The organism is Frigoribacterium sp. PvP121, assembly GCF_017833115.1.
Taxonomy (GTDB): Bacteria; Actinomycetota; Actinomycetes; order Actinomycetales; family Microbacteriaceae; genus Frigoribacterium; species Frigoribacterium endophyticum.
The window spans coordinates 1,420,837-1,477,779 of record NZ_JAFIBR010000001.1; the positions used below are offsets into that span (position 1 = coordinate 1,420,837).

Genomic DNA, 56,943 nt, shown 5'->3' on the forward strand with positions numbered 1-56,943 from the left:
CCAGACGATCGCCGAGACGCGGCGGCTGGCCTACGGCGAGCGGACGGTCACGCTCGCCGGGGAGGTGGCCAACTCGGCCGAGCTGATCCGGGCCGCCGGCATCGAGCTGCGGATCGACGGCACCGTGCCCGCGGCCCAGCCGCTCGACGACCTGCTCGGGCTGGTCGTGCGCGAGGCGACGACGAACCTGCTGCGGCACGCCCAGGCCGAGCACGTGGTGATCGAGCTGGCCCCCGGCGCGGTCGCGGTCGTCAACGACGGCGCGGCGTCGGGAGGCCGGGGGCTCAGCGGCCTCGCCCGGCTCGGCGACCGCTTCGCGGCGGCCGGGGGAGTGCTCGAGACGTCGCAGCACGGCGGCACGTTCCGCACCGCGGCGCGGGTGACGCCGTGATCCGCGTGGTGCTCGCCGACGACGAGACGCTGCTGCGCACCGCGCTCGCCGCGCTGCTCGACCTCAGCGACGAGATCGAGGTCGTCGCCCAGGCCCAGGACGGCCTCGAGGCGGTCTCCCTGGTCGAGCGGCACCGGCCCGACGTGGTGCTGCTCGACCTCGAGATGCCCGGGCTCGACGGCGTCGACGCGGCCACCCGCATCCTCGCCGCGCGCCCCGACCAGGCCGTCGTGCTGCTCACCCGCCACGGCCGGCCGGGGGTGCTGAAGCGGGCGCTGTCGGCCGGGGTGCGGGGGTTCCTGCTCAAGTCGGTCGACCCCGACGAGCTGGTGCGCGTCGTGGTGCACGTGCACGGCGGCCGCCGCTGGATCGACGCCGACATCTCGGCCGCGGCCATGATGGACGACTGCCCGCTGACCGCGCGCGAGCTCGACGCGCTGCGCCTCACCGCCGAGGGCTGGTCGGTGCGCGAGATCAGCACGCGACTCCACCTGGCCTCCGGCACCGTCCGCAACTACCTGTCGTCGGCGATGTCGAAGACGGGCAGCAGCTCACGTCACGCGGCCGCGCGGGTCGCCCGCGAACGGAGCTGGCTGTAGGGAGGCGCGGCGGGCGCCCCGGGGCGCAGCCGTTCGGTCGCCGTGGTCAGCGCTGCGAGCCCTCGACGTCGGCGTGGCCGACGCGCTCGCCGGCGGTGGCCATGTGCGCCCGCATCGCCTCGAGGGCGGCGTCGGGGTCACGGCGCGAGATCGCCTCGAAGACGGCGAGGTGCTCGCGGTAGGCGACCTCGGCCTGGCTGCGCTCGCTGAGGCCGCGCTCGACCCAGAGGCGCAGCAGCGAGCGGGTGCTCTGCAGCAGGTCGCGCAGCACGACGTTGTCGGCGCTGACCGCGATCTGGAGGTGGAAGCGCAGGTCGGCCTGGAGGAACGCGTCGAGGTCGTCGAGGCTGTCGCGCATCGTGTCGACGAACCCGCGGAGCGCCTCGACCGCCTCGTCGTCGACGCGCTGGGCGGCGTAGGTCGCGGCCTGGATCTCGAGCCCGCTGCGCACCTCGATCAGCTCGCGGGTGCGCGCGGCGTTGAGCATCATGCCCCAGCTGAGGGTGGTCGGCAGCAGCTCGGACGTGGTGTCGCGCAGGTACGTGCCCGAGCCCGGCCGGACGGAGACGATGCCGAGGATCTCGAGCGCCGCGAGGGCCTCGCGCACCGCCGAGCGCCCGACGCCGAGCTGCTCGGCCAGCTGACGCTCCGGGGGGAGGCGCGACCCTGGTACGAGATCGCCGACGGTCAGCAGCGCGATCAGCTGCTTCACGACCTCGCCGACGGCGGTGCCCTTCGGCACGAGCTCGAGCTCGAGCCGGAGGCTCGTGGGGTCGTCGTCGGGGTAGGCAGGCACGGCCCCGAGCTTACTGAGCGGCCCGGCGCGGCTGCTGGCGACCCTCCCACGTGTGCTCGTCGGGTGCACCGACTGGTCAACCGGTTGACAAGTCGCCCGTGACGGGGGCAGCATGGACACCACGCCGCCGAGCCCACGGTCGGCCCGAACGATGACGTTGAGCACGAAGGAGTCGATGTGGACACCACCGCCCGAGCGACGGAGGCCATGAGCCCCGTCGAGAAGTCCGCGATCAGGAAGGTCGCGATCCGGCTGGTGCCGTTCGTCGCGTTGATGTTCTTCATCAACTACCTCGACCGCACCGCGATCGGCTTCGCCGCCCCGAACGGCATGGAGAGCGACCTCGCCCTGTCGGCCGCTCAGTTCGGCTTCGCGTCGGGCGTCTTCTTCATCGGCTACATCCTGCTCGAGGTGCCCTCGAACCTCGCCCTGCACAAGTTCGGGGCCCGCAAGTGGCTCGCTCGGATCATGGTCACCTGGGGCGTCGTCGCGCTGCTCTTCACCTGGGTGCAGAACTTCGAGCAGCTCGTCGTGCTGCGCTTCCTGCTCGGCGTCATGGAGGCCGGCTTCTTCCCCGGCGCCATCCTCTTCCTCAGCCTGTGGGTGCCCGCGCGGCACCGCAGCAAGATCCTCGCCCTCTTCTACCTGGCGCAGCCCCTCACCACCGTGATCGGCGCCCCGCTCGCCGGCTGGCTGATCAGCCACGACGGTGCGTTCTTCGGCCTCGAGGGCTGGCGCTTCATGTTCCTCGGCGTCTCCGTGCCGGCGATCGTCATCGGCGTCGTGGCCTGGTTCTACCTGAAGGACAAGCCCTCCGACGCGAAGTGGCTCACCCGGGAGGAGCAGGTCTGGCTGACCGGCGCCCTGCAGAAGGAGGCGGCGACCAAGACCGGCTCGACCGCGGGCGGGAAGCACCCCAGCATGTGGAAGGTCTTCGGCAACGGCCGGGTCTGGATGCTGAGCTTCATCTACTTCGGCTTCGTCTACGGCCTCTACGCGCTCGCCTTCTTCCTGCCGACGATCATCGGCGGCTTCCAGGAGCAGTACGGCACCGACTTCAGCATCACCGAGCGCGGCTTCATCACGGCCATCCCGTACGTGCCCGCCGCGATCGCGCTGTACTTCTGGTCACGTGACGCCACGAAGCGCGGCCTCCGCACCTGGCACATCGCCCTGCCGGCGCTGGTCGGGGCGGTGAGCATCCCGCTCGCGCTGTTCGCCGGCTCGCCCGCCGCCACCATCGCGGTGATCGCGGTCACGGCCATGGCCATCTTCGCGGCGCTGCCCAACTTCTGGACCCTGCCCACGCAGTTCCTGACCGGCGTCGCGGCCGCCGCGGGCATCGCCCTGATCAACACGATCGGCAACCTCGCGGGCTTCAGCGCCCCGTACATCACCGGGGCGGTCACCGACTGGACGGGCAACTACGAGGTGCCCATGTTCATCGTCGGCGGCTTCATGCTCCTGTCGGCCGTGCTGATGGTCGTGCTGAGCCGGATGAAGAAGCCCGAGGGCGCCGCGACGCCCGAGGAGGCCCGCGACCTGGCCGCCACCGCCGGCCTCGACTGAGGCCCGGGCGGCTGCTCTCGGCCGCAGTCCCGGGCAGCGGCTCTCGCCGCAGCCCCGGGCAGCTGCTCCGGCCGCTCCGTGCGGCCCCATGACCGCACGGGCCCGGGCGTCCCCCCTCCCCGGGCCCGTGCGCCCCACCCCACCGCCTCGCCGACCGCGCCGCCGCGGCCGCTCGACCCCCGCCTCCTGGAGTTCCCATGACCCGCCTCTACAACGACCCGAGCGACTTCGCCGACGAGATGACCGACGGCTTCGTCGCCGCGAACCAGCGCTGGGTGCGCCGCGTGCACGGCGGCGTCGTCCGCGCCACGCGGTCGACGCCCGGCACGGTCGCGCTGGTCGTCGGCGGCGGCTCGGGCCACTACCCGGCCTTCGGCGGCCTGGTCGGCCAGGGGCTCGCCCACGGCGCCGCCCTCGGCAACCTCTTCGCCTCGCCGTCGTGGCAGCAGGTGCGCTCGGTGGCCCGCTCCGCCCACACCGGCGGGGGAGTGCTGCTGAGCTACGGCAACTACGCGGGCGACGTGCTCAACTTCGACGCGGCGCAGGCGAAGCTCGTCGCCGAGGGCATCGAGACCCGCACGGTGCGCGTCACCGACGACGTCGCCAGCGCCCCCGCGGCAGAGGCCCACAAGCGCCGCGGCATCGCCGGCGACCTGACCGTCTTCAAGGTGGCCGCCGCCGCGGCCGAGGCGGGCTGGTCGCTCGACGAGGTCGTCCGCGTCGCCGAGAAGGCGAACGCCCGCACCCGCAGCGTCGGCGTCGCGTTCACCGGCTGCTCGCTGCCGGGCGCCGACGAGCCCCTCTTCACCGTGCCCGAGGGGCGCATGGCGGTCGGCATGGGCATCCACGGCGAGCCCGGCATCGGCGAGGTCGACGTGCCCACGGCCGACGGCCTGGCCGCCCTGCTCGTCGAGTCGCTGCTGGCCGACGTCGAGCGGCCCGCGGGCGTCGAGGAGGCGCGGGGCCAGCGGGTCGCCGTGCTCCTGAACGGCCTGGGCTCGGTCAAGTACGAGGAGCTGTTCGTCGTCTACGCGAAGGTCGACGCGCTGCTGCGCGAGGCCGGGGTCGAGATCGTCGAGCCGGAGGTGGGCGAGCTCGTCACCAGCTTCGACATGGCCGGCGCCTCGCTCACGCTGTTCTGGCTCGACGACGAGCTCGAGTCGCTCTGGGCGGCGCCCGCCGACGCCCCGGCGTACAAGAAGGGCTCCGTCGACGTCGCGGCGCGCGCCGACGACTCGGAGCTCGAGGCGCTCGTCGCCCCGCCCGTGCCGTCCGCGACGGCCGCGTCGCGCGAGGCGGCCGAGCTCGTGCTCGCCGCCCTCGAGGCGGTCCGGGCCACCGTCGAGCAGCACGCCGACGAGCTCGGCCGGATCGACGCGGTGGCCGGCGACGGCGACCACGGCATCGGCATGCTCCGAGGCGTGGGCGCCGCGGTCGCCGCGGCCCGCGAGGCATCGCAGGCCGGGGCCGGCGCCGGCACCCTCCTCGACCGGGCCGGTGACGCCTGGTCCGACCGCGCCGGCGGCACCTCCGGGGCCCTGTGGGGCTCCGCGCTGGCGAGCCTCGGCGCGGCCGTCGGCGACGACGCGGCGCCGACGCGCACCTCCGTCGTGGCCGGCGTCGGCGGAGCGACCGAGGCGATCCTCGAGTTCGGCGCCGTCGTCGGCGACAAGACCATGGTCGACGTGCTCGTGCCCTTCGACGAGGCCCTCCGGGCCGAGGTCGAGGGCGGCGCCGACCTCGCGACCGCCTGGGCCCGGGCCGCCCGCGTCGCCCTGGCCGCCGCCGCCGCGACGGCCGACCTCCTGCCGCGCATGGGCCGCGCCCGTCCGCACGCCGAGAAGAGCCTCGGCACCCCCGACGCCGGTGCGACCTCGCTCGCGCTGATCACGGAGGCCGTCGGCCTCGTCGTCGCGAGCCGTCAGCGGGCCTGACCCGCGCCTCCTGCACGCCCCTTCCCCGCACCACCCCACGAAAGGCACCACCATGGCTGACCAGCTGCGCATCGTCGTCGGATCGGACGACGCCGGGTTCGACTACAAGGAGGTCCTCAAGGCGGACCTCGCGGCGAACGACGGCGTCGCCAGCGTGGTCGACGTCGGCGTCGGCTCCGACGGGCACACCGCCTACCCCCACGTCGCCGTCGACGCCGCCCGGATGGTGGCCTCGGGCGAGGCCGACCGCGCGATCCTGATCTGCGGCACGGGGCTCGGGGTCGCCATCGCGGCGAACAAGGTGCCCGGCGTCCGCGCCGTCACCGCCCACGACTCGTTCTCGGTCGAGCGGGCCGTCCTCTCGAACGACGCGCAGGTGCTGTGCATGGGCCAGCGGGTCGTCGGCGTCGAGCTGATGCGCCGCCTGGCGCGCGAGTACCTGACCTACCGCTTCGACACGACGAGCGCCTCGGCCGACAAGGTCGCGGCGATCTGCGGCTACGACGGCTCGGCCGAGCCCGTCGGGATCGACGCGCGGTCGTGACGGCCGACTCGCCGGCCTTCACGATCGGGGTCAGCCTGAAGACGTACCTCAGCCACGCGCGCACCCTGAGGTGGGCGACCGAGCTGGCCGAGGTCGCCCGGCGCCACCCCGCGGTGCGCGACGGGGTCGTCGAGCTGTTCGTCGCGCCCACCTTCCCGGCTCTCGTGCCCGTGCGCGACGTGCTCGCCGGCGCCGGCGTGCGGCTCGCCGCCCAGGACGTCTCGGCCACCGGCCCCGGGGCGTCCACCGGCGAGGTGACCGCGGCCGAGCTCGCCGAGATCGGCTGCTCGATCGCCGAGGTGGGGCACGCCGAGCGCCGCGCGCTCTTCCACGAGGACGACGCGGTGGTCGCCGCCAAGACCGCCGCCGCGCTGCGGGACGGCCTCACGCCGCTGATCTGCGTCGGCGAGGAGGACCGGTCGTCGGCCGACGTCGCCGCGGCCGTCGTGCGTCGGCAGGTCGACGCGGCGCTCGCCGCCGTCGAGGACTCAGGACGCGTCGTCGTCGCGTACGAGCCGGTGTGGGCGATCGGTGCGGAGTCTCCTGCATCGTCGACGCACATCGCCGCCGTGGTCGCCGCGCTCGAGGCGCACCTCGCCGCGCTGCCCGGGCACGCCGACAGCCGCGTCGTCTACGGCGGCAGCGCCGGGCCCGGCCTGCTCACCGAGCTCGGCGGGCGGGTGCGCGGCCTCTTCCTCGGGCGTCGTGCCCACGACGTGTCCGCCGTCGAGGGCGTCCTCGACGAGGCGCTCGCGCTGTCGGCGGTCGCGCCGCCGGCGACGGTCACCGCGGCCGCGGAGGTCGCCTCGTGATCGGCCTCAGCACGTACGCCTACTTCTGGCGCGGCAGCGACCACGTCCCCGCGCCGATGAGCCTCGCCGACATGCTGCGCGACACCGCGGCGCAGGGCGTCCGCCTGTTCCAGATCTGCGACCACGCGCCGTTGGCCGACTACGACGACGAGCAGCTCGCCGGCCTGCGGGCGCTCGCCGACGAGCTCGGGCTCACGCTCCAGCTCGGCACGCGGGGCACCGACCCGGCCGTGCTGCGGAGCTGGCTGCGCCTCGCGGTCGCGCTCCGCGCCTCCCTCGTCCGCACGATGTGGACGGCCGGCGACGACCGCCCCGACGCCGTCGAGACCGAGCGCCGCCTGCGGGCCGTGCTGCCCGAGTACGAGGAGGCGGGGGTCACCCTCGGCCTCGAGACCTACGAGCAGGTCGGATCCGCCGAGCTCGTGGCGGTCGTGCAGGCCGTCGGCAGCCCGCGGCTCGGCATCGTGCTCGACCCCGCGAACACCGTCGCGGCCCTCGAGCACCCCGCCGACGTGACCGCGCGGTGCCTGCCCTTCGTCGTCAACTGGCACGTCAAGGACTTCGCCTTCTCGCGACAGGACGGCTGGGTCGGGTTCGCCCTCACCAGCACGCCGCTCGGCGAGGGGCGGCTCGACCACGCCGGCATCCGGGCGGCGCTCGCCGAGCGCGACGGCGGCACGTCCGGCGTCGACGAGGTCGTCGAGCACTGGCTGCCCTGGCAGGGCGACCCCGAGACCACCACCCGGCTCGAAGCCGAGTGGACCACCCACACCATCTCTCAGCTGAGGAGCAAGAACCATGACTGACACCCTCGACACCACCGCCCCCGAGAGCACCGTCACCCACGCCGACGGCCAGGGCTCGCCCGACGTGACGGTCGCCGTCATCGGCGCCGGCGGCAAGATGGGCCAGCGCGTCTCGAACAACCTGGCCAAGAGCGCCTACACCGCCCTCTACAGCGAGGCGTCGCCCGCCGGCGTCGAGCTGATCGAGTCGCTCGGCCGCACCGTCACGCCGACCGACGTGGCCGTGGCCGACGCCGACGTGGTCATCCTCGCCGTGCCCGACGTCGTGCTCGGGAAGGTCTCCGAGCAGGTCGTGCCCGCGATGAAGTCGGGCGCGGTCATCCTCACCCTCGACCCCGCCGCGGCCTACGCCGGCCTGCTGGCCGACCGCGACGACATCCACTACGCCGTCGCGCACCCGTGCCACCCGTCGGTGTTCCTCGAGCGCACCACGAAGGAGGAGTGGGCCGACACGTTCGGCGGCGTGGCCGCCCCGCAGGAGGTCATCGCGGCACTCGAGGGCGTCGACGAGGGCTCGCCCGTGCGCGAGCTCGCCACCCAGGTCATCTCGACGATCTACGCCCCCGTCATCGCGGTGCACTACGTGACCGTGAAGCAGCTCGCCGTCCTCGAGCCCACGCTGGTCGAGACGATCGCGTGCATGGTCGGCGCGTTCCTCAAGGAGGCGCTGGAGGAGACCGTCGACGGCGTCGGCGTGCCCTACGAGGCGGCCCGCGCCATGCTCTACGGCCACACCTGGATCGCGCTGACCAACGGCCTGCGCGGCTCGAACCCCTTCAGCGACGCCTGCCACATCGCCATGGACTACGGCCGCGAGTCGATCGTCAAGGACGACTGGAAGAAGATCTTCGACGACAGCGAGCTCGACTCCGTCATCGCGCGCATGCTGAAGATCGACGCCGTGCAGCGCTGACGGCGACCACGGTCTCGCTCGTGAGCGGGGCGTGACGGAGGCGGTGGCGGCGTCGGCGACGCGGCCACCGCCTCGTCTCGGGCGTGCGGGTGCCCCTCGCCGGGTGCCCCGCGGCGGGTCGGCTCGGGTCAGCTCGGCATGGTCGGGGCGGCCTGCTCGTCGTCGAGGGCCTCCTCACCGGCCTCCTCGTCGGCCGCGGCGCGCGGGTCGGTGCCGGTCTCGCCCTGCCGCTCGCGGAGGACGTCGTCCTTCGCCGCGTCGCCCTCGCCGGCGTGGTCGTGCTCGACCTGCTCGGCCAGGCCACGGGTCTTCTCGGCGTCGGTGGCCTCGTCGGCACCGTCCATGATGGGTCGGGTCATCTTCTCGTCGCTCATGGTCGGAGGGTACCTCCCGTCGCCGTGCGGGCGGGGGCGGGCGCCCAGGCAGCGTCGGCGGGGCCGGTCGCACCCGGCCGCGGAGCCGTGCGGGCCCGCGCCGATCGGCCTACCGTCGCCCGCATGATCAGGGAACTCTGGCTCCTCCGGCACGGCGAGAGCACCGCCAACGTCGCCGCCACCGCCGCCGAGCAGGCCGGCTCCGAGACCATCGACGTCGAGCAGCGCGACGCCGACGTGCCGCTCAGCGAGCGCGGACTCGAGCAGGCCCGGGCCGTCGCGGGCTGGCTCGGCGAGCACGGGCTCGACGTCTCGACGGTCAGCGCCGCCTCCCCGGGCGCTGACGCGGGCACGTCCGCCACCTCGTTCTGGTGCTCGCCCTACCTCCGGGCGCGGCAGACCATCGGCACCGCGCTCGACGAGGCCGGGCTCGCCCCGGTGGTGCGGGTCGACGAGCGCCTCCGCGACCGCGAGCTCGGCGTGCTCGACCTCCTCACCCGGCGCGGCGTCGCCGCCCGGCACCCCGACGAGGAGGAGCGGCGTGAGCGGCTGGGCAAGTTCTACCACCGGCCCCCGGGCGGCGAGTCGTGGGCGGACGTCGCCCTGCGGGTCCGGTCCGTGCTGCGCGACCTCGACGAGCTGCCCGGCGACCGGGTCGTCGTGACCGCGCACGACGCCGTCGTCATGCTCTTCCTCTACGTCTGCACCGGGCTCAGCGAGGCCGACCTGCTCGAGTTCGCCCGGTCGAACACCGTCACCAACGCCTCCGTCACGCGGCTGTCGCGCGCCGACGGCGACGCGTGGTGGACCCTCGACGCCTTCGCCGACGTCGCCCACCTCGACCGCGGCGACGCCCCGGTCACGACCCACGGAGGAGACCGTGATGTCCAGCCCCGATGAGATCGTCGTCACCCCCGACCTGCTCCGCGGCTGGGAGCTCCCCTCCGCCGGCGCCGGCAAGTACTCGCGCGGCCAGGTCGTCGTCGTCGGCGGCGCAGCCCGCACCCCTGGCGCCGCCATGCTCGGGGCGTGGGCCGCGCTCCGGGTCGGGGCGGGGCGCCTGACGCTCGCCGTCGCCGGGTCGGTCGCCCCGCACGTGGCGGTGGCCCTGCCGGAGGCGGGGGTCGTGCCCCTGGGGGAGACCGACGGCGGCCACGTGGTCGGCTCGTCGCTCGCCCAGGCGTCGAGCGACCTGGAGGGCGCCGACGCGGTGCTCGCCGGATCGGGGCTCGACGACGCCGACGAGGCCGAGGCCCTGGTGCGACTCCTGCCCGACCTCGTCGGCGACGACGCCGTCGTCGTGCTCGACGCCTTCGCGCTCGGGGTGCTGCCGCGGTGCGGCGACGCGATCGACCCGCTGCGCGGGCGCCTCGTGCTGACGCCGAACCCGAGCGAGGCCGGTCGGCTGCTCGAGCGCGACGTCGACGACCTGCCGAGCGACCTCCTCGAGATCGCCCGGCGTTGGGGCGCCGTGGTGGCGTGCCAGAGCCTCGTCGCCTCTGACGACGGGCGCGTGTGGCGGTCGGGTGCGGGGCACCCGGGGCTCGGCACGTCGGGCAGCGGCGACGTGCTCGCCGGGGCGGTCGCGGGGCTCGCCGCCCGCGGCGCCACCCCGGCACAGGCGGCGGTGTGGGCGACCCACGCGCACGCGACGGCGGGCGACCGGCTGTCGGTGGGCGTCGGGCCGATGGGGTTCCTCGCGAGCGAGCTGCTCGACGAGCTGCCGCGCGTGCTGGTCGAGGTGGGGGCCTAGCCGAGGCCTAGGCCGAGGCCGAGGCCGGTGTCGGCGTCAGTGCTGGTGCTGGTGCCGATGTCGGCACCGGCTCCTGGCGCTGGTGCCTAGGCGTCGACCCGCGGGCGCGCGTCAGCGTCGGCGGGCTGCGAGGTCGCACGGGTCGTGCGCCCCGACTCCTCTCGGGTGGGCGTCGACGACGGCTCGAAGCGGTCCTTGAGCCGCAACGCGGGCTGCTCCACGAAACGGTGCGACAGCCACGCGGTCGCGACGGCTGCGGCGATGACGGCCAGCGTGCCGAGGGCACCGGGCACGACGGGCTCGATCAGGGCGATGAAGACGACGTGCCAGAGATAGAGCGGGTACGACAGGGCCCGGCCGAACCAGGCGACCGGCCCGAGCGACAGCACCCGCGCCGGCAGGGTGGGGCGGCAGGCGAGGCCGCCGATCAGCAGCGCCGAGGCCACCGCGACGCCGGGCAGCATGACCGTGAACGTCGTGACCTGCTGCTGCCAGCCGCTGCCGATGACGGCCAGCGAACCGACGACGCCGACCAGGCCGGCCCAGGTCGCGGCCGTGCCGAACCGGCCCTGGAACGCCGCACGGCCGCGGTCGGACCCCAGCACCAGCGCCAGGGCGCAGCCGAGCAGCAACGGGGCCACGTTCAGGACCGGACTGAAGTAGATGTCGGGGGTGGCGCCTCCGGCGGGGGCGTCGAAGAGGGCGCCCGAGGCGACCACCGACGCGACCACGAGGGCCGCCAGCACGGCCACGGCGACGCGGCGCGCGGCCTTCAGCGCGAAGAGCAGCATGAGGAGCGGGGGCCAGACGAGGTAGAACTGCTCCTCCATCGAGAGGCTCCACATGGGGGAGAAGACGCCCTGCGACTCGCCGAGGAAGGAGCGGGCCACGTTGCCGGTGTAGGTGACGGCGACCAGTCCGGCGCCGAGGGCGCTCATCGTCGAGCCCTGGTAGTCGCCGATCAGCCACCAGAGGGCGAGGCCGACCACGACCACGGCGAGCAGGGTCGGGTACAGGCGCAGGACGCGGCGCAGCCAGAACCGCCCGAGGCGGATGCGGCCGGTGCGGGCCCTCTCGCCGACCAGCAGGGTCGTGATGAGGTAGCCGCTGAGCACGAAGAAGACGTTGACCCCGACGAAGCCGCTGCCGAAGCCGGGCACGTGCAGGTGGTAGAGGACCACGAAGGCGATGGCGACCGTGCGCAGACCGTCGAGCGGCAGAACGCGGTCACGGCGCGTCGATGTCGTCGGAGGGGCGAGGGGCATCGGGCCATTCTGGACCGGAGAGCTTGGGAACGCCCGGACGGGGCGCGATCAGCCCTCGGCGGCGGGCGGCGGGCTCGCGGCCGGTGCGCTCGCGTCCGGCGCGCTCGCGTCCGTCGCGTCGACGGCTCAGGAGGCAGGCGCCGCCCGGGCCGCCCCGCCCCCCTCCGGGCGGCTCGCCCCTGATCCCTCGACGCCGACGGCCCGCCGCCCGGAGAGGACTCCGGTCGGCGGGCCGTCGCGCTCGGTCGAGCGCCCCGTTAGCGCGACCCCGCCGGGCTCTTCTCCGCCCGCTCCGCGCCGGCCGGGGGCCGCCCGTGCGACACGCGCCGCGGCAGCGCGAACACGAGCAGGAAGGCCACGACCGCGAACGCCGCGCTGACCCCCATGGCCGCCGCCGCCGCGTCGGTGAAGCCGGTCGCCCGGCCCGCCGCCGTCGCGAGCTCGCGCCCGCCGGGCAGCGACCCGAACAGCACGCTGCCGATGATGGCGATGCCGACGGCCGAGCCGATCCGCTGGATGGCCGAGATGACGGCGCTCGCCGAGCCGGCGTCCTGCGGGTCGACGGTCGCGACGATGAACTGCACGTTCGGCGCGATGAAGAACCCGTTGCCGAGCCCCGCGATCAGCAGCGGCGCGAGCAGCAGCCAGTTGGTGAGGTCGGCGGCCTCGGTGTTCATCAGCACGAGCCACATCCAGATGAGGCCGATCGCGACGAGCGCGGTGCCGAGCACCAGCACGTTGCGGCCGAGCTTCTGGGCGATCTGGTTGCTCTGCGACGACGAGATGATGCTGCCGACCGCGAACGGGATGGCGACGGCGCCCGACGCGAGCGCGCTGTTGCCGAGGCCCGACTGCCAGAGCAGCGAGATCGTGAAGAAGATGCTGGTGAACGCCGCGAAGTACACGAGGGCGAGCACGACGCCGCCGGTGAAGGAGGGGTGCGAGAACAGCTTCGGGGGCACGAGCGGGGTGCGACCGCGCTTCGTGTACGCGACCTCCCAGGCGCCGAAGGCGGCGAGCAGCAGCACGCCCGCGGCGATGGTCAGGTAGGTCCACAGCGGCCAGCCCTCGTCCTGGCCCTGGATGAGGGGGACGAGCAGCGCGACGAAGGCGGCCGAGACGAGCACCAGGCCGATCCAGTCGAGGCCCTTGTCGGGGCGGGGCAGCGACTCGTCGCGCTTCGGCAGCAGGACGGCGGCGGCGATCAGCGTCGCGACGCCGAAGGGCAGGTTGACGAAGAACACGAGGCGCCAGCCGTTCTCGTCGCCGAACGCCTGGATGATGAGCCCGCCGATGATCGGCCCGAGGGCCGACGAGACGCCGATGACGGCGCCCATGATGGCGAACGCCTTGCCGCGCGACCGGCCGGGGAAGAGCAGCTGGATGAACGCGGTGACGGCCGGCACGAAGATGCCGCCCGCGAGGCCCTGCACGACGCGGAACACGACGAGCTGGACGTCGCTCGTCGCCACGCCGCAGGCGAGGCTCGCGAGCGTGAAGAGCAGCACGCCGGTGAAGTAGACCCATTTGTGGCCGATCCGGTCGCCGATGCGGCCGGCCGGGATGAGCGTGAGCCCGAACGCCAGCGCGTAGCCCGAGATGATCCACGACAGGGTCGACTCCGAGGCGTCGAGCGAAGTCCGGATCGTGGGCAGGGCGACGTTCACGATCGTGGTGTCGAGCAGGGCGATGAACATGCCCAGCAGGAGCGCCACGAGGGCGAACCAGGCGTGACGGGGCACGGCGGGTGCGGCGCCGGGGCGGGCGGGTGCGTCGGTCATGGGGGCCTTCCGTGCCGCGGGGCGGCGATGAGTGTGCCCGGCGCGGAGCGCGCAGCGGGCAGAGCAGGAGCGTCGTGGTCGACGGTGAGGGGGGAGTCGCGGGTCAGCCCGAGGACGGCGTGCCGGTCAGTGCGTGCCTGGCCCCCGCCTCCTCGTCCGCGACGATGTCGGGCAGGGCCTCGATCAGCGTGTCGTGCCAGCTGATCTCGGCACGGAGGCGGTGCTCGCGGTGCGAGAGAGCGTGCTTCTCGGCCACGGACAGCCAGGGGTCGGCGCGCCGACGGTGGTCGGCGGACTCGGCGAGCAGCCGCTCGAGCTCGGCGCGACGGCGCCGGACGGTGGCGGGGAGCTCGTCGACCCGGTCGGGGTCGACGCGGGTCAGCGCGAGGTCGAAGGGGTCGGGCCGCAGGACGATCTCGTCCTGGGCGTGCCGACGGGACGCGTCGAGGGCGGCGCGGCCCGCGTCGGTGATGCCGTAGACCTGGCGCTCGGGGAAGGACCCCTCGCGCTCGGTGCGGACCGGGGCGAGAAGGCCCTCGGCTGCCAGCCTCTTGATCGCGCCGTAGATGCCGCCGACCGAGACGTCCGTCCAGAAGTGCACGTGCTCCTGCTCGGCCTGCAGCCGGAGCTGGTGGCCGTGCATGTCTCCGTGGCGCGCGAACGAGTCGAGCACGAAGAGACGGATGGAGGACACGAGGCGCTACTCTCGCACGACTAGTCGCCCACGGTCAACTTTTCTGCAGAGACTGCACCGAGGCGCGGTCCACGACCTTGGCCGCGATGCCGCGCACCACGTCGGAGAGCCGCTCGTCGGCGTCGAGGAGCGACTGCGCGGCCTCGGGCGTCAGGCCGGCGAAGCAGTCGCCGATCGTGACGCCGTGGGCCGGGCGGGACACGACGACGACCTCGTCGCCCGCCGCGGCGGGGCCCGACTTGACGACCCGCAGGTAGGCACCCGGGCGGCCCTCCGCCTGGAAGCGCGCCACCCACCGGGGCTCGCGCAGGCGACGCTGGAAGGTCGCGCACGGCGTGCGGGGCATGGTGACCTCGAGGAGGAGGCCGTCGCCGACGGCCCAGCGCTCGCCGAGGACGGCGCCCGTCACGTCGAGGCCCGAGGTGCGGAGGTTCTCGCCGAACAGGCCGGGCGTGACCTCGTAGCCGAGGAGGTCGCCGAAGTGGAGCGCGTCCTCGTCGGCGTAGGCGTAGACGGCCTTGTCGGGGCCGCCGTGGTGCTTCCGGCTGGCCTGGACGTCGCCCCAGACGCCGAGCGCCTTGACGGGCACCGGCACGTCGAGGGGGCGCTTGTCGATCGCGGTGACGCCGACGCTGCCGGAGTCGGGGAGGAGACGGTCGACGCGGCAGACGGCGGTGAGGAGGGGCACGGAGCCATGGTGCCCGAGCGCGGCGGCGGCGACAAGCGTCCGGGCCGGAGCCGCGCCCGCCTCGTCGTCGATCGTTCAGGTCGCGTCGCCGTCGCCCGTCCCCGCGGTGCGCGAGACGCGAGCGTCACCTGAAAGCTCGACGCGACGACGCACGCCGGCGTCAGCCTGCGATCGACCGTGGGCCTCAGCCCTGGCTGTTGAGCGACCCCGTCGGGATCCGGTCGCGGTCGTACGTGATCTCCGTGAAGCCGTGCGCGGCGGGGGCACCGTCGGGCCCGATGTTGACGAACACCATCTTGTCGATGGTGAGGATGCTCTGGCGGGTGACCATGTTCCGCACCTCGGCGCGCATGGTCAGCGACGTCCGGCCGAAGGCGGTCGCGCGGAGGCCCATCTCGACGAGGTCGCCCTGCGCGGCGCTCGACACGAAGTTGATCTCGGAGATGTACTTCGTCACGACGCGGCCGTTGCCCAGCTGCAGGATCGCGTAGATCGCGGCCTCCTCGTCGATCCAGCGCAGCAGGCTGCCGCCGAAGAGGGTGCCGTTGGCGTTGAGGTCCTCGGGGCGGACCCACTTGCGGGTGCGGAAGTTGATCTCGTCGGTCGTCTCCGTGGGCGACGCGAGGGGGTCGGGTGCGCCGGGGGTGATGGCGTCTGTCACAGGGTCTCCTTCGGGCTGGCCGGTCGGCTCGCCCCGAGAGCCTAGGGCGACGCCGCCGTCCCCGCCCGCCCCGGGCGCGTCGCGTCGGGTCGTCCGCGCACCTCCGGCGTCGGCTCCGGAGCTGGGGGTGCTGGCCTCGTCAGCCGGTCCGGGCTCGTCTGCCGTCCCGGGCCCGAGCGTCGGCCTCGGCGGGCGGCGGCGGGCGGGGACGGGCGCCGGGGCAGACGCCACGCGCGGCGTCGGGCGCCCTGTGCCGATGGCGGCACGGGGCGCGAGCCGTCCCGAGGTGGGCGACGACGTCGGCCACCTCGGCGGTGGAGCGCGACGGCTGCCTCGACGGCGGCGAGCACCTGGCCCCAGTCGTGCCGGACGACCGCGTAGCTGAGGTGCATCGGGATCCTCCCCGCGACGTAGCCGCGGAGGTCCTTGACCGCGTCGCGGTCGAAGCGCTGGGCGTGCCACCGGCGGCCGTCCGTCTCGATGCCGAGGACGCCCTCCACGACGAGGTCGGTGCGCTCGCCGAAGCCGTTCGGCACCTGCGAGGTGACGTGGAAGCCCGCCTGGCGCAGGCGGACCCGCACGACGCTCTCGAGGATGCTCTCGCTCGACGCGTCGACCCAGTCGACGACGCCGCGGGCGTCCGCGGGCAGCCGGGCCGCGATCTCGCGGAGGTCGCGCGACGTGATGCGCCCTCCGTGCAGCGCCCAGTCGAGGAGCGCGACGGCGATCTCGAAGGACTCCTCGAGCACGGCCCGGACGAGGGCGTCGCGCACGTCTACCAGGGCGACTCCGCCCCGGCTCCTGACGTCGCCGTCGTCGTAGACGACACGGGTCGCACGGCGGTGGCGCAGCCGGGACGCGTGGGGAGGGACGGACACCGTGACGAGCGGCGGCCGCTCCCACATCCAGGCGCCCAGCTCGAAGAGGGCGGACCCGCCCGTCAGGCGGCCGCCCACGCTGACCGCGACGACTCGGGCGTCGTTCCGGGGGAGGTTCGTGTACCAGCCGAGCCGGGGGCGGTGCAGGTCGCCCGACCGGACCGCCCGCGTGAGGTCGCGGTCGGTCGCGCCGGCCCGGCGCAGCTGCCGCCGGGTGGCGAACCCCCCGGCGGCCTCGACCACCTCGACGACGTCTGCTGTGTGCATCCGCCCACGATCGTCGAGCGCCGACCGACGGTGGCGAGCGGCCACCGGCGCTGGGGACGATCCGCCCGCACCGACGCCGGGGGAGGGGCCGGCGCAGGCCGCTCGGCGCAGGGCGCCGGTCGACGACTCAGGTGGCCGTGGTCCCGGGCGGGTCTCCCGTGCCCCGAGCAGCAGGCCCGCCCTGATCGCTCGACGACTCGACCCCCCGACCCTCCGCGGAGACGGCGCGGGTCGTCCGCCCCAGCACCAGGGTCGTCGGCAGCTCGTGCACCCCCGGCGTCGTCGTTGGCGGCCCCGTCGCGAGGGCGACCGCCGCCTCCGCCGCGAGGCGCGCCAGCTCGGCGACCGGCTGCGACACGGTCGTCAGCCCGGCGTCCAGGGCCCGTCGCTGTCCGTCGAACCCCACGATCGACACGTCGCCGGGCACGTCCACGCCGAGTCGCTCCAGCGACGCCAGCACGCTCAGGGCCAGGTCGTCGTCCTCGGCCAGCACCGCCACCGGCAGCGGACCCGTCAGGAGGCGCGCGGCGGCCTCGTCGCCGAGCCCCGACCCCGCCGCGAGCTCGAGCAGGGCCCGCTCCGACGAGGGCACGCCCGCGGCGTCGAGCTCCGTGGCCCACCCTGCCTCCCGCTCGTGGGCGCTCCAGCGGAAGTCCCGGTCGGGCGCGGCTCGCAGGTAGACGAAGCGGCGGTGGCCGAGGCCGAGCAGCAGCCGCGTGGCCGTCCGGCCGGCGGCGAGGTCGTCGATGCCGACGCTGGGGTGCCCGGCGACGCGCTGGCTGAGGTAGACCACGGGCATGTCGAGGGCGGTGAGCGTCGCCTGCTCGGTGTCGGACAGGGCGAAGGAGGCGACGATCACGGCGTCGGCGTTGCGTCGCGCCGGGAGGGCCCCGAAGAACGCCTCGCGCTCGGCGCGGTCGTGCACGCGGTAGAGGAGGAGGTCGAGGCCGGCGGCGCGGAGCACGTCGTAGATGCCGTCGAGGATGCTGCCGCTGAACCAGTCGGTCAAGGGCGCCCCGATCAGCACGGCGACGCGGCGCACCTTGCCCGTGGCGAGGCTCGAGGCCGTGCGGGAGACCACGAAGCCGAGCCGGTCGGCCGCGTCGGCGACCGCGCGGCGGGTCTCGCTCCGTACCTTCGGCGACCCCCGCAGGGCGCGCGACACCGTCGCCACCGACACGCCCGCCGCGAGGGCGACGTCGTCCATCGTGGCTGCTCGCGGGGGCGCTGGGGCAGTGCTGGACGGCTCTTCGGCCATGGTTCCTCCTCGGGAGTGCAAGCGTTTGCAGCGTGGGGCTCATCCGTGCTGGCGACCGGTGCCGCACGATGCGCCTTACACCTCCGGCTCGGCGAGGGTCCATCATCGCGCCGTCGACGTCGCTCGTCTTGACGATGATCGCGCGACGTTCCTAGGCTGTGCAAGCGCGGTCACCGACGACCGCGTACATCGGTGCCGGGCCCCGTGAGCGCGAGCTGCTCGTCGCCGTGTCGAGGAGTCAGGATCCGCCGGCCGCCGAGGTGCGTCGCCGACGCGCGGCACCGCCCCGACCTGAGAGCTCGACCCGCCCGCCCCCCACCAGCACCCGAGGAGCCCCATGACCGACCAGGACGCCACCCCCACCGAGGTCCCCGTCGCCGACGCCGACTGGTGGCGCCAGGCCACCGTCTACCAGGTGTACCCGCGCAGCTTCGGCGACTCCGACGGCGACGGCCTCGGCGACATCGCCGGCGTGACCTCCCGTGTGCCGTACCTGGCGCAGCTCGGGGTCGACGCGATCTGGCTCAGCCCGTTCTACCCGTCCGAGCTCGCCGACGGCGGCTACGACGTCGCCGACTACCGCGACGTCGACCCCCGGCTCGGCACCCTCGCCGACTTCGACGACATGGTGGCGGCCGCGCACGGAGCGGGCCTCAAGGTCATCGTCGACATCGTCCCGAACCACACGTCCGACCAGCACGTCTGGTTCCGCGAGGCCCTCGCGTCCGAGCCGGGCAGCCCGGCCCGCGCCCGCTACGTCTTCCGTGACGGGCTCGACGGCGGCGCCACCGCGCCGTCGACCTGGCCGTCGAACTTCGGCGGCAGCGCCTGGACCCGGCTCACCCGCCCCGACGGCACTCCCGAGCAGTGGTACCTGCACCTGTTCGCCCCCGAGCAGCCCGACCTCGACTGGAGCAACCCCGAGGTCCGCGACGACTTCAAGCGCACCTTGCGCTTCTGGTCCGACCGGGGCGTGGACGGCTTCCGCGTCGACGTCGCGCACGGGCTCGCCAAGGACCTCGTCGAGCCCCTCCGTGACGCGAACCCGAAGGACTTCGGCCTGCCCACCGACGGCAGCGACCCCCTGTACGACCGCGACGAGGTCCACGAGATCTTCCAGGAGTGGCGCGAGGTGCTCAACGAGTACGACCCGCCCCGCACGGCCGTCGCCGAGGCCTGGGTCGCCCGCGAGCGCGTCTCGCTGTACGCGCGCCCGACCGAGCTCGGCCAGGCCTTCAACTTCGAGCTCACCCGGGCCGAGTTCGACCCCGCCGAGTTCCGGACCATCATCGAGTCGAACCTCGAGCTCGCGGCCGAGAGCGGCGCCTCCAGCACCTGGGTCCTGTCGAACCACGACGTGGTGCGCCACGCGACGCGCTACGGCCTGCCGGCGACGACCGACGGCGACGCCTTCCTCCTGTCGGGCGGCACCTCGCCCGAGCTCGACCGCACGACGGGCCTCCGCCGCGCCAGGGCCGCCTCGATGCTCATGCTCGCCCTGCCCGGCTCGGCGTACGTCTACCAGGGCGAGGAGCTCGGCCTGTTCGAGGTCGCCGACATCCCCGACGACCAGCTGCAGGACCCGGTCTGGATCCGCACCGAGCACGGCCTCAAGGGCCGTGACGGCTGCCGCGTGCCGCTCCCGTGGGACACCTCGTCGCCCGCGTTCGGCTTCGGCACGCACGAGCCGCACCTGCCCCAGCCCGCCTGGTTCGCCGACTCGGCCGTCTCGGTCGAGGAGGACGACGCTGACTCGACCCTGTCGCTCTACCGGCGTGCCCTGGCGCTCCGTCACCAGCTGCAGCGCGGCGAGGACCTCGCCTGGGTCGACGGCGAGGACGCGGCGGTCGTGCACTTCGCGCGTCACGACGGCTGGCACTCGGTGACGAACTTCTCGACGGAGGCGGTGGCCCTGCCCGAGGGCGAGGTCCTGTTGTCGAGCGGTCCGGTCGAGACGCCGGCCGGAGGCGCGGCGCAGCTCCCGGGGGAGACCACCGTCTGGCTCCGCGTCCGCTGAGCACCACGACGGCCCCGACGGCAGCGGCCGTCGGGGCCGTCGTGCGCCCGGGCTCGTCGCCCTCGCCCGGCGCGGAGGAGACGTGGTGCCCTGCCGTGGTGGGAGGAGACGCGGATCGCCGTTGACCCGCGCCTCGTGCCGCAGGAGGCGCGGCCCCCGGCGACAGCGGACACTCTGCCACCGCGGACGCCCCTCGGACGGGGTCGTGACCTGATCGATAGATTGACGCATGACCAGCGTCGCCGTGACCGTCCTGCCCGCCGCCTCGACCGCCGCCGCCTGGGGTGCCGAGCCCGCCCGGCGAGCCCTGGAGGAGTCGGGTGCCTGGGAGGTCCCGCTCGGCGACGACACCCGGATGATCGTCGTCGCGGGCTCGATCGACCAGGGCGAGCTGCGCCGGGCGATCGACGACCACCCCCGCGTCGCCGTCGTGCAGCTGCCGAGCGCGGGGGTGGACGTCCACGTCGACACGATGCGGGCGACCCGGCGGGAGGGGCTCGTCTTCACGAGCGCCAAGGGCGCCTACAGCGCCCCGGTCGCGGAGCACGCGCTGGCCCTGGTGCTGGCGACGCTGCGCTCCCTGCAGATCAGGGCCCGCGCCTCCTCGTGGGAGTCCGAGCAGCGGGGCGTCTCGCTGAACGGCGCGCACGTCGTCATCGTCGGCGCGGGCGGCATCGGCACGGAGCTGCTGCGGCTGCTGCAGCCCTTCGACGTGACGGTGACCATGGTCGTCCGCACCGCGCGCGAGGTGGACGGAGCCGCGCGGACGGTGACGACCGACCAGCTCGACGAGGTGCTGCCCGACGCGGACGTGGTCGTCGTCGCGGCCGCGCTGACCGAGGGCACGACCCGCCTCGTGGGCCGTCGACAGCTCGAGCTGATGCGCGACACGGCCGTGCTGGTCAACGTCGCGCGGGGCGCGCTCGTGGACACCGACGCGCTCGTGGAGGCGCTCGCCGAGGGCCGGATCGGCGGTGCGGGGCTCGACGTGGTCGACCCCGAGCCGCTGCCGGACGGGCACCCGCTGTGGAGCGAGCCGCGGGCGCTGGTCACGCCGCACCAGGCCAACACGGAGGAGATGACCGCGCCGCTGTTCCAGGCCCGGGTCAGGGCGAACGTCGAGGCGCTTGCAGGCGGGGGTGCGCCGGAGGGGGTCGTCGACGTCGACGCCGGGTACTGAGGCGCGGGGCGGGCTGCGCGGGGTGCGGGGTCGCCGGTCGCGGCGTCGGCGCTCGCGGTGGCGGCCCGCGTCGAGCGATCAGGAGCGAGGGGCCGATCCGGGGGAGGATCGTCGTGCAGGAGCACGCCGCTCCTGAACGCTCGACACGTCAGCGAGCCAGGCCGACAGGGAGGACGCCCGTGCCCCACGACCCAGACGTCGATCTGCTCGTCGAGGCGGTCGCGGCCGTGCACCGCGAGCTCGCCGCCCTGCCCGTGGTGCGCGGGCTGCTCGCGACGCGGCTGGTCGACGCCGGCACGTCGCCCCTCAGGGTCGCGGCCCGCGTCGGCGTGCGCCGGGTCGTCGTGCGGTCGTGGCTCGCGGCCTGGGCGGGGTCGACCGAGGCTCAGCGCGGCGACGCCGACTCGTTCCCGGTCGTGCTGACGGCGGGGGAGGAGGTCGACCAGCTGCGGGAGCTCCAGGGGGCGACGCGGCGGCTGACGGCCGAGCGGTCGGAGCTGGCGCTCGCCGCCGTGGAGGACGGCGCGACGATCGCTGAGCTCGCGGAGGCGACGGGCGCGACGGAGGGGCAGGTCGGTCGATGGCTCAGGGGCGAGCCGTCGCGCGGGCGCTGAGCCGCGACCCGCCGACGCTGCCCCCTGAAGGCTCGACGCCGAGCCGGGCGGCCCGGCCGCCGGGCGGCCCGGGCGGCGCGTGCGCGGCCGACGCACAGCAGTCCGCGGCCCGGGCGGCGTACCGTCGCCGACATGCCCCGCACAGACGACCGCTTCACCGGCCGCATCGCCGGCATCGGCACGACCTCCGGCACCCGCGTCGTCGTCGGCATGTGGCAGAGCTCCCCGCTGGGGCGGTTCAGCGACGTGATGGTCGAGTCGCCCGACGGCCACCGCACGCTGCTGGCCCCGACCGAGGTCGTCGCCGAGTACGTGTCGTCGACGTACACGTTCGACGAGGTGCGGGTGGTGCCCGTGGCCGTCCACCGCGTCGACGGCGGGCTGCGCATCACCGCGGGCGACCTCGACGTGCGCTTCACCGTCGGGGGCGTCTCGGCCCTCGGCATGCTGCTCCGGCTCGTCCCGCGGGGGCTCGCCACCCGCCCCGCGTGGCTCCGCCTCGTCGACCCGGTGGCCCGTGTGCTCGTCCGCGGAGCCCGGACGGCCGGCACCGCGGGCGGCGGCCGTCGCGAGTTCTACGGCGTGACCGTGGCCCGGCACGTGACGGCCGCCGAGGTGCGCGACGGCGACCGCCACCTGGGCACCCTCGCCCCGCTGTCGCCGCCGGTGCGCTTCGGCTTCGGCTCGGCTCCCGCGCAGCCGAGCCTCGTCGACGTCGTCAGCACGATCCGCCGCCCCTGACCCTCCGCCCGCGGGAATGCTCCGCGGCGTCGTCCGGTAGTACCTCGGTGACACGTCATCGCTCGCAGCACCCCAAGGAGAACCCATGACCACCGTCCTCGTCCTCGTCGGCAGCCTGCGCTCCGGCTCCACGAACGCCCAGCTCGCCGAGGCCGCCGCGCAGGTCGCGCCCGCCGGTGCGACCCTGACCGTCTTCGACGGCATCGCCCAGCTCCCCTTCTACAACGAGGACGTCGACGTGCCCGGGTCCGTGCCGGAGGCGGCGGTCACCTTCCGCTCCGCCCTGACCGAGGCGGACGCCCTGCTGGTCGTCACCCCCGAGTACAACGGCACCATCCCCGCGGTGCTCAAGAACGCCATCGACTGGGCCTCGCGCCCCTACGGCGAGAGCGCCCTGGCCGGCAAGCCGACCGCGGTCATCGGCAGCGCCTTCGGTCAGTTCGGCGGCGTCTGGGCCCAGGACGAGGCGCGCAAGTCGCTCGGCATCGCCGGCGCCCGCGTGCTCGACGACGTCACGCTCAGCATCCCCGGCTCGATCGAGCGCTTCGCGGAGGTCCACCCCTCCGACGACGCCGAGGTCGCCGAGCAGCTGACCGCGGTCGTCGCCGCCGTCGTCGCGTCGACGGAGCCCGCCGCGGCCTGAGCCCTCCGACGGGTCGACCCGGGGCCACGTCCTCGCGGTCGGCCCGTCGGGGTCGTCCCCCGCTCTCGGCACCGCCGGGGGACACCGAGGAGGCGCGGGTCGGGCCCCCGAGAGGAGCCCCGTCCGGGGCGTTGTGGTGCACGGGGCCATGGGATAGCGTCGGCTCGTCGCTCGACCGGGACGCCGACCCCTCGTCCCAGCCTCGTGACGCACCCTCACCCCGTGCGTCGACGTCGGGCGCGGCCACCCGAACCCCGACAGGACCCGACCCATGCAGGCCCTCCCGCCTGACCGTCACCGGCGCCCCGAACGCCCGACGGCTGCCTCGCCCGTGCCCGTGCACCGGCCCGCATCCTCCGCGCCCGCGCCCGCCGTGCCCGCGCCCGCCGTGCCCGCGCCCGCCGCGCCCGCGCCCGCCGCGCCCGCATCCTCCGCGCCCGCCGTGCCCGCGCCCCGCGCCCCGCGCCACCTCGCGACCGCGCCGGTCGACGCCGTGCCCGCCGCCCGCGTGCCCGCCGCCGTGCCCGCCCCCGCCCCCACGCCCGCCCCCGCCCCCGCGTCCTCTGAGCCCCCCGCCGAGTCCCGTCTCTTCGGCCGCGGCCTCCTCTACGTCGTCGTCTGGTCGTTGCAGCTCGTCGCCGGCACCGTCGTGTCGCCCGTGCTCGCGCACCTGCTCGGCGTCTCCGACTTCGGGGCGCTCGCCTCGGCGCAGGCGATCTTCCAGGTCGTCAGCGTGCTGGCCCTGCTCGGCCTCGACCAGGCCCTCGTCCTGCAGCACGCCGAGGACGGCGACGCCCGCGCTGCCCGCGGCCTCGTCGCCGTCGGCCTGGTGGTGTCGTTCGTGGCGACCGGAGCCGCCCTCGTCTCCGTGCCCCTGTGGGCCGGGGCAGCCGGGTTCGGCCCCGACCACGACCTCCTCCTCGTCGTCCTGCTGTGGACGGCGCCGTCCGCCGCCGTCCAGGTCATGCTCGCCCTCCTCCTCGCCGAGGACCGCTTCCGCGCCTTCGCGACGACGAGCATCGTGTCGGCCGTCGGCGGCCAGGTCATCGGCCTGACCCTCCTGCTGACGCTCGGGGGCGGCGCGCTCACCTACGCCTGGGGCAGCGTCGTCAGCCAGACGCTCGCGATGCTGCTCGGGCTCGTCCTGACCCGCCCGCGCCTCCAGGGCCTCGTCGACCGCGGCGTGACCCGTCGCGCGATCGCGTTCGGCGTGCCGCTCGCCCTCGCGAGCCTCGCCTACTTCGTGCTCAACGCCGGCGACCGGATCGTGCTGCAGCGCCTGCTCGGACCGGACGCCGTCGGCCAGTACCAGGTGGCGTACGTGGTGGGCTCGTCGGTCATCCTGATGCTGTCGTTCACGTCGAACGCCTGGGCCCCCCACTTCGCCCGCATGCGCGACGCGGTCGAGCGCACCGCCCTCGCCGTCCGGTCGCGCGACGAGATCTACCGCCTGCTGAACCCCGTCGTGCTCGCGATCACGCTGGTCACGCCGTTCGCGATGCCGATCCTCGTGCCGGCGAGCTTCGACCCGACGAGCCTCGTCGTGGTCGTCTGGGTGGTCGCCCTGACCGCCTACCCGGCGACGGCCGGCGGAGCCAGCGGCCGCCTCCTCACGATCGAGCGCAAGGCGGGCACGATCGGGGTCATCACGGCCGTGGCGGCGGCGGTCAACGTCGGCCTGAACTTCCTGCTCGTGCCGCTGCTCGGCATCCTCGGCGCGGCGGTCGCGACCGTGATCGCGTACTCGGTGCTGTCGGCGCTGCAGCTCCGCGTGCTGCCCACCCGGGCGAGCTGGCGCGGAGCCCCCGCGCCGCTGCTGTGGTCGGTGCTCGCCACGGTCGTCGTCGCCGGAGCCTCGACCCTGCTGCCCCAGACCCTCGAGTGGAACCTCGGCCGCGTGGCCGTGGCGCTCGCCTGCCTGCCCTGGTTCTTCCGGCGGTTGGCGGCGGCCCGCCGGGGCCCCCAGCCCGAGGGCCCCGAGGAGGCGCGGGTCGAGCCCGCCGCGGACCCCGGGGAGTCGCGGGTCCAGCCCGCCGAGCACCCCGGGGAGGCGCGGGTCCAGCCCGTCGCGGACCCCGAGGAGTCGCGGGTCCAGTCCGCCGCCGCCGCCGCCTCCGCCCCGCCGCCCGCCCCGCACCCCGCCCCCGAGGAGACCCCGTGACCCGCACCCCGCACCCCGCCGACCCGGCGCCCCGGCGGGTGGTGCTCGTCGAGCTCTCCCGGCCCCTGCCCGACCTCGTGGCCGACCACCGGCACGCGACCGCCCTCGTGGTCGCGACCTGGCACGGGCGCCCCGTGGGGTCGCTCGAGCTCGCGCTCGACGGCGACCCGGAGGTGACGCGGGGACGGCTCGCGCCGCTGCTCGCGCTCGTGCCCGAGGCGCGCGCCGCGGAGCAGGCGCGACCTCCCCGCCTCCCCGACGACCGCCTCCCGAGCGTGACCGTGGTGGTGTCGACCATCGTCGCGCGTCGGGAGGACCTCGAGCTGATGCTCGACGGCTTCGCCCGGGTCGACCACCCCGACGTGGAGTTCCTGATCGTCGACAACCGGCCCGTGCTGCCGGCCGACGACGTGCTGCCCGGCCTCGTCGCCGGGCGCGACCGGGTGCGGGTCGTCCACGAGCCCCGCCGGGGCATCTCGGCCGGGCGCAACGCCGGGGTCGCCGAGGCCCGCGGCGAGATCGTCGTCTTCACCGACGACGACGTGCGGGTCGAGCCCGACTGGCTCCGCGAGCTGACGCGGCCCTACGTCGACGACCCGTCGATCGACGCCGTGACCGGGCTCATCCTGCCCGCCGAGCTCGACACCCCGGCGCAGGTCTGGTTCGAGCGGTACTACGGCGGCTTCAGCGGCGAGCGCACCTGGCAGCCGCTCGTGCTCACCCCGGAGCGGGCCGCGGGCGGGCTGCTCACCGGGGCGCGCGTCCGCGTCGAGGCCGACGGCGAGCTCGTCCGGCGCTTCGCCGTCTACGGCGTCGGGGCCTTCGGGGCGGGGGCGAACATGTCGTTCCGCCGGAGCGCCCTGCACCGCATCGGCGGCTTCGACCTGGCCCTCGGCACCGGCACGCCGGCCCGCGGCGGCGAGGACCTCGCGGCCCTCGTCGGCGTGCTCTGGACGGGCGGGCGCATCGCGTACGAGCCCGGCGCCGTCGTCCACCACCGGCACCGCCGCGGCACCGACGAGCTGCTGCACCAGCTGCGCGGCAACGGCCTCGGCTTCACGGCGATGCTCACCGGGCTCGTGCTGCGCGACCCGCGGCACTTGCTCGGCCTCGCCTGGCAGCTGCCCCTGGCCGTGCGGTCGATGGCCGTCCAGAGCGTGCGTCGCATCGGGGGAGGCGCGGGGCCGGTCGTCGAGGACGCCCCGGCCGGTGCCCCCGCCGTCGGCGACGCCGCAGACGCCGACCACGGCTACCCCCGGTCGCTCGTGCTCTCCGAGCTGCGCGGCTACCCGTCCGGGCCCCGCGCGTACCTGGTGAGCCGTCGCGCCGCGCGGCGGAGCTCGTGGGTCGCGCCGGTCGACGAGCCGACGTGGCCCGTGCGCGGCCGGGCAGGTCGAGCAGGCCGTGCCGGCCGGGCCGCGGACGGCACCGCGACCGCGCCGGCGACCGGGGCCGGCGTCGGCGACCCGGCCCGCGACTCCCTCGTGCCCCGGCCGTGACCGAGGGGCGGCCCCTGCGGGTGCTGACGACCGTCGAGACGCTCGCGCCGGTCGGCGGCGTGGAGGTCTGCACCCTGCAGGACGTCGCGGGGCTGGCGTCCCGCGGGCACGACACGACGGTGCTCTGGCACGTCGACGGCGAGCACCGGGCGGCCTACGAGGCCGTCGGGGCGACGCTGCGCGGGCCGTTCCGGTTCGACGCCGCGCCGAGGAGCGCGCTGCGCGACCTGGCGGCGTTCGGCCCGTCGGTCGCGGAGGCCCGGCGGGCCCGGGCCGACGTGCTCTGGCTCAACCGCCCCGAGCAGATCGTCTGGGCGCAGGTGGCACGACGTGCCGCGGGCCTGCCCGTGGTCGCGCACCTGCACCACCTGCCGAACTACGCCCGGACCCGCCTCGTCATGTCGGGGGTCGCCCACTTCGTGGCCGTCTCGCACTACATGGCGGCGGTCTGGGTGACCGCGGGCCTCGAGCCCGAGCGCGTCACGGTCGTGCACAACGCGGTCGACCCGGGCGACTACCCGCTCGGCGGGCCGCCCGACGCGGAGACCGCGCGGGCGGCGCTCGGGCTCGACCTCGCGCCGGGCGCCCGCGTCGCCCTCGCCTACGGTCGGCTGACCGCGGGCAAGGGCGTCGACGCGCTCGTGAGGGCGTGGGGTCGGCTCGCGATCGACCCGCGCCGGGCCGTGCTCGTGCTCGCGGGCCCGGAGCCCGACCACGCCGTCGCGGAGGCCCTCGACGCGCTGCCGCCCGGCAGCTGGCGCCGGCTCGGGCTGCAGGGCGACGTCGTGCCCCTGCTGCACGCCGCGGACGTCGTGGTGATGCCGTCGGCCGAGCCGGAGGCCTTCGGCCGCGTGCTGGTCGAGGCGATGTCGACCGGGCGGCCCGCGGTCGCGACGGCGGTCGGCGCCGCCCCGGAGGTGCTGACCGGCGAGTTCGCGCGCTTCCTCGTGCCGCCGCGCGACGAGGCGGCGCTCGCCGCGACGGTCGGCGCGGCGCTCGGGTGGCGCGAGGTCGACCCGGGGCTCGGCGGGCGGGCGCGCGAGCACGTCGCGACGGCCTTCCCCCACGGGCGCCACCTCGACGAGCTCGAGGCCGTCCTCCGTCGGCACGCCCGCGCGCGCTGACCGGTCCGGGGCCGGGCGGTACGGTGCGGTACGGCTGCGCCAACCCAGGATTTCGTGACGGCGAACATGTCTGATCAGCCCTTTCCGTGCGTTCCGACCCTCAGGGCCGTGCCAGGATCGTCGAGTTCCGCCGGGCGACGACGCCTCGTGCTCGTCTCCTCGAAAGGTCGTCCGTGAGCGTCTGGGCCCTCCTCCTCATCGCCGTCGGCGTCTCCGCCGACGCCTTCGCCGTCGCCCTCGGCAAGGGCCTCCACCTCCGGGCGCGGGCGCTGCGGAACGCCGTCGTCATCGCGCTCGCCTTCGGCGCCGCCCAGGCCCTGATGCCGCTGATCGGCTGGCTGCTGGGCACCGCCTTCGCCCCGGTCATCTCCGGCGTCGACCACTGGATCGCCTTCGGCCTGCTCGGGCTCGTCGGCGGCAAGATGATCTGGGAGGCCGCCAGGGCCCACCCCGACGACGACGTCGACGCCGACCGGGTGCCGCTGCGCGAGCTCGTCGTGCTGTCGGTGGCGACGAGCATCGACGCGCTGGCGGTGGGCGTGACGCTGGCGTTCCTGCCGGTGTCGATCGGCGCGTCGGTCGCGCTCATCGGCGTCACCACGGCGGTGCTGACGTTCGTCGGCGTGCTCGTCGGGGCGAAGGTGGGGGCGGCGCTGGGCCGCCCGGCCGAGATCGCGGGCGGCGTCGTGCTCGTGCTGATCGGGACGAGCATCCTGCTCGAGCACCTCGGCGTGCTCGCGTAGCGCGGGTGCGGCCGGGCGTCGAGCGTTCAGGGGCGAGCTGCGCCGCGGGGCCGCTGACGGCCCGGGAGGCCGCTGCTCCCTGAACGGTCGACGGGCGCCGCGGCCCGCGTCAGCCGTCGTACCGGTCGATCGTCGCCCAGTCGATCTCGACGTGCCCCCCGCCGTCCGGAGGCGTCTCGCCGGCCGCCTCGACCTGCATCACCCAGTGCATCGACGCCGTGGGCAGCGCCTCGCTCGTGGTCGCCCACACGCGGTCGTCGACGAGGTAGTCGATCCGGTCGGGCCGCCACTCGATCGTGTACGTGTGCCAGCCGTCGAACGAGATGCCGGTGTCGCCGACGAACGAGTTCACCGACGGGTCGCCCGGCGTGTGGTTGTACCCGCGCACGGTGCCGTCGAGGCGCCCCTCGGGGAAGTCGACCTCGCCGTCGTCCCAGTCGTTGTCGTCGCTCCAGAGCAGGAAGGCCGCGTAGAACCCGGGCACCGCGTCGGCGCGCATCCGGACGCTGAACCGCCCGTGCACCTGCCCGCCCCACTCGCCGCCGACGAGCGGCACCACGGCCGCGCTCGTGACGGCACCGTCGCCGGCCGACACCGCGAGGTCGAGCACGCCGTCGCGCACCGACACCGCGTCGGCGCGGTAGTCGCCGATGCCCGACGTGTCGGTGAAGCCGTCGTAGGCGACCCAGCTGTCGTCGTACCGACCGGGGAAGCGCCCGGCCGTCACCGGGTGCGCGAAGTCGTCCGAGAAGGTGCGCGTCCAGCCGGGCCCCGAGCTCGTCGGCATGGCCTGGCCGCTGCCCGACGGACCGTTGCCTGCGGCGGCCCCCGCCCCCGTCCCGCCCCCGGTCGACGGCGCAGGCTCGGCCGTCGGGTCGCCCGCCGAGCCCGTCGGCTCCGGGCTCGGCGTGCCGGAGGGTCGGTCGGTCACGTCGGGGTGCCTCCCAGGCGTCGAGGTCGAGGTCGAGGTGGGGCCGCCCGCGTCGTCCGCCTGCCGCGCCGTGCTCGTCGACACGGTGGCCGCGACGGCCACGGCGACGGCGGCGAGCAGCACGGCGCCGACGACGACGCGCCTCGGGCGCGGGGGTCTGCGGGGCACGCGTCTCAGCTCTCCGGCCGTCCGCGTCGGGGTCGCCGCGAGCAGCTCGCGGCCGGGAGGGCCGTCGACAGCCTCGCCGCAGGGGGCTCCGCGGTCAAGCCGAGCGGCCGCCCTGCCCGCAGAAACGCCTGCTTGCCACCCGTTCGAGGGTCGCGGGGCCTCCGGGGTGCCGAGCTACACTCACAGGACCGGCAGGCTACCCGCGCCCGCCGTACCCGAACGACGCCGGCCTCGACCGTGCGTGCCCGCGACCCCTCCGCCCCGCCCCACCCAGGCTCGGCGGGCGAGCACGTCCCTCCCCGCCGACGGCAACCCCTGGAGATCGCTCGTGCCCCGAGTCGTCCCCGTCACCGTGAGCGCGCGCCCCGACGGCGTGCACCCCGAGCTCCCGCGCGACGGAACCCCCCTTCCCGTCCCGACGATGGGCCCTGCGCCGCGCCTCGCGGCCGCCGCGCTCGTCGCCCTGACCCTCGTCGCCCTCGGCGTCGCGCTCGTCGCCGACCTCGTCGTGCTGCGCCAGGCGACCGCCACGGTCTTCCTGCTGCTCGAGCTCGGCGTCGCGCCCGCGCTCCTCGCCCGCCCGCTGCGCGCCTCCCGCTTCGTCCTGGTGGCCCTGGTCGGCGGCCTCGTCGCCGCGGTGCTGATCGGCATCACGATGGCGACGCTTCACGTCTGGGTGCCCGTGCCCGCGGCGGTCGTCGTCGCGGTCGCCACCGTCGTGATGCTGGCGGTGGCGGTGCGACGCGACCTCCGGGCACTCCGCGACGGGCGCCTCCCGCTGGCCCCGGTCGCCGAGAGCGGGCCCGCCGGCCGGACCGTCGACGGCGCGCACCCCGTGGACGCCCTGCACCCCGAGACCCCGGCGGAGGCGCGGGCCGCGTCGACCGCGCGCCTCCCGCTGGTGCCCCTCGCCACCGTCGCCGGGGTCGCCCTCGTGGTCGTGGCGTCGCTGCTCGTGCGGGGCGACCCGCCCCCCGGCGGCCTGCTGTCGATCGAGGGCCCGCTCTGGTGGGCCGGCCTCGTGCTGCTCGTCGCGGCCGCCGTCGTCGCGGTCGTGTCGCGGCGCAGCCCGGCGCTGCCCCTGACGAGCCTGAGCGGCGTCGCGGTGCTGTCGCAGGCGATCGCCTACGGCACCCCGACGATGGTCTCGGCGGCGCGGCACGTCGGTGTCGTCGAGTCGATCCGGGCGAACGGCGGCACCTCGACCGGCGTCGACATCTTCCAGTCGTGGTCGGGGCTGTTCGCGGCCGTGGCCTGGGCCGCCGACGTGGCGGGGCTCCGCGACGTGATGGTGGTCGCGACCTGGTGGCCGGTGATGATCAGCCCGCTGATCACCCTCGCGGCGACCGTGCTCGCGGCGCGCTTCCTCACCGACGAGGGGCGCGCCTGGATCGCCGGCGGGCTGTTCGGCCTGACGCTCACGCTCAACACCCTCTACTTCTCGCCCCAGTCGCTCGGCGTGGTGCTCTCGCTGTCGGTCTTCGCGCTGGCGCTGAGCGGCCGCCCGCCGATCTCGGGCGCGCGGCGTCGGTCGCGCCCCGCGTCGGTCGCGCCGTGGCGCCTCGCGGCCGTGCTGGCGCTGGGCTGTGCGCTCGCCGTCACGCACCAGATCTCGCCGTACCTCACCGTGGCGGCGCTGGTCGTGTTCGTCGCGTTCCGGCTGATCCGCCCGTGGTGGCTGCCGGCGCTGGTGCTGGTGCCCGCCGTGCTGTGGGCGCTGTCGAACGCGTCGGTGCTCGGCGCCTTCCTGCTGCCGACCGCCTTCGGCGACGTCGTGTCGAACGCGGCGCCGCCCGCGCACTCGGCCGCGACCCTGCCCGTGCCGATCGTCAAGACCCTCGCCTTCGCGCTGCCCGCGGCCGTGCTCGTGCTGCTCGGCCTCGTCGCCCTCGTGACGCTGCTGCTGCGCCGGCGCGACCGCCGCGCCTGGGCACTGGCCGTCGCGGCGATCAGCCCGGTGAGCCTGGTCGTCGCCACGAACTACGGCGCCGAGGGCATCTTCCGCGTCACGCTCTTCGCCGCCCCGTGGCTGAGCATCCTGGCCGCGGCGCTGCCGTGGCACCGGCTGCTGCCGGGGCTGGCCAGGTCGTCCGCCCGCGCCCGCCGGGGCGCCGCCGTGGTCGCGACGTCGGTCGCGCTGGTCGTCGTGGTGGGCGTGAACGTCTTCGGCGCGACCGCCCTCGACTGGAACAGGGTCGCGAGCGCCGACACGACGCGCGCGACCGCCCGCTACGAGGAGACCGCGGCCGCCGGCGCCGCCCTGCTCGTGCCCGGCACCGGCAACGCCACCCCCGGTGCCCGCACGGCCCGCTACGACCAGGTGCAGTACCTCACCCGCGAGGCTCTCGGCGGCTGGCCCGACACGTCGTCGTCGTACGACGCCGCCGCCGACGAGGCGCGTCTCACCTCGGGCCTCGAGGCGTGGGACGCGACAGAGCGCTGGGTCCTCGTCTCCGACGTCGTCGGCGCCTACGACGACCGGTACGGCTTCCAGTCGTACGACGACTACACCGAGCTCGCCGCGGCGTTCGCCGCCGACGGCCGCTGGGAGGCCGTCATGACGACGCCCACCGCCACCCTCTACCGACTGACCACGACGGGAGCCGGCGATGAGTGAGCCGACCAGCACGACCGCACCGAGCCCGGGGGAGTCGCGGGTCGGCACCCGCAGGACGCCCCGGCACCCGGCCCCCCGCGCCCTCCGCCTCGTGGCCGTCGCCGTCGCCGCGCTGGCCCTCGTGCCGCTGCTCGTCGGCGGGCCGCTGGCCGCGCCGGCCGAGGCCGCGACCACCGGCACCACGGCGCTGCCCGTCGCGCCGTCGCTGCGGCAGTCCGGCTGCACCGGGGGCACCACGCTCTCGGTGGTGGCGCACCAGGACGACGACCTGCTCTTCCAGAGCACGGCCCTCGGGGCCGACCTCCGAGCCGGGCGCTGCGTCACCACGGTCTACGTCACCGCGGGCGACGCGGGGCGTGCGTCGACCTACTGGCGCGGCCGCGAGGCCGGGGTCCGGGCGGCCTACGCGCAGACGCTCGGCGTGGCCGACACGTGGTCGTCGACGACCGTCTCGCTCGGCGGCCGAGCCGTCGGGCTCTCCCGCCTCGGCGGGTCGTCGAAGGTCCAGATGGTCTTCCTGCACCTCCCCGACGGTGGTCTCGACGGGAAGGGCTTCGCGGCCACGGGCCGGCAGAGCCTGCCCCAGCTGTGGGCGGGCACGGAGTCGCGCCTCAGCACCGTCGACGGGCTGACCAGCTACTCGCTCGGGGAGCTCCGCGCCCAGCTCGTCACGATCATGAAGGGGGTGGCCCCGACCAACGTCGACACCCTCGACCACGTCGGAGCGATCGACGACGGCGACCACCCCGACCACCACGTCGTCGCCTACCTGGCCGATGCGGCGCGGCAGCAGCTCACCACCGCGCCCGGCTTCGCGGGCTGGCGGGGCTACGGCCTCTCGCAGGCCCCGGTGAACCTCACCGACGACCAGGTGCGGGCCAAGTCGCTGGCGTTCTTCCGCTACGCCGCCTCCGACGACGGCACCTGCGCGAGCTGGGACGCCTGCTGGGGCCGCCCGGAGTACTCGTGGCTGTCGCGCGAGCAGACGGTCGGCACGCCGACCACGACCGCCCCGGGCGGAGGGCCGGTCACCACCACGCCCGTCACGACGACCCCGACCACCCCGACCACGCCCACGACCCCGGCGACCGACGTGACCGCGGGCGCGGTCGCGACGGCCAGCTCGGAGAACCGCGCCGACGGCCAGACCGCCGCGGCCGCGATCGACGGCGTGGCCGACGGCTACCCGGGCGTCGCCACCGCCGAGTGGGCGACGGTCGGCGGCCGCGCCGGCTCGTGGCTCCAGCTCACCTGGGCCTCGCCCCTCAGCGTCGACCGCCTGGTGCTGAGCGACCGTCCGAACGCCGACGACCAGGTGACGGGCGCGACCCTGACCTTCTCCGACGGCTCGAGCGTCACGGTCCCCGCGCTGGCCAACGGGGGAGGCGCGACCACGGTCTCGTTCCCGGCCCGCACCGTCTCGTCGGTGCGCGTCACGGTGACCGCCGTGTCGTCGACCACCCGGAACGTCGGCCTGGCCGAGGTCCGGGCGCAGTCGACCGCCGCCGTGAGCACGACGCCCGCCCCCGCCCCGACCCGGGTCGACGTCACGGCCGGCGCGGTCGCGACGGCGGCCTGGGACGACCCCTCGACGGGCCAGACCGCCGACAAGGCGATCGACGGCGTGGCCGACGGCTACCCGACCGCGCCCACGGCCGAGTGGGTCGCGCCGTGGGGCCGCACCGGCGTCACCCTCACGCTGACCTGGCCGACGGCGGTGACGACCGACCAGGTCGTGCTGCACGACCGGCCCAACGGCTCCGACCAGGTGACCGCCGGCACCCTGACCTTCTCGGACGGCTCGACCGTCGACGTGCCGGCCCTGGCCGACGACGGCTCGGCCACGACCGTGTCGTTCCCGAGCCGCAGCACCACGTCGGTGCGCTTCACCGTCACCGGGGTCAGCGCCAGCACGAGCAACGTGGGCCTGGCCGAGATCCGGGTGCGCGGCACGCGCTAGGCGAGCCGCGGGCGGTGCGGCCGGCCGCCTGGACGACGGGAGGCGCGGTGCCGACCGGCACCGCGCCTCCTCGTCGCTCCCGTCGACCGACGGGCGCCGCCTAGCGGCGGCCGAGCCGCCGCTCGCCGCCCGTGCCGAGCGTGTAGGGCAGGCTGTAGTAGGCGAACAGCTCCTGCTCGCGCTGCGCCTCGAGCTCGCCGTCGGTCTCGATCGACGGCGCCTCCTTCGCGAGCTTCTTGTCGAACTGCACCTTCAGGTGCTTCGGCGCGACGAGCGCGCCGTCGAGCGGCACGAAGACCAGACGGGTGCGGCCGAGGATGCCCACCTGCACGGCGGCGAACGACGGCACGTCGCTCGACGTGTCGAAGTAGATGCTCTCGAGCGTGCCGATCTTGTCGCCGGCGGGGTCGACGACCGCGAGGCCGACCCAGTCTCGGAGGTTCTCCGGTTCGAACATGGCGTGACCTCTCTGCCGCCCCGGCGTGGTCCGGGGTCGTGCGCCTCCGACGGTACCGGCCCGGCCCGCCGCGCGCCCCGCCGGGCGGCGGGTCGCGTCGAGCTCTCAGGAGACGGCGTGGCGGCGTGCCCCGGGTGGCACGATGGGCGCATGTCGCTCCTGAGCCCTCGACACGACGCCGCCGCCGCCGCGGAGCCCGACGCCGCCCGCGCCGACGCCGCGCGCGCCGGCACCGCCGCCCTCCGCCTGCTCGTGGTCGACGTGGCCGACGGCGGCCGCGACGACCCCGCGTTCGAGGCCGAGCTGCAGCGGCTCACCGCCTCCGTCGTCGCCGCCGCCGAGGCGGTCGGCCTCGTGGTCGACCGCGTCGCCGCGGAGCAGGCCGGCGACGACGAGCTCGGGCGTCGCCTGGCCGCGGCCGACGCGGTCGTGATGACCGGCGGCGAGGACGTCGACCCGTCGACCTACGGCGGCGACGTCGCCGACCCGCACGGCGGCCAGACCTTCCCCGACGCCGACCGGGCGCAGATCGCGCTCGTGCGGGCCGCCGTGGCCGCCCGCGTGCCGCTGGTCGGCATCTGCCGCGGCATGCAGCTCGTGAACGTCGCCCTCGGCGGCGACCTCGTGCAGCACCTCGACGGCCACGTCGCCGCCGACGTCGACGACAGCATGGTCGACCACGTCGTCAGCGTCGCCGACGACAGCAGCCTCGCCAGCGTGCTCGGGGCCACGACCCTCGACGTGCGAAGCTCGCACCACCAGGCCGTCGCCCGGCCCGGGCGGGGCCTCCGCGTGGTCGCCTGGGCGGAGGACGGCACGGCCGAGGCGATGGAGCACGAGGAGGCGCCCCTCTGGTGCGTGCAGTGGCACCCGGAGGACGCGGGGTCGCGCGGCACCGTCCTCACCGACCTGCTCGTCGCGGCGCGCGACGCCGCCCGCGCCGACCGGGAGCGTGCGCCCAGGGCGTAGCCCGGCCCGCTCGGGGGCCTTGCGGGCGGGGGAGGGGGCCGTGTCACACTGGACGGACAGCGCCCTCGTCGTGGAGCGGCAACACCCCACACCCGTCACATCTGACCCGCGACGAGTGCGCAGCGCCCCGGCCTCGGCCCCGGCGCGTCCCGACGCTCGTCGTCGTGCGCCTCCGTGCGGGAGAACGGAGGCCCTCGTGACCGACACCACCACCCGCCCCGCCGACCGGCCCGAGACCGAGCCCGTCCGCGTGCCCTCGACCTACACGGGCTCGATGCGCGTCAGCGACGTCGGCACGGCCGACCGGGCCGCCGAGGCCGCCGCCGCGCGCGGCACCGTCCACGTGCTCACCCCGTCGGCCGTGGTCGGCATCGCCGTGCTCGGCCTGTCGACCTTCCTCGCCATCACCACCGAGCTCATGCCGGTCGGCCTCCTGTCGACGATGAGCGTCGACCTCGGCGTCTCCGAGTCGCGCATGGGCGTGGTCGTCACGGTCTACGCGCTGGCCGTCGCCCTGCTCGCCCTGCCGCTCACCTGGGCCACGGCCCGCGTGCCGCGCAAGGCCGTGCTCGTGACCACGCTCGTCGGCTACACGGCGTCGAACCTCATCGTCGCGCTGGCCCCGTCGTTCGCCGTCGTCTGCGCCGGCCGGGTCGTCGGCGGCGTCGCGCACGCCCTCTTCTTCTCCGTGGCGTCGGCCTACGCGACGCGCATCGTGCCTCCTAGGCTGGCCGGCCGCGCGATCGCGTTCGTGTACTCGGGCAGCTCGCTCGGCTTCGTCATCGGCGTGCCGCTCGCGACGACGGTGGGCGACCACCTCGGCTGGCGGGCCGCCGTCGGGGCCGTGGCCGCCGCCTCCGCGCTGCTCGCCGTCGTCGCGGTGGCGTTCCTGCCCGCGGTGCGGGGCGAGTCGTACCCGCACGTCGGCTCGGTCCGGTCGTGGGCCCGCACCGGGCTGCTCGCCGTCGTCGTCGCCGACCTGCTGCTCTTCGCCGGGCACTACGTGGTCTACACGTACGTCGGGCCGTACCTCGTGACCGCGGGCCTCGGCGACGACGCGGTCGGCACGGCGCTGCTGGTGCTCGGCGCGACCGGCGTGGTCGGGCTGCTGACGGCGGGCGCCTTCGTCGACCGCGCCCCGCGGCAGACCCTCCTCGTCGCCGTCGCGACGATGGCCGTGGCCCTCGCGGCGCTGCCGCTGGTGCACGGCTCGCTCGTCGGCACCTTCGTCGTCGCGGGCGTCTGGGTCGCCGCGAACGGCACGACCGGCACCCTCTTCATGGCGGCCGCGATCCGCGCGGGCGGCGTCAGCCCCGACATCGCGGGCGCGCTGATCAACGCGGGCTCGAACGTCGGCATCGCCGGCGGCGCGGCGCTCGGCGCGCAGCTGACCGGGGTCACCGGCCTCGGTGCCCTGCCGTTCTCGGCGGCCGTGGTCGTCGCCGCGAGCTTCGTCGTGGTAGCGCTGGCCCGTCGCGGCTTCCCCCGCCACGGCCACGCGCAGGAGCAGCTGTCGACGTCGAGCCTCCGCACCATCACGTCGTCGGTCGCGGCCGTGACGGGCTCGGTGCCGGTGGTGCGCGGCACGGCGACGGGCTCCGGCCCGGCCGTCACGGGCGGCCGCCGCCGCTGAGCCCGGGCCCGACCCGACCCGACCCGACCCGGCCCGGCCCGACCCGACCCAGCCCGACCCAGCGCAGAGCGACGCCCCCCGCCCCCGCTCCCCGCGACCCGCCGCAACGCGGCGCAACGCGCCCCCGGCCGGAGGCGCGGTGTGGCATCGTCGTCGACGTGACCGACACCGAGACCCGCCCCAAGCAGCTCATCCTCAACCTGTTCGAGATGAACTGCGTCGGGCACATCACGCACGGCCTCTGGCGCCTGCCCGGCAACCACCGGCGCGAGTACACCGACATGGCGTACTGGATCGAGCTGGCCCGCCTCGCCGAGAGCGGCGGCTTCGACGCCGTCTTCCTCGCCGACGTGCTGGGCACGTACGACGTGTACGGCGACAGTCCCGCCCCGGCGCTGCTCGAGGGCATCCAGGCGCCGGCGAACGACCCGATGCTGGTCGTGCCCGTCATGGCCGCCGTCACCGAGCACCTCGGCTTCGGCGTCACGGCGTCGACGAGCTACGAGCCGCCGTTCGCGTTCGCCCGGCGCATGTCGACCCTCGACCACCTCACGAAGGGCCGGGTCGGCTGGAACGTCGTCACCTCGTACCTGCCGAGCGCCGCCCGCAACTTCGGCCTCGACGACCAGATCCCCAAGGAAGAGAGGTACGCCCGCGCCGCCGAGTACCTCGAGGTGCTCTACGCCCTGTGGGAGGGCTCGTGGGAGGACGACGCCGTCGTCGCCGACCCCGCGGCCGACGGCCTGGCTCCCGGCTCGGGCGTCTACACCGACCCGTCGAAGGTGCACGCGATCGACCACGTGGGCCGGTTCTTCCGGGTCGCAGGCCCGCACCTCAGCGAGCCGTCGCCGCAGCGCACCCCGGTGCTCTTCCTCGCGACGGCGTCGCCCACCGGCGTCGCGCAGGCCGCCCAGCACGCCGAGGTGGTGTTCACCGGCGGCCGGGCCGTGCGTCAGGTGGCCGAGGCGACGCGCGCCGCGGCCGTCGAGGTCGGCCGGTCGGCCGACGACGTGTCGTTCATCGTGCAGGCCGGCGTCATCACGGCCGAGACCGAGGAGGCGGTGGCCGAGAAGCTGGCCCTCTACCGGTCGTTCGCGAGCGAGCAGGGCGCCCTCGTGCACCGCAGCGTCCCGTTCGACGCCCCGTCGCACCCGCGCGACCGCACGGTGCGCGAGGCCCTCGAGGCGGAGGGGCGGCTCGACCACCCCGGGGCGGCGGCCCTGCCGCTCGACATCACGGTCGGGCAGCTCGTCGACAGCGTCGACGAGGCCTGGGGCGGCGCGTTCTTCGTGGCGGGCACCCCGACGGTCGTCGCCGACGAGATCGAGCGCTGGCTCGACGAGGAGGGGATCGACGGCATCAACCTCCGTCAGTACCACTCCTTCGACACGCTGCGCGACTTCGTCGAGCTCGTCGTGCCCGAGCTGCGGCGCCGGGGCCGGGTGCGCGAGGCGTACGTGCCGGGGCAGACCCTGCGTGAGCGGTACACCGGGGGCGGCCCGCGCCTCCCCGACTCCCACCCCGCGGCGGCGCGCCGCCGCTGACGGGGGCGTGCAGGAGGCGGTGGTCGCGCCCCGGGGGCGTGCCCTGCCTAGCGGGCGGTCCCGGCCCGGTACCGCGCCGGGGTCGGCGGCACGCGCAGCCAGGCGGTGCGGCTGACGCCGTCGCGTGAGACCCACTCGACGAAGACGGTGCCGAGCACGGCCAGCTCGTCGAGCTCGCCGGGCGTGGCGATGCCGACGGAGGCGCCGCGACGGAGGGACGACGCGGTGCGGACGACGTCGTTCGGCAGCTCGACCGACACCCGGCGCGGCGTCTGGCCGCCGATCGCGCGGAGCACGAGGCAGGTGCCGAGGGGCACCGCGGGGTCGCTGCCGTCGTTCGGCGACTGCAGGTAGGTGAGGTAGAAGCGGGGGGCGCTGCGGCGGCGGAGGGCGACGACGCGCTCGGGCCGGACGGAGGCGGGGTCGACGCGGGGGCGGGTCCGGCCGCGGGCGCCGAGGCGCGCGCCGGTCGCGGTGACGCCGTCGGCGTCGGAGCTGGTGGTGCTCATGCTGGAGGGTCCCCTGGTCGTGGTGGTGCGGCGCCGTCCTGTCGGCGCATGCCAAGGCAACCGCACGGCCGGTGTCCGCGCAACGGAGGACACGGGCCCAGTTGGGGGGACACCTCGGCCCCAGAGCAGGGGGGCGGCCACCTCGGGCGCACGGAGTGAGCGCTCACGTAGACTGGTCACCGCCATCCGAGCCGAAGGAGTCTCATGCACAACTGGGCCGCCAACGTCGAGTACTCGACGACCGACCTCCGCCGTCCGGCCACCGTCGACGAGCTGCGCGACGTCGTCGCCTCCAGCCGCCGCGTGAAGGCCCTCGGCTCGCGCCACTCGTTCAGCCGCATCGCCGACACCGACGGCGTGCTCGTCTCGACCGAGGCGCTGGGCGTGCCGATCGAGCTCGACGCCGACCGCGACGTCGTCCGCGTCGGCGCGGCCGCCACGCACGCCGTGCTGGCCCGCGAGCTGCAGCGCCACGGCCGGGCCCTGCCCAACCTGGCCTCGCTGCCGCACATCTCGGTCGCCGGGGCCGTCCAGACCGGCACCCACGGCTCGGGCGTCGGCAACCCGGCCCTGTCGGCCTCGGTCAGCGCGGTCGAGATCGTCCGGGCCGACGGCTCGCTCGACGTCGTCCGCCGCGGCGACGAGGCCTTCGAGGCGACGGTCGTGGGCCTCGGCGCCCTCGGCGTCGTGACGGCCCTCGAGCTCGACACCGTGCCGACGTTCGACGTCGTGCAGACCGTCCACCAGGGGCTGCCCTGGGCTGCCGCACTCGAGCAGCTCGACGCCGTGCTCGCCCACGCCTACAGCGTCAGCCTGTTCACCCGCTACACCGGCGACGACGTCGAGCAGGTCTGGAGCAAGGCCCGCGTCGACGGCGTCGGCTCGTCGGGCCTCGACCTCCGCGAGCTCGGCGCGCGCCCGGCCGAGGCCGCGCTGCACATGCTGCCCGACACGGCGGCCGATGCCGTGACGCCCCAGCTCGGCGAGCCCGGGCCGTGGCTCGACCGGCTGCCGCACTTCCGCGCCGAGTTCACGCCGAGCGCGGGGGAGGAGATCCAGAGCGAGTACCTGGTGCCCGCCGAGCACGCGGCCGCGGCCGTCGAGGCGCTCCGGGCGATCGGCGACCGGCTCGCCGAGGTCATCTTCGTCAGCGAGATCCGCACGGTCGCGCCCGACGCGGCGTGGCTGAGCCCGAGCGGCGGCCGGCAGAGCGTGGCCTTCCACTTCACCTGGCGGCGTCAGGCGGAGGCGGTGCTGGCGGTGCTGCCGCTGGTCGAGGAGGCGCTGGCCGGCTTCGACGCGCGACCGCACTGGGGCAAGGTGGCGACCCTCGACCACGAGACGCTGCGCGCCCGGTACCCTCGCCTCGACGACTTCGCGGCGCACGCCGCCGCCGTCGACCCGGAGGGCCGCTTCCGCAACGCCCACCTCGACACCGTCGCCCTCGGAGGACACCGTGCCTGACGCCACCACGACCACGCCCACCACGACCCGCTCCGCCGGCCCGGTGCCCGTCAGCGGCGCGCCCGTCTCGCTCGAGCACGGCGCCTACCGGGCCGAGCTCGCGGCCGTCGGCGCGACCCTCCGCAGCCTGACGCACGACGGCCGCGACCTCGTCGTCCCGTTCGCCGCCGACGTGGTCCGCCCGCTCTACCGCGGGGCCGTGCTCGCACCGTGGCCGAACCGCATCGTCGACGGCGCCTACGAGGAGGCGGGCGAGACGCTGCAGCTGCCGCTCACCGAGGTCGAGCGGGGGCACGCCCTGCACGGGCTGGTCGGCTGGGCCGAGTGGCGCGTGGAGTCGAGCGAGCCGCACCGCGCCTCCCTCGTGACCGAGCTCGCCCCGAGCGACGGCTACCCCTGGCGCCTGGCGCTCCGCGCGACCTACGAGCTCGGCGACGCCGGCCTCACCACGACCGTGGAGGCCACCAACGTCGGCCTCGGGGAGGCGCCGTACGGCGTCGCGCCGCACCCGTACCTCGTCGCCGGCGAGGGCCGGGTCGACGACTGGGCCCTCACCCTGCCGGCCGACAGCTACCTCGAGGTGACCGACGACCGACTCGTGCCGACGGGCGTGCACGGGGTGACCGAGCGCGAGGGCTTCGACTTCCGCGAGGGGCGCGTCGTCGGCGACACCTTCGTCGACCACGCCTTCACCGAGCTCGCCCGCACCGGCGAGGGCCAGGTCGCGACGGCACGGCTGACCGCGGCCGACGGCCGGGGCGTCGAGATGACCTGGGGCCCCGAGCTGCCCTGGGTGCAGGTGCACACGGCCGACCGCCCGGAGCGCGAGAACGACCGCGTCGGCCTCGCCGTCGAGCCCATGACGTGCCCGCCCGACGCCTTCACGAGCGGCATCGACCTGGTGCGCCTCGCTCCGGGCGAGAGCCACGTCGCGAGCTGGACGATCACCGCGATCTGACGCCGACGGCGCAGGCGCCCGGGCGCTCGAGCGCCGGCGCCCGCCGGCCTACGCGCTGAGCGCCTCGCGGCCGAGCGGCTCGGACTGCCAGGTGACCGCCGACACCGTCCCCGTCGACAGCCGCAGCAGGGCCGCCTCGAGCGCTCGGCGGGTGCGCCGCCCGGCCAGCTCGTCGCGCACCACGACGTCGAAGCGCAGCAGGTCGGGCAGCTCCGTGAGCAGCACCGTGCCGGCGTCGGCGAGCTGGACGAGGTACTGCCCCTCGTCGACGCGGGCGGCCGCGTGCTCGGCCAGCAGGCGGCGGGACAGCCAGAACAGGCCGGCGCTGTCGTGCGCGGTGTGGACGGTGGCGGTCACGGCGAGCATGCAGTCATGGTGCCTCGTCATCCGCTCAGGCCCGTGAACGCCGTGTTGCGAACGTGTGAACCATGCCGGATGCGCGGACGACTTGACATCGGACTCACGCTCATTCAGTATTGCCCCGAACCACCCGATGTGAGCGCTCACATGACAGTGATCGAGCACGACGGTTCACTCCGAGACACGTTCTCTGACGAAGAGGTCACCGTGAACACCAGCACCCCCGACGGCTCGCGCGCCACCCCCGCGTCGACCGTCCGCCTCCGCCGCTCGCCCGCGGCGACCGCGCCCGACGCGTCCGCGTCGCCGACCCGCGGCGCGGCTCGCCGCGCCCTCGTCACGGCCGTCGACGCCGTCTGACCCCCGACCCCCGACGGGCGCTCACGCACCCCGTCGGTCCGTCCCCGTCGCGGCCCCGCCGCCGACCCGGACACGCTCCACCGGCCAGCCCGGCACGCCCTCCCGCGTGCCTCCCCGGCCGTCCGCACCACCGAGCACCACGCACGAGCACCACCCTTCAGCACCACCTCCACAGCATCACCATCCGTCATCGACGACGCCGTCGAGATGACACGGACACGAAGGAATCACCGTGAAGAACAAGAAGCTCATCGTCGGCATCGTCGCCGCCGGTCTGGCGATCTCCCTGGCCGGCTGCTCCGGCGGAGCGGGCGGCCGCGGCGGCGACAGCGGCAGCGGCAGCAGCGGAGGCGACAACTCCGGCGCCCTCGTCGGCGTCGCCATGCCGACCAAGGTCTCCGAGCGCTGGATCAAGGACGGCGACGCCGTCAAGAGCGCCCTCGAGGACAAGGGCTACAAGGTCGACCTCGAGTACGCCGACAACAAGATCCCCCAGCAGGTCCAGCAGGTCAGCAACATGATCACCAAGGGCGCCAAGGTGCTCATCGTCGCCTCGATCGACGGCGGCTCGCTGAGCGACCAGCTCGACTCGGCCGCGAAGGCCGGCATCAAGGTCATCTCGTACGACCGCCTCCTCACCGGCAGCGAGAACGTCGACTACTACGTGTCGTTCGACAACTACAAGGTCGGCGTCGACCAGGCCACCAGCCTGCTCACCGGCCTCGGCCTCGCCGACGCCGACGGCACGAAGATCGACGGTGCGGCCGCCAAGAACATCGAGGTCTTCGCCGGCAGCCCCGACGACAACAACGCGACGTTCTTCTTCAACGGCGCCATGGAGACCCTCAAGCCCTACCTCGAGGACGGCTCGCTGACGATCGGCTCCGGCCAGGACCAGTTCACGCAGGCCGCCACGCTGCAGTGGGACCCGGCGACCGCCAAGGCCCGCATGCAGAACCTGATCGCCTCGACCTACTCGGGCGGCACGAAGCTCGACGGCGTGCTGTCGCCCTACGACGGCATCTCGATCGGCATCATCTCGGCGCTCGAGGGCGCCGGCTACAGCGACTCGGCGCTGCCGATCGTGACCGGCCAGGACGCCGAGGCCGCCTCGGTCAAGTCGATCATCGCCGGCCAGCAGTACTCGACGATCTACAAGGACACCCGTCAGCTCGCTGACCAGTCCGTCGTGATGGCCGACGACATCCTCAACGGCAAGACGCCCGAGACGAACGACGACAAGACCTACGACAACAAGGCGAAGGTCGTCCCGACGTACCTCTTCCAGCCCACCATCGTCACGAAGGACAACTACAAGGAAGTCCTCGTCGACAGCGGCTACTACACCGAGGACGACCTCAAGTAGGTCACGCCCCCTCGGGGCGGGGGAGGCGCGGCTGACGCCAGTCGCGCCTCCCCCCTCCCCGGCCCCCTCAGCACCACCCACACGGAAGAAGGAACAGTGGCGAACACGATCCTGGAGATGCGCGACATCACCAAGACGTTCCCCGGCGTCAAGGCCCTGCAGGACGTCACGCTGGAGGTCGAGCGCGGCCAGGTCCACGCGATCTGCGGCGAGAACGGCGCCGGCAAGTCGACGCTGATGAAGGTGCTCTCGGGGGTCTACCCCGCCGGCTCCTTCGACGGTCAGATCCTCCTCGACGGTCAGCCCGTCGAGTTCAAGAACATCAACGACTCCGAGGCCGCGGGCGTCGTCATCATCCACCAGGAGCTCGCCCTGAGCCCCTTCCTGTCGATCGCCGAGAACATCTTCCTCGGCAACGAGCAGTCCAAGGGCGGCTTCATCGACTGGAACAAGACCAACCTCGACGCCGCGGGCCTGCTCGCCCGGGTCGGCCTCCGTGACAACCCCATCACGAAGGTCACCGACATCGGCGTCGGCAAGCAGCAGCTCGTCGAGATCGCGAAGGCGCTCTCGAAGAAGGTCAAGCTGCTCATCCTCGACGAGCCCACCGCCGCGCTGAATGACGACGACTCTGCCCACCTGCTCGACCTCATCAAGAGCCTGCAGGGCCAGGGCATCACGTCGATCATCATCAGCCACAAGCTCAACGAGATCAAGGAGATCGCCGACAAGGTCACGATCATCCGCGACGGCAAGACGATCGAGACCCTCGACATGCACGCCGGCGAGGTCTCGGAGGACCGGATCATCAAGGGCATGGTCGGCCGCGACCTCGAGAGCCGCTACCCGGCCCACGAGTCGTCCATCGGCGAGGAGCTCCTCCGCATCGAGGACTGGACGGTCCACCACCCGCTCGACGCGTCGCGCGAGATCATCCACCAGGCCAACCTGGCCGTCGCGGCCGGCGAGATCGTCGGCATCGCGGGCCTCATGGGCGCGGGCCGCACCGAGCTCGCCATGAGCGTCTTCGGCAAGAGCTACGGCACCGGCATCTCGGGCACCGTCTACAAGCGCGGCGAGAAGATCGACACCAGCACGGTGACCAAGGCCATCGCGGCCGGCATCGCCTACGCCACCGAGGACCGCAAGAAGTACGGCCTCAACCTGATCGACGACATCCAGCGCAACGTCTCCGGCTCCGCGCTCCGCAAGCTCGCGAAGCTCGGCTTCGTGAACGGCTCGGAAGAGAGCACGGTCGCCGAGCGCTACCGGAAGAGCATGAACATCAAGGCGCCCACCGTGGCGGCCGTGACGGGCAAGCTCTCCGGCGGCAACCAGCAGAAGGTCGTGCTCTCCAAGTGGATGTACGCCGACCCCGACGTGCTCATCCTCGACGAGCCGACCCGCGGCATCGACGTCGGCGCGAAGTACGAGATCTACACGATCATCAACCAGCTGGCCGACCAGGGGAAGGGCGTCATCGTCATCTCCTCCGAGCTCCCCGAGCTGCTCGGCATCTGCGACCGCATCTACACCCTCTCGGAGGGGCGCATCACGGCCGACGTGCCGATCGCCGACGCCACCCCCGAGTTCCTCCTGAAGTACATGACCCTCGAGCGAGAGAGCCCCGTCAATGAGCGCGCCTAGCCCCACCCAGGCCACCGAGCCCAAGCCCACCGGAACGGGGAACTCCTCGCCGCGCGGCCAGTCCGGCTCCGGCAACCCGATCACCGGCGCCGTGTCGTACCTGGCCGGCCAGCTGCGTCAGATCGGCCTGTTCATCGCGCTGATCGTCATCGTGCTGTTCTTCCAGATCACCACGAACGGCATCACGCTCGCGCCGATCAACGTCTCGAACCTGGTCGTCCAGAACAGCTACATCCTGATCCTCGCCATCGGCATGGTGATGGTGATCATCGCCGGCCACATCGACCTCTCGGTCGGCTCGGTCGTCGCCTTCACGGGCGCCATGGCCGGCGTCATGATCACCCAGTGGGGCCTGCCCTGGCCCGTGGCCGCCGTCCTCTGCCTCGTGATCGGCGCCCTGGTCGGCGCCTGGCAGGGCTTCTGGATCGCCTACTTCGGGATCCCGGCGTTCATCGTCACGCTGGCGGGCATGCTCGCCTTCCGCGGAGCGGCGCAGATCGCCCTGCAGAACCAGCAGATCTCGCCCTTCCCCCAGGGCTTCCGGAACATCGGCTCCGGCTTCCTGCCGGCGTTCGGCACGACGGGCTACGAGCCGCTGACGCTGATCCTCGGCGTGATCGCCTCGGTCGCCCTGATCGGCACGGGCCTCCGCGGCCGGGCGATCCGTCGCAAGTACCAGCTCGAGGACGAGCCCTTCCTGTGGTTCATCACGAAGATGGTCTTCACGGTCGCCCTCGTCATGTACATCGGCTTCCTCCTCGCCAGCTACTCGGGCACCCCGATCGTGCTGGTCGTCCTCGCCGTGCTCGTCGTCGTCTACTCGATGGTGATGAAGAACTCGGTCTTCGGCCGCCACGTCTACGCCATCGGCGGCAACCTCCACGCCGCCGAGCTGTCGGGCGTCAAGACCAAGCGCGTCACCTTCCTGCTGTTCGTCAACATGGGCGTCATCTCGGCCCTCGCCGGCCTGGTCTTCACCGGCCAGCTGAACCTCGCCAGCCCCAGCGCCGGCAACGGCTTCGAGCTCGACGCCATCGCGGCCGTCTTCATCGGCGGCGCGGCGGTCACGGGCGGCATCGGCACGGTCACCGGCGCCATCGTCGGCGGCCTGATCATCGGCATCCTGAACAACGGCATGTCGATCCTCGGCGTCGGCACGGAGTACCAGTCGCTGATCAAGGGCCTGGTGCTGCTCGCCGCGGTCGCGTTCGACGTCTTCAACAAGCGTCGCGCCGCGTCCTCCACCAAGTAGGAGGCGAGACGTCGACCGGTCGGTCGGTCGACGACACGAGGAGGCGCGGGTCGAGCTCGACCCGCGCCTCCGGCGTCCCCGCAGGGGGTCGCCTCCCCGCAGCACGGCCGGGCACCCGCCCGGCTCCCGGCCCTCGTTCCCTAGGATCGTCCCCGTGCCCACCCTCTTCGACGTCGCCAGGGCTGCCGGCGTCTCGCACCAGACGGTGTCCCGCGTCGTCAACGGCGACCCCACCGTCCGCCCGGTCACGAAGGCCAAGGTCGACGCCGCCGTCGAGGCCCTCGGCTACCGGCCGAGCCTCGCCGCCCGGGCCCTCGCCAGCCGCAAGACGCGCTCGATCGGCCTGATCAGCACGGGGTTCCCGTTCTACGGCCCCTCCAGCACGATGCACGGGTTCAACGGCGCCGCTCGCCGCGCCGGCTACCAGGTGTCGATGGCCACCCTCGACAGCGACGACGCCGACGGGGTCCGCCAGGCGGTCGACGCCCTCGTCGGCCAGGCCGTCGCCGCCGTCGTGCTGATCGCCCCCGACGCCGAGGCGCTCGACGTGCTGCGCTCGGCCGACGTCACGGTGCCGCTCGTCACGGCCGACAGCGTCGCCGACGACGGCCACCACCCGGTCTCGATCGACCAGGCGGCGGGCGCCGAGCGAGCCGTCGAGCACCTCGCGTCGCTCGGGCACCGGGCCGTCGCCCACGTCGCCGGGCCCGACGCCTGGATGGACGGCCGCGACCGCGAGCGCGGCTGGCGCGACGCCTGCGCCCGGCTGGGCCTCGAGGCGTCGGTGCTGCTCCGCGGAGACTGGACCCCCGCCTCCGGCCACGCCCTCGGGCGTGAGCTCGCCCGGCGCGACGACGTCACCGCGGTGTTCTGCGCCAACGACCAGATGGCGCTCGGCGTGGTGCACGCGCTCACCGAGGCCGGCGTCCGCGTGCCCGGCGACGTCAGCATCGTCGGCTTTGACGACATCCCCGAGGCGGAGCACTTCCTCCCGCCGCTGACCACCGTCCGCCAGGACTTCGAGGCCCTCGGCCGCCGCATCATGGACACGGTCGAGGCCGTGCTCGGCGGCGACGAGACGCCCGTCGCCCCGATGGCCCCCGAGCTCGTCGTGCGGCTCTCGACCGCGCCTCCCCGGCACTAGCCGACCCGCGCCTCCGACCGGGGGCGCGATTGCATGCGTGAGCGCTCACGTGGCACAATGTGAGCGCTCACTTTCACCACCATGACAAGGATGTTCCATGGCAGCGACCCCTGACCACGCCGACTCCCACGTCGTCGGCGTCGACTTCGGCACCCTGAGCGGACGGGCCGTCGTCGTACGGGTCTCCGACGGCGCCGAGCTCGGCAGCGCGACGTTCGAGTACCCCCACGCGGTCGTCGACCGCACCCTGCCCGGCACCGGCGAGCGCCTGCCGGCCGAGTGGGCCCTGCAGGTGCCGAGCGACTACGTCGACGTGCTGAAGAACGCCGTCCCGGAGGCCCTCGCCGCGTCGGGCGTCGACCCGGCCAGCGTCGTCGGCATCGGCACCGACTTCACCGCCTGCACGATGGTGCCGACCACCGCCGACGGCACCCCGCTCAACGAGCTGCCCGAGTTCGCCGGCCGCCCGCACGCCTACGTCAAGCTGTGGCGCCACCACGCCGCGCAGGGCCAGGCCGACCGCATCAACGAGCTCGCCCGCGAGCGCGGCGAGTCGTGGCTGCCCCGCTACGGCGGGCTCATCTCGAGCGAGTGGGAGTTCGCCAAGGGCCTCCAGCTGCTCGAGGAGGACCCGGAGGTCTACGCCGCCACCGAGCACTGGGTGGAGGCCGCCGACTGGATCATCTGGCAGCTGAGCGGTCGCTACGTCCGCAACGCCTGCACCGCCGGCTACAAGGGCATCCTCCAGGACGGCGAGTACCCGAGCCGCGAGTTCCTCGCCGCGCTCAACCCCGACTTCGCCGACTTCGCCGAGTCGAAGGTCGCCCACGAGATCGGGGCGCTCGGCTCCGCGGCCGGCACGCTGACGGCCGAGGCCGCCGGCTGGACGGGCCTGCCCGAGGGCATCGCCGTCGCGGTCGGCAACGTCGACGCGCACGTCACGGCCCCCGCCGCCAAGGCGACGCAGCCCGGCCAGATGGTCGCCATCATGGGCACGAGCACCTGCCACGTCATGAACGGCTCCGAGCTCGCCGAGGTCCCCGGCATGTGCGGCGTCGTCGACGGCGGCATCACCGAGGGCTTCTACGGCTACGAGGCCGGTCAGTCGGGCGTGGGCGACATCTTCGCCTGGTACGTCCGCAACCAGGTGCCGCAGTCCGCTGTCGACGCGGCCGAGGCCGCCGGCAAGAGCGTGCACCAGCACCTCACCGACCTCGCCTACGAGCAGCCCGTCGGGGCGCACGGCCTCGTCGCCCTCGACTGGCACAGCGGCAACCGCTCGGTGCTCGTCGACCACGAGCTCTCCGGCGTCATCGTCGGCCAGACGCTCAGCACCACGCCGGAGGAGGGCTACCGCGCCCTGCTCGAGGCCACGGCCTACGGCACGCGTCGCATCGTCGAGGCGTTCAACGACTCCGGCGTGCCCGTCACCGAGTTCATCGCCGCGGGCGGCCTGCTGAAGAACCGCCACCTGATGCAGACCTACAGCGACGTGCTCCGCCTGCCGATCTCGACCATCCGCAGCGAGCAGGGCCCCGCGCTCGGCTCCGCCATCCACGCCGCCGTCGCGGCCGGGGCCTACCCCGACACGCGCGTCGCCGGCGAGGCGATGGGCAGCGTCGACCGGGCCACCTACACGCCCGACCCCGACGCGGCCGACGCGTACGACGCGCTGTACGCGGAGTACCTGCTGCTGCACGACTGGTTCGGGCGCGGCGGCAACGACGTCATGCACCGTCTCAAGGTGATCCGCCGCGACGCGCTCGACTCGGGCCGGGCGGCGACCGACGCCGTCGACCCGACCCGCGCCTCCGGCGAGTCCGAGGCCCCGGCCGTCGAGGGGGCGGGCGCATGACCTTCATCGACCGCGCCACCGAGTCGGCCATCGACGAGACCCGCCGGGCCGTCTGCGACCTGCACGCCGAGCTGACCCGCTACGGCCTCGTCGTCTGGACGGGCGGCAACGTCTCGCAGCGCGTGCCCGGCACGAACCTGTTCGTCATCAAGCCGAGCGGGGTCGACTACGACGACCTCACGCCCGAGAACCAGATCCTCTGCCACCTCGACGGCACCGTCGTCGCCGGCAGCCCGGGCAGCGACCGCAGCCCGTCGAGCGACACCGCGGCGCACGCCTACGTGTACCGCCACATGCCGAAGGTCGGGGGAGTGGTGCACACGCACTCCACCTACGCCACGGCCTGGGCGGCCCGCGGCGAGGCGATCCCGTGCGTCATCACGGCGATGGCCGACGAGTTCGGCGGCGAGATCCCGATCGGGCCGTTCGCCATCATCGGCGACGAGTCGATCGGCGAGGGCATCGTGCAGACGCTCGAGGGCCACCGCAGCCGCGCGGTGCTGATGCAGAACCACGGCGTCTTCACCATCGGCAAGGACGCCCGCGACGCCGTCAAGGCCGCCGTCATGACGGAGGACGTCGCCCGCACCATCCACCTCTCGCGCCAGCTCGGCGCACCCCTGCCCATCCCGGCCGAGAGCATCGACGCTCTCTTCGACCGGTACCAGAACGTCTACGGCCAGAAGCCCTCAGGAGCCTTGTCATGAGCACCACCCCCACCCCGAACACCGTCGACCCCGTCGCCTTCCTCGCCTCGAAGCAGGTCTGGTTCCTCACCGGCAGCCAGGGCCTCTACGGCGAAGACACCCTCCGCCAGGTCGCCGAGCAGTCGAGGGCCATCGCCGACGAGCTCGCCGCCGCCTCCGACGTGCCCGTCGAGCTGGTCTGGAAGCCCGTGCTCACCGACGCCGAGTCGATCAAGCGCACGATGCTCGAGGCCAACCTCGACGACAGCGTCATCGGCGTCACCACCTGGATGCACACCTTCAGCCCGGCGAAGATGTGGATCGGCGGCCTCGACGCCCTCCGCAAGCCGCTGCTGCACCTCCACACGCAGGCGAACGTCGAGCTGCCCTGGGGCGAGATCGACTTCGACTTCATGAACCTCAACCAGGCCGCGCACGGCGACCGCGAGTTCGGTTACGTGCAGACCCGCCTCGGCGTCGCCCGCAAGACCGTGGTCGGCCACGTCAGCGACCCCCGCGTGCAGCACCAGGTGGGCACGTGGATGCGCGCCGCGGCGGGCGCCGCCGCGATGCGCTCGCTCAAGCTGGCGCGCTTCGGCGACAACATGCGCTTCGTCGCCGTCACCGAGGGCGACAAGACCGAGGCCGAGCTGGCGTTCGGCGTGCAGGTCAACACCTGGGGCGTCAACGAGCTGGCCGAGGCCGTCGCGGCCGCGCCGGAGCAGGCCGTCGACGACCTCGTCGCCCTGTACGAGCGCGACTACGACGTCGCCCCCGAGCTGCGCGCCGACGGTGCCCGCCACCAGTCGCTGCGCGACGGCGCCGCCATCGAGCTGGGGCTCCGCTCCTTCCTCGAGGCGGGCGGCTTCAGCGCCTTCACGACCAACTTCGAGGACCTCGGCGCGCTGAAGCAGCTGCCCGGCCTCGCGGTGCAGCGCCTCATGGCCGAGGGCTACGGCTTCGGCGCCGAGGGCGACTGGAAGACCGCGGTGCTCGTGCGCGCCGCCGCCGTGATGGGCGCCGGCCTGCCGGGCGGCGCCTCCCTCATGGAGGACTACACGTACCACCTCGTGCCCGGCGCCGAGAAGATCCTCGGCGCCCACATGCTCGAGGTGAGCCCGACGCTCACCGCGGGCCGCGCCTCCCTCGAGGTGCACGAGCTCGGCATCGGCGGCAAGGACGACCCGGTGCGCCTGGTCTTCACGGCCGACCCGGGCGAGGCCGTCGTCGTCGCCATGAGCGACGTCCGCGACCGGTTCCGCCTGACGGTCAACGTGGTCGACGTGGTCGCCCCCGACGCCGACCTGCCGAACCTGCCCGTCGGCCGCGCCGTGTGGGAGCCCCGCCCGTCGTTCGCCGTGTCGGCCGAGGCCTGGCTGACCGCCGGCGCCGCCCACCACACGGTGATGTCGACGGCCGTCGGCCTGGAGGCGTTCGAGGACCTCGCGCGCATCCTCGAGACCGAGCTGCTGATCATCGATGAGCACACCACGATGCGCGAGTTCAGCCGCGAGGTGCGCTGGAACGCCGCGTACCACCGCCTGGCGCGCGGGCTGTAGGCGCCCCCGGGCCGGAGGCGGTCCGCACCTCCCTGAACGGGGTGCGGGCCGCCTCCTCTGCGTCCGGGCCCGTGTCGAGGGCTCAGGAGGGAGGCGCCGCCCGTGCCGCGCGACGACCGCCCGCGCCGGTCGCTCCTGACTCGTCGACACGAGGGGGCACGGCGTAGGGCACGGCGCGGAGCGCGGGGCGCGGGGCCCGGTGGCTCGGCTCCGCGACGGGCGTCGGGAACACGACCCGCGCCTCCGTGGTTGGGCCCACCATGACCGTTCCCCTCTCGATCCTCGACCTCGCTCCGATCGCCCCCGGCGAGACCGCCCGCGACAGCTTCGCGGCCTCGGTCGCCCTCGCCCAGCAGGCCGAGGCGAGCGGGTACCGACGCGTCTGGTACGCCGAGCACCACAACATGTCGTCGATCGCGTCGAGCGCGACGTCCGTCCTGATCGCCCACGTGGCGAGCCAGACGTCGACCATCCGCCTCGGGTCGGGCGGGGTCATGCTGCCGAACCACTCGCCCCTCACCATCGCCGAGCAGTTCGGCACCCTCGAGACGCTGCACCCGGGGCGCATCGACCTCGGGCTCGGCCGGGCCCCCGGCAGCGACCAGGCCACGTTCCGCGCGCTGCGCCGCGACCCCGCGTCGTCCGAGCGGTTCCCCCAGGACGTCCTCGAGCTGCAGGCGTTCCTCGCCGGGGAGTCCCGCGTGCCCGGCGTCAGCGCGACGCCGGGGGCCGGCACGGCGGTGCCGCTCTACATCCTCGGCTCGTCGCTCTTCGGCGCCCAGCTGGCCGCGGCGCTCGGCCTGCCCTACGCGTTCGCGTCGCACTTCGCGCCCGACGCCCTGCACCAGGCGGTCGCCACCTACCGCCGCGAGTTCCAGCCGTCGGCCCAGCTCGACCAGCCGTACGTGCTCGCCGGCGTCAACGCGATCGCGTCCGACGACGCCGACGACGCCCAGCGCCAGTTCGCCGAGATGAAGCGGGCCCGCCTGATGATGCTGCTCCGCCAGAGCGGCCAGGTCACCGTCGACCGCACCTTCAGCGACGACGAGCTCGACCACCTGCTCCGCACGCCGGCCGGCGGCCACGTCGCGAGCATGACGACCTACACGGGCGTCGGCACCGGCGACGAGGTGGCCGACTACGTGAGCCGGTTCGCCGACAGCGCCGACGCCGACGAGGTCATCGTGGCGCACGCGTCGCTGCGCACCTCCGACCGGCTGCGCTCGGTCGCGCTGCTCGCCGAGTCGACGGCGCGGGTCCCCGCCTAGCCGGTCGCGCCGCGCGGCCCGCTCAGGCGGTCGCCCCGCGCGTGCCCGCCCCGGCGGCGGTGCTGCGGCTGCCTGCCCCGCCGGTCACGGCGCGACGTACAGCCAGAGCAGCACCGCCGCCACCGGCTGCAGCACGAGGCTCGCCCCGAGCAGGCTGCGGCGCAGCCACGGCCGTTCGCCGATCGCCCGCGTGCCGAGCAGCGGCGTCAGCGGCATCAGCAGGCGGAACAGGCTCTGCTGCGGCAGGAACACCGCGAGCAGGTAGAGGCCGAAGCTCACGACGAAGCCGTGCACCTCGTGGCCCAGCTGCACCGTCGAGCGGCGGCTGAGCCACCAGGCCGCGAGGGCGACGATCAGCAGCACCAGGGCGATGCCGGCGACCCCGAGCCAGCGCCCCGCGAGCAGGAACCACGGCGTGAGCGGCACGAAGTCGGGGCGCCCGACGTAGTCGACCCACCACGCCATCTCGGTCTGCAGGTAGGCGTCGGGCTCGCCCGTGGCGAGGTGCGCCACGACGGGCCAGGCCAGCCCCGCCGCGGCGACGACCAGCCCCGCGACGACGATGCGCGTCAGCTCGCGCCGGTCGAGCGCCGCGCGCTCCGTCCGCCAGCGCACGACGAGGTGGATCGCGAGGGCGAGGGCGAGCGCCAGCGCCCCCGGCCGGGTGAACGCCGCGACCACGCCGCACAGCAGCACGAGCTGGTACTGGCGGCGCTGCAGCGCGAGCACGCCCGAGAAGAGCAGGAAGAGCGACAGGCTCTCGGCGTAGCCGACGCTCAGCACGTACGACAGCGGGCCGAAGCAGAACAGCAGCACGGCCCAGAACGCGCTCCGGTGCCCGACGCGGGGCTCGAGGAGACGGTGCAGCACGATGACCGCGCCGGCCCCGGCGGCCGTGGCGATCAGCACCGAGGCGACCGCGAAGCTCATGCCGGTGGCGACCATGAGCAGGTGGCAGAGGGTCGGGAACACGGGCAGGAAGGCCCATTCGTTGGGCAGCACTTCGCCGGCCGCGTCGGTGGGCAGCGCGCCCGGGTAGCCGTGCAGGGCGATGGTGCGGTACCGGTCGCTGTCCCACGAGACGGTGAAGTCCAGGAACGACCGCTCGCTGCCGGGCGTGACGAAGGCCGCCCCGGTCAGGGTCGCGACCTCGTAGACCACGAACAGGATGGTCGTCGAGAAGACGCGCGACACGAGGTACAGGGCGAGCAGCCCGGGCCAGCGGCCGGAGAAGCGGCCCGCCAGGTCGAGGGACGGCCAGCGGAGCGACCTGCGCCGGAGGTCGACGGAGGTGCCGGAGGCGGTGGTCGCCTCGCCGCTCATCGCGCGCTCCGTCGGGGGGTCATCCCGACGACGCTACCAAGAGGGAGGCGCGACCGCCTGGTCCCGATGTCGTCACGGAGCCCGACGACCGTGCACCATGGGACGATGCCCCTGCCCTCGCTCGCCGCCCTCGGCATCGATGCCGTCACCGCCGACGTCTACGAGTTCGTGCTGTCGAGCGGCGACACCGTCGACGTCGGCACGATCGCCGCCGTCCGGGCGCTCGACGTGGCGACCGTGGTCACGGCCCTCGAGCAGCTGCGCAACCTCGGCCTCGTGCACCGGACGGCCGACGGCACGGTCGCTCCCGACGGCACGAGCACCGCCGGCTACGGGGCCGTCGACCCCCGCGTCGCCGTCTCGGCGCTCGTCGCCGCGCGCGACGCGCAGCTCGCCGACGCCCGGACCGCGGTGACCGACCTCGGGGCGCTCTTCGACGACGGCCGCCGCCAGGCCGACCCCTCGGGCTCGACCACCGTCCTGGCCGGGCACGCCGCCGTGGGCGACTGGTACTCGCGCCTGCAGCACCGGGCGCGCCACGAGTTCCTGGCCTTCGACCGTCCGCCCTACGTCGTCGCGACGAACGAGTCCGTCGAGCGCGGCGCGCTCGGCCGCGGCGTCCGCTGGCGGGCCATCTACACGGTGGCCAGCTTCACGGGCGACGGCAGCCTCCAGGGCATCCACCGGCTCGGCGCCCACGGCGAGGAGGCGCGGGTCACGCACGACCTGCCGGTCAAGCTGGCGGTGGCCGACCGGGCCGTCGCCCTCGTGTCGGTGGGGCCCCTCGACGACCCGACCGCGCCTCCCGAGGCCCTCGTCACGGAGTCGCCGGCCCTGATCGCGGCGCTCTGCGACCTGTTCGAGTCGCGCTGGCGTACCGCGCTGCCCGTGCCCGCCCTGCCCACGGCCTCCGTCGACGGCTCGCCCGACTGGGCCGAGGTCGCCGCCCGGCTCGCGGCGGCGACGAGCGGCGACGAGGGCGCGGTGCCCGAGGGCGCCCCGACGTCGTCGCGCCCGCCGACCGTCGACGAGCGCGACCTGCTGGCCCTGGTCGCCGCCGGCGCGACGGACGAGGTCATCGCGGCGCAGCTCGGCGTCTCGCCGCGCACGCTGCGGCGCCGCCTTCGCGACCTCTTCGACGAGCTCGGCGCGAGCAACAGGTTCCACGCCGGCGTCGAGGCGGCACGTCGCGGCTGGGTCTGACGGGGCCCCGACGGGGCTCGTCGACCCGCTCGGCCAGCTCCCGCCCAGGCGGTTCCCCGGGCTCGCCCAGCACCGTCGCCAGGGGGTCACCAGGCGGACACCGCACGTACCCCGTCCCGTTGCGCGGAGGTAAACATCGTGGCCGGGTGAGGTCAGTGGCCTGCTCCGGCCAGGTCCCCCCGTAGTGGGGTCGGCGCATTCTCAGGTAACTCTTACGGGAGACCGCGGCACGGGCCGCGGCATGCGAAAGGCACCCGTGATGAGATCGTCCGGCCGTCGACGGCCGTTGTACCCCACCGCCCTGCTCGTGACCGGCCTCGTCGCCGCCGGGGCGATCGCGCTCCCGGCGACCGCCGCGTCGGCCGCCGACGGACCCGTCGTCGTGAGCGACTCGGAGTTCACCGACGGCAGCTACGTCGTCACCCTCCGCGACCCGGCGGTCACCGCCTACGACGGCGGCAAGTCCGGCTTCGCCGCGACGGCGACGCCCGACGAGGGGGTCGACCTCACCGACGCGGCGACGTCGAAGTACGTCGAGCACCTGCAGAGCGAGCAGGAGGCGGTGGCCGGCTCGGTCGGCGTCACCCCCGTCGCCACGTACCAGGTCACCACCAACGGCTTCGCGGCCGACCTCACGGCGGCCCAGGCGAAGCAGCTCGTCGGGTCGTCGAAGGTCGCGGCCGTCGTCAAGAACGAGATCCTGCACACGACGGCCGTGCCGTCGACCGACTACCTCGGCCTCTCCGGCGCCGGCGGCGTCTGGGGCACGCAGGGCACCGGCGAGGGCGTCGTCGTCGGCGTCATCGACACCGGCATCGCCCCCGAGAACCCCTCCTTCGCCGGTGACCCGCTGACCGCGACGCCGAGCGACACCGTGCCCTACACGACCGCGGCGGGCATCTCGTACGAGAAGTCCGACGGCGGCACCTTCACCGGCGTGTGCCAGCGCGGCGAGACGTTCGACCAGAGCGACTGCAGCACGAAGATCGTCGGCGCCCGCTACTT

The 56,943-nt window shown here is 74.6% G+C and carries 52 protein-coding genes (2 of these 52 cut by a window edge); 37 read left to right on the top strand and 15 right to left on the bottom strand.

Annotation, left to right across the window (positions count from 1 at the left end; all coding sequences use genetic code 11):
• On the top strand, positions 1-391 hold the 3' portion of the coding sequence (locus tag JOE43_RS06640) for a sensor histidine kinase (protein ID WP_209516118.1). The gene continues 839 nt to the left of window position 1, outside the view; the window shows 391 of its 1,230 coding nt (coding positions 840-1,230); the start codon falls outside the window, past its left edge; it ends in the stop codon at positions 389-391.
• Positions 388-990, top strand: coding sequence for a DNA-binding response regulator (locus JOE43_RS06645; protein WP_192045298.1), 603 nt, complete (start codon positions 388-390; stop codon positions 988-990). The genes JOE43_RS06640 and JOE43_RS06645 overlap by 4 nt, the downstream gene beginning before the upstream one ends.
• Positions 991-1,036: 46 nt before the next feature.
• Here the strand turns inward: JOE43_RS06645 and JOE43_RS06650 are convergent, their stop codons facing one another.
• The gene (locus tag JOE43_RS06650; protein WP_056052644.1) at positions 1,037-1,786 is read right to left on the bottom strand and encodes a FadR/GntR family transcriptional regulator; all 750 of its coding nucleotides are present in this window, start codon (positions 1,784-1,786) and stop codon (positions 1,037-1,039) included.
• A 207-nt stretch (positions 1,787-1,993) separates the two neighbouring features.
• Here JOE43_RS06650 and JOE43_RS06655 point away from each other — a divergent pair, with 207 nt between their 5' ends.
• The 6 genes from JOE43_RS06655 to JOE43_RS06680 all read left to right on the top strand — a co-directional run bounded on the left by JOE43_RS06655 (position 1,994) and on the right by JOE43_RS06680 (position 8,364).
• Positions 1,994-3,355, top strand: a complete 1,362-nt coding sequence (locus tag JOE43_RS06655; protein ID WP_185234333.1) for an MFS transporter — start codon at positions 1,994-1,996, stop codon at positions 3,353-3,355.
• Positions 3,356-3,552: 197 nt separating this feature from the next.
• Positions 3,553-5,289, top strand: coding sequence for a dihydroxyacetone kinase family protein (locus JOE43_RS06660; RefSeq protein ID WP_209516121.1), 1,737 nt, complete (start codon positions 3,553-3,555; stop codon positions 5,287-5,289).
• Between the two features lie 52 nt (positions 5,290-5,341).
• A complete protein-coding gene (locus JOE43_RS06665) occupies positions 5,342-5,833 on the top strand; it encodes a ribose-5-phosphate isomerase (protein ID WP_056052650.1) in 492 nt (163 codons plus the stop codon).
• Positions 5,830-6,645, top strand: coding sequence for a triose-phosphate isomerase family protein (locus tag JOE43_RS06670; RefSeq protein ID WP_209516123.1), 816 nt, complete (start codon positions 5,830-5,832; stop codon positions 6,643-6,645). The genes JOE43_RS06665 and JOE43_RS06670 overlap by 4 nt, the downstream gene beginning before the upstream one ends.
• A complete protein-coding gene (locus tag JOE43_RS06675; RefSeq protein WP_209516125.1) occupies positions 6,642-7,451 on the top strand; it encodes a sugar phosphate isomerase/epimerase in 810 nt (269 codons plus the stop codon). Before JOE43_RS06670 ends, JOE43_RS06675 begins: the two co-directional genes overlap by 4 nt.
• Positions 7,444-8,364 carry a phosphogluconate dehydrogenase C-terminal domain-containing protein gene (locus JOE43_RS06680; protein ID WP_167258261.1) on the top strand — a complete coding sequence of 307 codons (921 nt, stop codon included), beginning with the start codon at positions 7,444-7,446 and terminating at the stop codon, positions 8,362-8,364. The genes JOE43_RS06675 and JOE43_RS06680 overlap by 8 nt, the downstream gene beginning before the upstream one ends.
• A gap of 128 nt (positions 8,365-8,492) precedes the next feature.
• Here JOE43_RS06680 and JOE43_RS06685 read toward each other — a convergent pair whose 3' ends face one another.
• A complete protein-coding gene (locus JOE43_RS06685) occupies positions 8,493-8,738 on the bottom strand; it encodes a hypothetical protein (protein WP_209516128.1) in 246 nt (81 codons plus the stop codon).
• 123 nt (positions 8,739-8,861) lie between these two features.
• On the opposite strand from JOE43_RS06685, the gene JOE43_RS06690 reads away from it, so the two are divergent.
• A complete protein-coding gene (locus JOE43_RS06690; protein WP_209516131.1) occupies positions 8,862-9,638 on the top strand; it encodes a histidine phosphatase family protein in 777 nt (258 codons plus the stop codon).
• Positions 9,622-10,491, top strand: coding sequence for an NAD(P)H-hydrate dehydratase (locus tag JOE43_RS06695; RefSeq protein WP_209516134.1), 870 nt, complete (start codon positions 9,622-9,624; stop codon positions 10,489-10,491). The genes JOE43_RS06690 and JOE43_RS06695 overlap by 17 nt, the downstream gene beginning before the upstream one ends.
• Before the next feature lie 86 nt (positions 10,492-10,577).
• Here JOE43_RS06695 and JOE43_RS06700 read toward each other — a convergent pair whose 3' ends face one another.
• From JOE43_RS06700 to JOE43_RS06730, 7 genes are all read right to left on the bottom strand, one after another.
• Entirely contained in the window at positions 10,578-11,756 is a 1,179-nt protein-coding gene (locus JOE43_RS06700) for an acyltransferase (RefSeq protein ID WP_209516149.1), read from the bottom strand.
• Between the two features lie 257 nt (positions 11,757-12,013).
• Positions 12,014-13,537 (bottom strand): MFS transporter, encoded by a 1,524-nt coding sequence (locus JOE43_RS06705; RefSeq protein ID WP_209516152.1) that lies wholly within the window; start codon positions 13,535-13,537, stop codon positions 12,014-12,016.
• A 103-nt stretch (positions 13,538-13,640) separates the two neighbouring features.
• Complete coding sequence (locus tag JOE43_RS06710) at positions 13,641-14,231, bottom strand: PadR family transcriptional regulator (protein WP_209516153.1); 591 nt, start codon at positions 14,229-14,231, stop codon at positions 13,641-13,643.
• A 34-nt stretch (positions 14,232-14,265) separates the two neighbouring features.
• Positions 14,266-14,919, bottom strand: a complete 654-nt coding sequence (locus JOE43_RS06715) for an MOSC domain-containing protein (RefSeq protein WP_209516156.1) — start codon at positions 14,917-14,919, stop codon at positions 14,266-14,268.
• A gap of 184 nt (positions 14,920-15,103) precedes the next feature.
• Positions 15,104-15,568, bottom strand: a complete 465-nt coding sequence (locus tag JOE43_RS06720; RefSeq protein ID WP_370543631.1) for an acyl-CoA thioesterase — start codon at positions 15,566-15,568, stop codon at positions 15,104-15,106.
• A gap of 53 nt (positions 15,569-15,621) precedes the next feature.
• Positions 15,622-16,725 carry a type IV toxin-antitoxin system AbiEi family antitoxin domain-containing protein gene (locus JOE43_RS06725; RefSeq protein WP_209516159.1) on the bottom strand — a complete coding sequence of 368 codons (1,104 nt, stop codon included), beginning with the start codon at positions 16,723-16,725 and terminating at the stop codon, positions 15,622-15,624.
• 127 nt (positions 16,726-16,852) lie between these two features.
• Positions 16,853-17,932, bottom strand: a complete 1,080-nt coding sequence (locus JOE43_RS06730) for a LacI family DNA-binding transcriptional regulator (RefSeq protein WP_209516161.1) — start codon at positions 17,930-17,932, stop codon at positions 16,853-16,855.
• Between the two features lie 388 nt (positions 17,933-18,320).
• Between JOE43_RS06730 and JOE43_RS06735 the strand changes: the two genes are divergently transcribed.
• The 9 genes from JOE43_RS06735 (at position 18,321) to JOE43_RS06775 (ending at position 28,705) form a co-directional block, all read left to right on the top strand.
• A complete protein-coding gene (locus tag JOE43_RS06735) occupies positions 18,321-20,000 on the top strand; it encodes a glycoside hydrolase family 13 protein (RefSeq protein ID WP_209516164.1) in 1,680 nt (559 codons plus the stop codon).
• 229 nt (positions 20,001-20,229) lie between these two features.
• A complete protein-coding gene (locus tag JOE43_RS06740) occupies positions 20,230-21,180 on the top strand; it encodes an NAD(P)-dependent oxidoreductase (protein ID WP_209516167.1) in 951 nt (316 codons plus the stop codon).
• Positions 21,181-21,359: 179 nt separating this feature from the next.
• Positions 21,360-21,794, top strand: coding sequence for a hypothetical protein (locus JOE43_RS06745; RefSeq protein ID WP_209516170.1), 435 nt, complete (start codon positions 21,360-21,362; stop codon positions 21,792-21,794).
• A gap of 132 nt (positions 21,795-21,926) precedes the next feature.
• Complete coding sequence (locus tag JOE43_RS06750) at positions 21,927-22,535, top strand: hypothetical protein (RefSeq protein WP_209516182.1); 609 nt, start codon at positions 21,927-21,929, stop codon at positions 22,533-22,535.
• An 85-nt stretch (positions 22,536-22,620) separates the two neighbouring features.
• Positions 22,621-23,178, top strand: a complete 558-nt coding sequence (locus JOE43_RS06755; RefSeq protein ID WP_209516185.1) for an NAD(P)H-dependent oxidoreductase — start codon at positions 22,621-22,623, stop codon at positions 23,176-23,178.
• 373 nt (positions 23,179-23,551) lie between these two features.
• Complete coding sequence (locus JOE43_RS06760; protein ID WP_209516188.1) at positions 23,552-25,339, top strand: oligosaccharide flippase family protein; 1,788 nt, start codon at positions 23,552-23,554, stop codon at positions 25,337-25,339.
• Positions 25,336-26,838: a glycosyltransferase gene (locus JOE43_RS06765; RefSeq protein WP_209516191.1), complete on the top strand. Its 1,503-nt coding sequence runs from the start codon at positions 25,336-25,338 to the stop codon at positions 26,836-26,838. Before JOE43_RS06760 ends, JOE43_RS06765 begins: the two co-directional genes overlap by 4 nt.
• A 20-nt stretch (positions 26,839-26,858) precedes the next feature.
• Entirely contained in the window at positions 26,859-27,962 is a 1,104-nt protein-coding gene (locus tag JOE43_RS06770; protein ID WP_209516194.1) for a glycosyltransferase family 4 protein, read from the top strand.
• A gap of 173 nt (positions 27,963-28,135) precedes the next feature.
• On the top strand, positions 28,136-28,705 hold the full coding sequence (locus tag JOE43_RS06775; RefSeq protein WP_209516197.1) for a manganese efflux pump MntP family protein: 570 nt from the start codon (positions 28,136-28,138) through the stop codon (positions 28,703-28,705).
• A 109-nt stretch (positions 28,706-28,814) separates the two neighbouring features.
• Here JOE43_RS06775 and JOE43_RS15925 read toward each other — a convergent pair whose 3' ends face one another.
• Positions 28,815-29,804: a glycoside hydrolase family 16 protein gene (locus tag JOE43_RS15925; RefSeq protein ID WP_209516200.1), complete on the bottom strand. Its 990-nt coding sequence runs from the start codon at positions 29,802-29,804 to the stop codon at positions 28,815-28,817.
• Positions 29,805-30,225: 421 nt separating this feature from the next.
• Between JOE43_RS15925 and JOE43_RS06785 the strand changes: the two genes are divergently transcribed.
• Positions 30,226-32,421, top strand: coding sequence for a hypothetical protein (locus JOE43_RS06785; RefSeq protein ID WP_209516203.1), 2,196 nt, complete (start codon positions 30,226-30,228; stop codon positions 32,419-32,421).
• Entirely contained in the window at positions 32,414-34,381 is a 1,968-nt protein-coding gene (locus JOE43_RS06790) for a PIG-L family deacetylase (RefSeq protein ID WP_209516221.1), read from the top strand. Before JOE43_RS06785 ends, JOE43_RS06790 begins: the two co-directional genes overlap by 8 nt.
• Before the next feature lie 100 nt (positions 34,382-34,481).
• On the opposite strand, the gene JOE43_RS06795 is transcribed toward JOE43_RS06790, so the two are convergent.
• Positions 34,482-34,838 (bottom strand): PRC-barrel domain-containing protein, encoded by a 357-nt coding sequence (locus tag JOE43_RS06795; protein ID WP_209516224.1) that lies wholly within the window; start codon positions 34,836-34,838, stop codon positions 34,482-34,484.
• Positions 34,839-34,988: 150 nt separating this feature from the next.
• Here JOE43_RS06795 and JOE43_RS06800 point away from each other — a divergent pair, with 150 nt between their 5' ends.
• The 3 genes from JOE43_RS06800 to JOE43_RS06810 all read left to right on the top strand — a co-directional run bounded on the left by JOE43_RS06800 (position 34,989) and on the right by JOE43_RS06810 (position 38,984).
• Entirely contained in the window at positions 34,989-35,807 is an 819-nt protein-coding gene (locus JOE43_RS06800; protein WP_209516228.1) for a gamma-glutamyl-gamma-aminobutyrate hydrolase family protein, read from the top strand.
• Between the two features lie 196 nt (positions 35,808-36,003).
• A complete protein-coding gene (locus tag JOE43_RS06805) occupies positions 36,004-37,440 on the top strand; it encodes an MFS transporter (RefSeq protein ID WP_209516232.1) in 1,437 nt (478 codons plus the stop codon).
• A gap of 158 nt (positions 37,441-37,598) precedes the next feature.
• Positions 37,599-38,984 carry an NtaA/DmoA family FMN-dependent monooxygenase gene (locus JOE43_RS06810; protein WP_307803267.1) on the top strand — a complete coding sequence of 462 codons (1,386 nt, stop codon included), beginning with the start codon at positions 37,599-37,601 and terminating at the stop codon, positions 38,982-38,984.
• A 47-nt stretch (positions 38,985-39,031) separates the two neighbouring features.
• On the opposite strand, the gene JOE43_RS06815 is transcribed toward JOE43_RS06810, so the two are convergent.
• Positions 39,032-39,493 (bottom strand): hypothetical protein, encoded by a 462-nt coding sequence (locus JOE43_RS06815; protein ID WP_209516233.1) that lies wholly within the window; start codon positions 39,491-39,493, stop codon positions 39,032-39,034.
• A 204-nt stretch (positions 39,494-39,697) separates the two neighbouring features.
• On the opposite strand from JOE43_RS06815, the gene JOE43_RS06820 reads away from it, so the two are divergent.
• The gene (locus JOE43_RS06820; RefSeq protein WP_209516236.1) at positions 39,698-40,957 is read left to right on the top strand and encodes a D-arabinono-1,4-lactone oxidase; all 1,260 of its coding nucleotides are present in this window, start codon (positions 39,698-39,700) and stop codon (positions 40,955-40,957) included.
• Positions 40,950-41,915, top strand: a complete 966-nt coding sequence (locus JOE43_RS06825; RefSeq protein WP_307803268.1) for an aldose 1-epimerase family protein — start codon at positions 40,950-40,952, stop codon at positions 41,913-41,915. The genes JOE43_RS06820 and JOE43_RS06825 overlap by 8 nt, the downstream gene beginning before the upstream one ends.
• Positions 41,916-41,963: 48 nt before the next feature.
• Here the strand turns inward: JOE43_RS06825 and JOE43_RS06830 are convergent, their stop codons facing one another.
• On the bottom strand, positions 41,964-42,281 hold the full coding sequence (locus JOE43_RS06830; protein WP_209516240.1) for a hypothetical protein: 318 nt from the start codon (positions 42,279-42,281) through the stop codon (positions 41,964-41,966).
• 201 nt (positions 42,282-42,482) lie between these two features.
• Here JOE43_RS06830 and JOE43_RS06835 point away from each other — a divergent pair, with 201 nt between their 5' ends.
• The 8 genes from JOE43_RS06835 to araA all read left to right on the top strand — a co-directional run bounded on the left by JOE43_RS06835 (position 42,483) and on the right by araA (position 52,144).
• Positions 42,483-42,635, top strand: a complete 153-nt coding sequence (locus tag JOE43_RS06835) for a hypothetical protein (RefSeq protein ID WP_209516242.1) — start codon at positions 42,483-42,485, stop codon at positions 42,633-42,635.
• 232 nt (positions 42,636-42,867) lie between these two features.
• Complete coding sequence (gene chvE, locus JOE43_RS06840; RefSeq protein WP_307803269.1) at positions 42,868-44,001, top strand: multiple monosaccharide ABC transporter substrate-binding protein; 1,134 nt, start codon at positions 42,868-42,870, stop codon at positions 43,999-44,001.
• A 96-nt stretch (positions 44,002-44,097) separates the two neighbouring features.
• A complete protein-coding gene (mmsA, locus tag JOE43_RS06845; RefSeq protein WP_167258311.1) occupies positions 44,098-45,648 on the top strand; it encodes a multiple monosaccharide ABC transporter ATP-binding protein in 1,551 nt (516 codons plus the stop codon).
• Entirely contained in the window at positions 45,635-46,900 is a 1,266-nt protein-coding gene (gene mmsB, locus JOE43_RS06850) for a multiple monosaccharide ABC transporter permease (protein ID WP_167258313.1), read from the top strand. The genes mmsA and mmsB overlap by 14 nt, the downstream gene beginning before the upstream one ends.
• A gap of 154 nt (positions 46,901-47,054) precedes the next feature.
• Positions 47,055-48,044, top strand: a complete 990-nt coding sequence (locus JOE43_RS06855; protein WP_209516245.1) for a LacI family DNA-binding transcriptional regulator — start codon at positions 47,055-47,057, stop codon at positions 48,042-48,044.
• Between the two features lie 97 nt (positions 48,045-48,141).
• Positions 48,142-49,899, top strand: a complete 1,758-nt coding sequence (gene araB / locus JOE43_RS06860) for a ribulokinase (RefSeq protein ID WP_209516248.1) — start codon at positions 48,142-48,144, stop codon at positions 49,897-49,899.
• Positions 49,896-50,606, top strand: coding sequence for an L-ribulose-5-phosphate 4-epimerase (locus tag JOE43_RS06865; RefSeq protein WP_209516251.1), 711 nt, complete (start codon positions 49,896-49,898; stop codon positions 50,604-50,606). The genes araB and JOE43_RS06865 overlap by 4 nt, the downstream gene beginning before the upstream one ends.
• Positions 50,603-52,144: an L-arabinose isomerase gene (araA, locus tag JOE43_RS06870; RefSeq protein ID WP_209516254.1), complete on the top strand. Its 1,542-nt coding sequence runs from the start codon at positions 50,603-50,605 to the stop codon at positions 52,142-52,144. Before JOE43_RS06865 ends, araA begins: the two co-directional genes overlap by 4 nt.
• Before the next feature lie 82 nt (positions 52,145-52,226).
• On the opposite strand, the gene JOE43_RS06875 is transcribed toward araA, so the two are convergent.
• On the bottom strand, positions 52,227-52,406 hold the full coding sequence (locus JOE43_RS06875) for a hypothetical protein (RefSeq protein WP_209516257.1): 180 nt from the start codon (positions 52,404-52,406) through the stop codon (positions 52,227-52,229).
• On the opposite strand from JOE43_RS06875, the gene JOE43_RS06880 reads away from it, so the two are divergent.
• Positions 52,405-53,412 (top strand): LLM class flavin-dependent oxidoreductase, encoded by a 1,008-nt coding sequence (locus JOE43_RS06880; RefSeq protein ID WP_209516260.1) that lies wholly within the window; start codon positions 52,405-52,407, stop codon positions 53,410-53,412. The genes JOE43_RS06875 and JOE43_RS06880 overlap by 2 nt on opposite strands.
• 84 nt (positions 53,413-53,496) lie before the next feature.
• Here JOE43_RS06880 and JOE43_RS06885 read toward each other — a convergent pair whose 3' ends face one another.
• Positions 53,497-54,735 carry a mannosyltransferase family protein gene (locus JOE43_RS06885; RefSeq protein ID WP_209516264.1) on the bottom strand — a complete coding sequence of 413 codons (1,239 nt, stop codon included), beginning with the start codon at positions 54,733-54,735 and terminating at the stop codon, positions 53,497-53,499.
• A gap of 105 nt (positions 54,736-54,840) precedes the next feature.
• Here JOE43_RS06885 and JOE43_RS06890 point away from each other — a divergent pair, with 105 nt between their 5' ends.
• Together JOE43_RS06890 and JOE43_RS06895 are read left to right on the top strand one after the other, a co-directional pair.
• The gene (locus tag JOE43_RS06890; RefSeq protein ID WP_209516266.1) at positions 54,841-55,938 is read left to right on the top strand and encodes a LuxR C-terminal-related transcriptional regulator; all 1,098 of its coding nucleotides are present in this window, start codon (positions 54,841-54,843) and stop codon (positions 55,936-55,938) included.
• A gap of 259 nt (positions 55,939-56,197) precedes the next feature.
• Positions 56,198-56,943: the beginning of a S8 family serine peptidase gene (locus JOE43_RS06895; RefSeq protein ID WP_209516269.1), read on the top strand. It continues 2,551 nt past the right edge of the window; only the first 746 of its 3,297 coding nucleotides appear in the window; its start codon is at positions 56,198-56,200; its stop codon lies off the right edge, out of view.

Coding starts and splice junctions, on each gene's coding strand:
- JOE43_RS06705 (WP_209516152.1), bottom strand. CDS start 13,537: ATGACCGACGCACCCGCCCGCCCCGGCGCCGCACCCGCCGTGCCCCGT.
- JOE43_RS06750 (WP_209516182.1), top strand. CDS start 21,927: ATGCCCCGCACAGACGACCGCTTCACCGGCCGCATCGCCGGCATCGGC.
- JOE43_RS06885 (WP_209516264.1), bottom strand. CDS start 54,735: ATGAGCGGCGAGGCGACCACCGCCTCCGGCACCTCCGTCGACCTCCGG.
- JOE43_RS06875 (WP_209516257.1), bottom strand. CDS start 52,406: ATGGTGGGCCCAACCACGGAGGCGCGGGTCGTGTTCCCGACGCCCGTC.
- JOE43_RS06735 (WP_209516164.1), top strand. CDS start 18,321: ATGACCGACCAGGACGCCACCCCCACCGAGGTCCCCGTCGCCGACGCC.
- JOE43_RS06655 (WP_185234333.1), top strand. CDS start 1,994: ATGAGCCCCGTCGAGAAGTCCGCGATCAGGAAGGTCGCGATCCGGCTG.
- JOE43_RS06820 (WP_209516236.1), top strand. CDS start 39,698: ATGCACAACTGGGCCGCCAACGTCGAGTACTCGACGACCGACCTCCGC.
- JOE43_RS06700 (WP_209516149.1), bottom strand. CDS start 11,756: ATGCCCCTCGCCCCTCCGACGACATCGACGCGCCGTGACCGCGTTCTG.
- JOE43_RS06685 (WP_209516128.1), bottom strand. CDS start 8,738: ATGAGCGACGAGAAGATGACCCGACCCATCATGGACGGTGCCGACGAG.
- JOE43_RS06890 (WP_209516266.1), top strand. CDS start 54,841: ATGCCCCTGCCCTCGCTCGCCGCCCTCGGCATCGATGCCGTCACCGCC.
- JOE43_RS06660 (WP_209516121.1), top strand. CDS start 3,553: ATGACCCGCCTCTACAACGACCCGAGCGACTTCGCCGACGAGATGACC.
- JOE43_RS06865 (WP_209516251.1), top strand. CDS start 49,896: ATGACCTTCATCGACCGCGCCACCGAGTCGGCCATCGACGAGACCCGC.
- JOE43_RS06730 (WP_209516161.1), bottom strand. CDS start 17,932: ATGGACGACGTCGCCCTCGCGGCGGGCGTGTCGGTGGCGACGGTGTCG.
- JOE43_RS06690 (WP_209516131.1), top strand. CDS start 8,862: ATGATCAGGGAACTCTGGCTCCTCCGGCACGGCGAGAGCACCGCCAAC.
- JOE43_RS06880 (WP_209516260.1), top strand. CDS start 52,405: ATGACCGTTCCCCTCTCGATCCTCGACCTCGCTCCGATCGCCCCCGGC.
- JOE43_RS06795 (WP_209516224.1), bottom strand. CDS start 34,838: ATGTTCGAACCGGAGAACCTCCGAGACTGGGTCGGCCTCGCGGTCGTC.
- araB (WP_209516248.1), top strand. CDS start 48,142: ATGGCAGCGACCCCTGACCACGCCGACTCCCACGTCGTCGGCGTCGAC.
- JOE43_RS06695 (WP_209516134.1), top strand. CDS start 9,622: ATGTCCAGCCCCGATGAGATCGTCGTCACCCCCGACCTGCTCCGCGGC.
- JOE43_RS06740 (WP_209516167.1), top strand. CDS start 20,230: ATGACCAGCGTCGCCGTGACCGTCCTGCCCGCCGCCTCGACCGCCGCC.
- JOE43_RS06665 (WP_056052650.1), top strand. CDS start 5,342: ATGGCTGACCAGCTGCGCATCGTCGTCGGATCGGACGACGCCGGGTTC.
- JOE43_RS06800 (WP_209516228.1), top strand. CDS start 34,989: ATGTCGCTCCTGAGCCCTCGACACGACGCCGCCGCCGCCGCGGAGCCC.
- JOE43_RS06725 (WP_209516159.1), bottom strand. CDS start 16,725: ATGCACACAGCAGACGTCGTCGAGGTGGTCGAGGCCGCCGGGGGGTTC.
- araA (WP_209516254.1), top strand. CDS start 50,603: ATGAGCACCACCCCCACCCCGAACACCGTCGACCCCGTCGCCTTCCTC.
- JOE43_RS06815 (WP_209516233.1), bottom strand. CDS start 39,493: ATGAGCACCACCAGCTCCGACGCCGACGGCGTCACCGCGACCGGCGCG.
- JOE43_RS06680 (WP_167258261.1), top strand. CDS start 7,444: ATGACTGACACCCTCGACACCACCGCCCCCGAGAGCACCGTCACCCAC.
- JOE43_RS06755 (WP_209516185.1), top strand. CDS start 22,621: ATGACCACCGTCCTCGTCCTCGTCGGCAGCCTGCGCTCCGGCTCCACG.
- JOE43_RS06785 (WP_209516203.1), top strand. CDS start 30,226: ATGGGCCCTGCGCCGCGCCTCGCGGCCGCCGCGCTCGTCGCCCTGACC.
- JOE43_RS06830 (WP_209516240.1), bottom strand. CDS start 42,281: ATGCTCGCCGTGACCGCCACCGTCCACACCGCGCACGACAGCGCCGGC.
- JOE43_RS06790 (WP_209516221.1), top strand. CDS start 32,414: ATGAGTGAGCCGACCAGCACGACCGCACCGAGCCCGGGGGAGTCGCGG.
- mmsB (WP_167258313.1), top strand. CDS start 45,635: ATGAGCGCGCCTAGCCCCACCCAGGCCACCGAGCCCAAGCCCACCGGA.